Annotated in this window: 57 protein-coding genes and 4 pseudogenes (1 of these 61 running past the window's edge); 26 read left to right on the top strand and 35 right to left on the bottom strand. The window is 40.7% G+C overall.

What is annotated here, in order from left to right; genetic code table 11:
- Window positions 1-740 carry the 5' portion of a sugar phosphate isomerase/epimerase family protein gene (locus ACL9RM_RS23725; RefSeq protein ID WP_061831661.1) on the bottom strand. It extends 115 nt beyond the left edge of the window, so 740 of the gene's 855 nt are visible here — the first part of the coding sequence; its start codon is at window positions 738-740; its stop codon lies off the left edge, out of view.
- 19 nt (window positions 741-759) lie between these two features.
- On the bottom strand, window positions 760-1,494 hold the full coding sequence (locus tag ACL9RM_RS23720; RefSeq protein WP_250268270.1) for a thioesterase II family protein: 735 nt from the start codon (window positions 1,492-1,494) through the stop codon (window positions 760-762).
- Window positions 1,495-1,686: 192 nt separating this feature from the next.
- Here ACL9RM_RS23720 and ACL9RM_RS23715 point away from each other — a divergent pair.
- The 3 genes and pseudogenes from ACL9RM_RS23715 to ACL9RM_RS23705 form a co-directional block, all read left to right on the top strand.
- Window positions 1,687-1,974: pseudogene (locus tag ACL9RM_RS23715) on the top strand (glycosyl transferase); the annotation flags it as partial.
- Window positions 1,975-2,069: 95 nt separating this feature from the next.
- Entirely contained in the window at window positions 2,070-3,194 is a 1,125-nt protein-coding gene (locus ACL9RM_RS23710; RefSeq protein ID WP_235306269.1) for a GGDEF domain-containing protein, read from the top strand.
- Between the two features lie 170 nt (window positions 3,195-3,364).
- Complete coding sequence (locus ACL9RM_RS23705; protein WP_250268269.1) at window positions 3,365-3,883, top strand: NAD(P)H-dependent oxidoreductase; 519 nt, start codon at window positions 3,365-3,367, stop codon at window positions 3,881-3,883.
- Between the two features lie 89 nt (window positions 3,884-3,972).
- On the opposite strand, the gene ectB is transcribed toward ACL9RM_RS23705, so the two are convergent.
- A complete protein-coding gene (gene ectB, locus ACL9RM_RS23700; protein WP_061831657.1) occupies window positions 3,973-5,235 on the bottom strand; it encodes a diaminobutyrate--2-oxoglutarate transaminase in 1,263 nt (420 codons plus the stop codon).
- Window positions 5,236-5,826: 591 nt separating this feature from the next.
- On the opposite strand from ectB, the gene ACL9RM_RS23695 reads away from it, so the two are divergent.
- Window positions 5,827-6,513 (top strand): response regulator transcription factor, encoded by a 687-nt coding sequence (locus tag ACL9RM_RS23695; RefSeq protein WP_250268268.1) that lies wholly within the window; start codon window positions 5,827-5,829, stop codon window positions 6,511-6,513.
- Window positions 6,514-6,518: 5 nt separating this feature from the next.
- Here ACL9RM_RS23695 and ACL9RM_RS23690 read toward each other — a convergent pair whose 3' ends face one another.
- The 5 genes from ACL9RM_RS23690 to ACL9RM_RS23670 form a co-directional block, all read right to left on the bottom strand.
- Window positions 6,519-9,080, bottom strand: coding sequence for a hybrid sensor histidine kinase/response regulator (locus tag ACL9RM_RS23690; RefSeq protein ID WP_250268266.1), 2,562 nt, complete (start codon window positions 9,078-9,080; stop codon window positions 6,519-6,521).
- A gap of 146 nt (window positions 9,081-9,226) precedes the next feature.
- Window positions 9,227-11,227, bottom strand: coding sequence for a methyl-accepting chemotaxis protein (locus ACL9RM_RS23685; protein WP_250268264.1), 2,001 nt, complete (start codon window positions 11,225-11,227; stop codon window positions 9,227-9,229).
- A gap of 400 nt (window positions 11,228-11,627) precedes the next feature.
- Complete coding sequence (locus ACL9RM_RS23680) at window positions 11,628-13,694, bottom strand: thioredoxin domain-containing protein (protein ID WP_414126583.1); 2,067 nt, start codon at window positions 13,692-13,694, stop codon at window positions 11,628-11,630.
- A 241-nt stretch (window positions 13,695-13,935) separates the two neighbouring features.
- Window positions 13,936-14,940, bottom strand: a complete 1,005-nt coding sequence (locus ACL9RM_RS23675; RefSeq protein WP_250268261.1) for an alpha/beta hydrolase fold domain-containing protein — start codon at window positions 14,938-14,940, stop codon at window positions 13,936-13,938.
- Window positions 14,941-15,362: 422 nt separating this feature from the next.
- Entirely contained in the window at window positions 15,363-15,635 is a 273-nt protein-coding gene (locus ACL9RM_RS23670) for a CD3324 family protein (protein WP_076161227.1), read from the bottom strand.
- Between the two features lie 398 nt (window positions 15,636-16,033).
- Here ACL9RM_RS23670 and ACL9RM_RS23665 point away from each other — a divergent pair, with 398 nt between their 5' ends.
- Both ACL9RM_RS23665 and map read left to right on the top strand, forming a co-directional pair.
- Window positions 16,034-16,756: a TetR/AcrR family transcriptional regulator gene (locus ACL9RM_RS23665; protein ID WP_250268260.1), complete on the top strand. Its 723-nt coding sequence runs from the start codon at window positions 16,034-16,036 to the stop codon at window positions 16,754-16,756.
- A gap of 26 nt (window positions 16,757-16,782) precedes the next feature.
- A complete protein-coding gene (map, locus tag ACL9RM_RS23660) occupies window positions 16,783-17,529 on the top strand; it encodes a type I methionyl aminopeptidase (RefSeq protein WP_250268258.1) in 747 nt (248 codons plus the stop codon).
- Between the two features lie 209 nt (window positions 17,530-17,738).
- On the opposite strand, the gene ACL9RM_RS23655 is transcribed toward map, so the two are convergent.
- Complete coding sequence (locus ACL9RM_RS23655) at window positions 17,739-18,242, bottom strand: hypothetical protein (RefSeq protein ID WP_069291882.1); 504 nt, start codon at window positions 18,240-18,242, stop codon at window positions 17,739-17,741.
- Window positions 18,243-18,540: 298 nt separating this feature from the next.
- Here ACL9RM_RS23655 and ACL9RM_RS23650 point away from each other — a divergent pair, with 298 nt between their 5' ends.
- Complete coding sequence (locus ACL9RM_RS23650) at window positions 18,541-19,071, top strand: DUF4303 domain-containing protein (protein ID WP_250268256.1); 531 nt, start codon at window positions 18,541-18,543, stop codon at window positions 19,069-19,071.
- Window positions 19,072-19,256: 185 nt separating this feature from the next.
- Here the strand turns inward: ACL9RM_RS23650 and ACL9RM_RS23645 are convergent, their stop codons facing one another.
- Window positions 19,257-19,958 (bottom strand): RNA polymerase sigma factor, encoded by a 702-nt coding sequence (locus tag ACL9RM_RS23645; RefSeq protein ID WP_237166231.1) that lies wholly within the window; start codon window positions 19,956-19,958, stop codon window positions 19,257-19,259.
- A 224-nt stretch (window positions 19,959-20,182) separates the two neighbouring features.
- Between ACL9RM_RS23645 and clpP the strand changes: the two genes are divergently transcribed.
- Genes clpP through ACL9RM_RS23630 form a run of 3 tightly spaced genes read left to right on the top strand, consistent with a single transcriptional unit; the run spans window position 20,183 to window position 21,747 of the window.
- Window positions 20,183-20,767 (top strand): ATP-dependent Clp endopeptidase proteolytic subunit ClpP, encoded by a 585-nt coding sequence (gene clpP / locus ACL9RM_RS23640; protein WP_013310269.1) that lies wholly within the window; start codon window positions 20,183-20,185, stop codon window positions 20,765-20,767.
- A 59-nt stretch (window positions 20,768-20,826) separates the two neighbouring features.
- Window positions 20,827-21,033, top strand: a complete 207-nt coding sequence (locus ACL9RM_RS23635) for a hypothetical protein (protein WP_061830193.1) — start codon at window positions 20,827-20,829, stop codon at window positions 21,031-21,033.
- A 48-nt stretch (window positions 21,034-21,081) separates the two neighbouring features.
- On the top strand, window positions 21,082-21,747 hold the full coding sequence (locus tag ACL9RM_RS23630) for an MBL fold metallo-hydrolase (protein WP_250268254.1): 666 nt from the start codon (window positions 21,082-21,084) through the stop codon (window positions 21,745-21,747).
- 165 nt (window positions 21,748-21,912) lie between these two features.
- Here ACL9RM_RS23630 and ACL9RM_RS23625 read toward each other — a convergent pair whose 3' ends face one another.
- Complete coding sequence (locus ACL9RM_RS23625) at window positions 21,913-22,488, bottom strand: TetR/AcrR family transcriptional regulator (RefSeq protein WP_250268253.1); 576 nt, start codon at window positions 22,486-22,488, stop codon at window positions 21,913-21,915.
- A 146-nt stretch (window positions 22,489-22,634) separates the two neighbouring features.
- Here ACL9RM_RS23625 and ACL9RM_RS23620 point away from each other — a divergent pair, with 146 nt between their 5' ends.
- Complete coding sequence (locus tag ACL9RM_RS23620) at window positions 22,635-23,747, top strand: alpha/beta fold hydrolase (protein WP_250268252.1); 1,113 nt, start codon at window positions 22,635-22,637, stop codon at window positions 23,745-23,747.
- A gap of 276 nt (window positions 23,748-24,023) precedes the next feature.
- Here ACL9RM_RS23620 and ACL9RM_RS23615 read toward each other — a convergent pair whose 3' ends face one another.
- From ACL9RM_RS23615 to ACL9RM_RS23600, 4 genes are all read right to left on the bottom strand, one after another.
- A complete protein-coding gene (locus ACL9RM_RS23615; RefSeq protein ID WP_250268251.1) occupies window positions 24,024-26,051 on the bottom strand; it encodes a family 43 glycosylhydrolase in 2,028 nt (675 codons plus the stop codon).
- Window positions 26,052-26,118: 67 nt separating this feature from the next.
- Window positions 26,119-28,014 carry a carbohydrate-binding protein gene (locus ACL9RM_RS23610; protein ID WP_250268250.1) on the bottom strand — a complete coding sequence of 632 codons (1,896 nt, stop codon included), beginning with the start codon at window positions 28,012-28,014 and terminating at the stop codon, window positions 26,119-26,121.
- Between the two features lie 881 nt (window positions 28,015-28,895).
- Window positions 28,896-29,024 (bottom strand): hypothetical protein, encoded by a 129-nt coding sequence (locus ACL9RM_RS23605; protein ID WP_414126582.1) that lies wholly within the window; start codon window positions 29,022-29,024, stop codon window positions 28,896-28,898.
- A gap of 3 nt (window positions 29,025-29,027) precedes the next feature.
- Window positions 29,028-29,228, bottom strand: coding sequence for a hypothetical protein (locus ACL9RM_RS23600; protein WP_250261418.1), 201 nt, complete (start codon window positions 29,226-29,228; stop codon window positions 29,028-29,030).
- 456 nt (window positions 29,229-29,684) lie between these two features.
- Here ACL9RM_RS23600 and ACL9RM_RS23595 point away from each other — a divergent pair, with 456 nt between their 5' ends.
- Window positions 29,685-30,434, top strand: coding sequence for a class I SAM-dependent DNA methyltransferase (locus ACL9RM_RS23595; protein WP_250261419.1), 750 nt, complete (start codon window positions 29,685-29,687; stop codon window positions 30,432-30,434).
- A gap of 307 nt (window positions 30,435-30,741) precedes the next feature.
- Here the strand turns inward: ACL9RM_RS23595 and ACL9RM_RS23590 are convergent.
- The 8 genes and pseudogenes from ACL9RM_RS23590 to ACL9RM_RS23555 form a co-directional block, all read right to left on the bottom strand.
- Window positions 30,742-31,931, bottom strand: a pseudogene (locus ACL9RM_RS23590) (acyl-CoA thioesterase/bile acid-CoA:amino acid N-acyltransferase family protein).
- Window positions 31,932-32,075: 144 nt separating this feature from the next.
- Window positions 32,076-32,639, bottom strand: a complete 564-nt coding sequence (locus tag ACL9RM_RS23585; protein WP_061830185.1) for a MarR family winged helix-turn-helix transcriptional regulator — start codon at window positions 32,637-32,639, stop codon at window positions 32,076-32,078.
- 511 nt (window positions 32,640-33,150) lie between these two features.
- Window positions 33,151-33,654, bottom strand: a complete 504-nt coding sequence (locus tag ACL9RM_RS23580; protein WP_250268249.1) for a hypothetical protein — start codon at window positions 33,652-33,654, stop codon at window positions 33,151-33,153.
- A gap of 387 nt (window positions 33,655-34,041) precedes the next feature.
- Window positions 34,042-34,941 carry a DUF2326 domain-containing protein gene (locus ACL9RM_RS23575; protein ID WP_250268248.1) on the bottom strand — a complete coding sequence of 300 codons (900 nt, stop codon included), beginning with the start codon at window positions 34,939-34,941 and terminating at the stop codon, window positions 34,042-34,044.
- A 380-nt stretch (window positions 34,942-35,321) separates the two neighbouring features.
- Complete coding sequence (locus ACL9RM_RS23570; protein WP_323873154.1) at window positions 35,322-35,501, bottom strand: ABC-three component system middle component 7; 180 nt, start codon at window positions 35,499-35,501, stop codon at window positions 35,322-35,324.
- On the bottom strand, window positions 35,498-36,238 hold the full coding sequence (locus tag ACL9RM_RS23565) for an ABC-three component system protein (RefSeq protein WP_250268247.1): 741 nt from the start codon (window positions 36,236-36,238) through the stop codon (window positions 35,498-35,500). The genes ACL9RM_RS23570 and ACL9RM_RS23565 overlap by 4 nt, the downstream gene beginning before the upstream one ends.
- Before the next feature lie 811 nt (window positions 36,239-37,049).
- Entirely contained in the window at window positions 37,050-37,301 is a 252-nt protein-coding gene (locus ACL9RM_RS23560) for a hypothetical protein (RefSeq protein ID WP_250261422.1), read from the bottom strand.
- Between the two features lie 5 nt (window positions 37,302-37,306).
- Window positions 37,307-38,509, bottom strand: a complete 1,203-nt coding sequence (locus ACL9RM_RS23555) for a WXG100 family type VII secretion target (protein ID WP_250261423.1) — start codon at window positions 38,507-38,509, stop codon at window positions 37,307-37,309.
- A gap of 253 nt (window positions 38,510-38,762) precedes the next feature.
- Here ACL9RM_RS23555 and ACL9RM_RS23550 point away from each other — a divergent pair, with 253 nt between their 5' ends.
- Complete coding sequence (locus ACL9RM_RS23550; RefSeq protein WP_250261424.1) at window positions 38,763-39,095, top strand: hypothetical protein; 333 nt, start codon at window positions 38,763-38,765, stop codon at window positions 39,093-39,095.
- Between the two features lie 535 nt (window positions 39,096-39,630).
- On the opposite strand, the gene ACL9RM_RS23545 is transcribed toward ACL9RM_RS23550, so the two are convergent.
- Window positions 39,631-40,206, bottom strand: coding sequence for a hypothetical protein (locus ACL9RM_RS23545; RefSeq protein ID WP_250261425.1), 576 nt, complete (start codon window positions 40,204-40,206; stop codon window positions 39,631-39,633).
- A 546-nt stretch (window positions 40,207-40,752) separates the two neighbouring features.
- Here ACL9RM_RS23545 and ACL9RM_RS23540 point away from each other — a divergent pair.
- Window positions 40,753-40,971, top strand: coding sequence for a helix-turn-helix domain-containing protein (locus ACL9RM_RS23540; RefSeq protein ID WP_044645949.1), 219 nt, complete (start codon window positions 40,753-40,755; stop codon window positions 40,969-40,971).
- A gap of 91 nt (window positions 40,972-41,062) precedes the next feature.
- On the opposite strand, the gene ACL9RM_RS23535 is transcribed toward ACL9RM_RS23540, so the two are convergent.
- A complete protein-coding gene (locus ACL9RM_RS23535; protein ID WP_250261426.1) occupies window positions 41,063-41,341 on the bottom strand; it encodes a DUF6809 family protein in 279 nt (92 codons plus the stop codon).
- A gap of 111 nt (window positions 41,342-41,452) precedes the next feature.
- On the opposite strand from ACL9RM_RS23535, the gene ACL9RM_RS23530 reads away from it, so the two are divergent.
- Both ACL9RM_RS23530 and ACL9RM_RS23525 read left to right on the top strand, forming a co-directional pair.
- Window positions 41,453-41,674, top strand: a complete 222-nt coding sequence (locus ACL9RM_RS23530) for a helix-turn-helix domain-containing protein (protein WP_323873153.1) — start codon at window positions 41,453-41,455, stop codon at window positions 41,672-41,674.
- Between the two features lie 260 nt (window positions 41,675-41,934).
- Window positions 41,935-42,102, top strand: a complete 168-nt coding sequence (locus ACL9RM_RS23525) for a hypothetical protein (RefSeq protein WP_254351657.1) — start codon at window positions 41,935-41,937, stop codon at window positions 42,100-42,102.
- Between the two features lie 52 nt (window positions 42,103-42,154).
- Here ACL9RM_RS23525 and ACL9RM_RS23520 read toward each other — a convergent pair whose 3' ends face one another.
- Window positions 42,155-43,360, bottom strand: coding sequence for an MFS transporter (locus ACL9RM_RS23520; protein ID WP_250268246.1), 1,206 nt, complete (start codon window positions 43,358-43,360; stop codon window positions 42,155-42,157).
- A gap of 188 nt (window positions 43,361-43,548) precedes the next feature.
- On the opposite strand from ACL9RM_RS23520, the gene ACL9RM_RS23515 reads away from it, so the two are divergent.
- Entirely contained in the window at window positions 43,549-44,151 is a 603-nt protein-coding gene (locus ACL9RM_RS23515; RefSeq protein WP_414126580.1) for a TetR/AcrR family transcriptional regulator, read from the top strand.
- Between the two features lie 138 nt (window positions 44,152-44,289).
- Here the strand turns inward: ACL9RM_RS23515 and ACL9RM_RS23510 are convergent, their stop codons facing one another.
- Complete coding sequence (locus tag ACL9RM_RS23510) at window positions 44,290-45,132, bottom strand: alpha/beta fold hydrolase (protein WP_250268245.1); 843 nt, start codon at window positions 45,130-45,132, stop codon at window positions 44,290-44,292.
- 106 nt (window positions 45,133-45,238) lie between these two features.
- A pseudogene (locus ACL9RM_RS23505) lies at window positions 45,239-45,336 on the bottom strand (3-methyl-2-oxobutanoate hydroxymethyltransferase); the annotation flags it as partial.
- A 367-nt stretch (window positions 45,337-45,703) separates the two neighbouring features.
- Here ACL9RM_RS23505 and ACL9RM_RS23500 point away from each other — a divergent pair.
- The 4 genes from ACL9RM_RS23500 to ACL9RM_RS23485 are packed head-to-tail and all read left to right on the top strand — an operon-like array spanning window position 45,704 to window position 49,697.
- The gene (locus ACL9RM_RS23500) at window positions 45,704-47,134 is read left to right on the top strand and encodes a spore germination protein (protein WP_061830178.1); all 1,431 of its coding nucleotides are present in this window, start codon (window positions 45,704-45,706) and stop codon (window positions 47,132-47,134) included.
- Window positions 47,135-47,148: 14 nt separating this feature from the next.
- Window positions 47,149-48,357, top strand: a complete 1,209-nt coding sequence (locus ACL9RM_RS23495; RefSeq protein WP_414126579.1) for a Ger(x)C family spore germination protein — start codon at window positions 47,149-47,151, stop codon at window positions 48,355-48,357.
- Window positions 48,358-48,362: 5 nt separating this feature from the next.
- Window positions 48,363-48,590: a hypothetical protein gene (locus tag ACL9RM_RS23490; protein WP_061830176.1), complete on the top strand. Its 228-nt coding sequence runs from the start codon at window positions 48,363-48,365 to the stop codon at window positions 48,588-48,590.
- A gap of 12 nt (window positions 48,591-48,602) precedes the next feature.
- Window positions 48,603-49,697: a GerAB/ArcD/ProY family transporter gene (locus ACL9RM_RS23485; RefSeq protein WP_250268244.1), complete on the top strand. Its 1,095-nt coding sequence runs from the start codon at window positions 48,603-48,605 to the stop codon at window positions 49,695-49,697.
- A 54-nt stretch (window positions 49,698-49,751) separates the two neighbouring features.
- Here the strand turns inward: ACL9RM_RS23485 and ACL9RM_RS23480 are convergent, their stop codons facing one another.
- Together ACL9RM_RS23480 and ACL9RM_RS23475 are read right to left on the bottom strand one after the other, a co-directional pair.
- A complete protein-coding gene (locus tag ACL9RM_RS23480; protein WP_069291874.1) occupies window positions 49,752-50,444 on the bottom strand; it encodes a pseudouridine synthase in 693 nt (230 codons plus the stop codon).
- 115 nt (window positions 50,445-50,559) lie between these two features.
- Entirely contained in the window at window positions 50,560-50,757 is a 198-nt protein-coding gene (locus ACL9RM_RS23475; protein WP_013310240.1) for a DUF3934 family protein, read from the bottom strand.
- A gap of 179 nt (window positions 50,758-50,936) precedes the next feature.
- Here ACL9RM_RS23475 and ACL9RM_RS23470 point away from each other — a divergent pair, with 179 nt between their 5' ends.
- The gene (locus ACL9RM_RS23470; RefSeq protein ID WP_250268243.1) at window positions 50,937-51,365 is read left to right on the top strand and encodes a VOC family protein; all 429 of its coding nucleotides are present in this window, start codon (window positions 50,937-50,939) and stop codon (window positions 51,363-51,365) included.
- A gap of 100 nt (window positions 51,366-51,465) precedes the next feature.
- Here the strand turns inward: ACL9RM_RS23470 and ACL9RM_RS23465 are convergent, their stop codons facing one another.
- A complete protein-coding gene (locus ACL9RM_RS23465) occupies window positions 51,466-51,837 on the bottom strand; it encodes a winged helix-turn-helix transcriptional regulator (protein WP_165179698.1) in 372 nt (123 codons plus the stop codon).
- Window positions 51,838-52,071: 234 nt separating this feature from the next.
- Between ACL9RM_RS23465 and ACL9RM_RS23460 the strand changes: the two genes are divergently transcribed.
- Window positions 52,072-52,647 (top strand): NAD(P)H oxidoreductase, encoded by a 576-nt coding sequence (locus tag ACL9RM_RS23460; protein ID WP_250268242.1) that lies wholly within the window; start codon window positions 52,072-52,074, stop codon window positions 52,645-52,647.
- Between the two features lie 164 nt (window positions 52,648-52,811).
- On the opposite strand, the gene ACL9RM_RS23455 is transcribed toward ACL9RM_RS23460, so the two are convergent.
- The 4 genes from ACL9RM_RS23455 to ACL9RM_RS23440 all read right to left on the bottom strand — a co-directional run bounded on the left by ACL9RM_RS23455 (window position 52,812) and on the right by ACL9RM_RS23440 (window position 56,441).
- Entirely contained in the window at window positions 52,812-53,819 is a 1,008-nt protein-coding gene (locus ACL9RM_RS23455) for a FecCD family ABC transporter permease (protein ID WP_061830170.1), read from the bottom strand.
- Complete coding sequence (locus tag ACL9RM_RS23450) at window positions 53,816-54,841, bottom strand: FecCD family ABC transporter permease (protein WP_235306290.1); 1,026 nt, start codon at window positions 54,839-54,841, stop codon at window positions 53,816-53,818. The genes ACL9RM_RS23455 and ACL9RM_RS23450 overlap by 4 nt, the downstream gene beginning before the upstream one ends.
- Window positions 54,842-54,874: 33 nt before the next feature.
- On the bottom strand, window positions 54,875-55,858 hold the full coding sequence (locus ACL9RM_RS23445) for an ABC transporter substrate-binding protein (protein WP_250268241.1): 984 nt from the start codon (window positions 55,856-55,858) through the stop codon (window positions 54,875-54,877).
- A 133-nt stretch (window positions 55,859-55,991) separates the two neighbouring features.
- Window positions 55,992-56,441 carry an Imm63 family immunity protein gene (locus tag ACL9RM_RS23440; protein WP_250268240.1) on the bottom strand — a complete coding sequence of 150 codons (450 nt, stop codon included), beginning with the start codon at window positions 56,439-56,441 and terminating at the stop codon, window positions 55,992-55,994.
- Between the two features lie 179 nt (window positions 56,442-56,620).
- On the opposite strand from ACL9RM_RS23440, the gene ACL9RM_RS23435 reads away from it, so the two are divergent.
- The 3 genes and pseudogenes from ACL9RM_RS23435 to ACL9RM_RS23425 all read left to right on the top strand — a co-directional run.
- Window positions 56,621-57,049 carry a hypothetical protein gene (locus ACL9RM_RS23435; protein WP_250268239.1) on the top strand — a complete coding sequence of 143 codons (429 nt, stop codon included), beginning with the start codon at window positions 56,621-56,623 and terminating at the stop codon, window positions 57,047-57,049.
- A 105-nt stretch (window positions 57,050-57,154) separates the two neighbouring features.
- Complete coding sequence (locus tag ACL9RM_RS23430; RefSeq protein ID WP_250266692.1) at window positions 57,155-57,469, top strand: transposase; 315 nt, start codon at window positions 57,155-57,157, stop codon at window positions 57,467-57,469.
- Window positions 57,424-57,671 (top strand): annotated as a pseudogene (locus ACL9RM_RS23425) (IS3 family transposase); the annotation flags it as partial. The gene ACL9RM_RS23430 and the pseudogene ACL9RM_RS23425, both read left to right, overlap by 46 nt.

Raw genomic sequence — 57,671 nt, 5'->3', positions numbered from 1 at the left:
GGCTTGTACTGCTCCAGTAGTTCCATGTAGAGGCCATAGTTCATGTCTCCAAAACCCGGCGGCACCGTCTCAATTTCACCTGACGATGACAACCGCCGGTCTTTGGCATGCGCTGCGATAATCCGGGGGCCCAGCAGTTGGAAAGCTTCGCGGATGATCTCATCCTGTTGCGCCAGATTTTCCGTTTTCAGCAAATTACCCGGATCAATCACAACACCGATGTGTGAAGAAGGTACTTCCTCCAGAAAAGTAGCCAACTCTACGGCGGTTCCGACCAAGTGATCGTTTGCAGCTTCCAATCCTACGAATACGCCCCACTTCTCCGCTTCATCTGCTAATTCACGCACTACTTCCCTTACAACTCTCCAGTCACGTTCCGTATAGGCAGTACCGTCCTCATTACGTCCGACTTCAGCTGCAACCATTGGTGCTCCTAACAGACCCGCATATCGGATCAGCTCTTTGAAGCGCTCTACATTTTCACGCAGCAATTCCTCATCCTGTATAAAAAAATGTAAATAGCACCCGAGCACCGATATGGATACACCATGCTTACGAAATTCTTCTGCGATAGACAGTGCCAATCCCGGATTGAACTTACCCGGTTTATTAAAATCTACATCACTGATCGCTCTCCACGGAGCCAGCTGAACATGAGTAAAGCCCGCTGCGCCTACCTTTGCAGCCAATTCACGATAAGGCAACTTGCCAAACAAATGTGCCAATACACCTACTGTCACTAAAAATCACCTCTTATTTTTATTGTTGTATGCTACTTGTTACCGTACTCTGCTCAAAGGTCTCATTGATGATGTGCGTAATCCGTTCCACTTCATCATGAATAAAAAAGTGTCCTCCCTCAAAGGTAAACATACGAAATTGCTGATCCGTATGGTGTGCCCATGCCTCCGCATCTTGTAAGGTCACCGTGTTATCGGTCATTCCCGTCAAAGCGGTGATAGAACAATGTAAAGGTGCGGCTTTAGCCATGTACTTATACAACTCGACAGCTTTGAAATCCGCTCTTAACACTGGCATAAAATAGTCGTATAATTCCCGATTGTCAAAAATCGCTTCCGAAAGCTGACCGTACCGCTGCAAATGCGTCCTGAACTGATCTGCGGGCAGATCGTGTAACCATGGGGAATTTCTTGGGACATGCGGTGCCCGTCCACCTGAAACGAACAGATGTGCAGGCTTTCCATATCCACTCGCCACCAGCTTGTAGTACAGCTCGAATGAGATCATCGTCCCCATACTGTGTCCGTATATGGCATAAGGATCGCCCGGGGCTATCTCTTCGCTGATCTTGTGCAACAGATCCTCGCTCATCTCCTCAATGCTTTCCTTTAGCGGTTCCCCAGAACGAATACCTCTGCCCGCTAATTCCAGTGGAACAAGCTTAATTTGCGGAAGCAGCAACTTTTTCCATTTGAAGCTGACCGACGCCGATCCGCCTGCATACGGGATGAAAAATAATGTGATAGGTGCCATTCTTGCAACCTCCTGCCTTGCTAAATTCTAACTTTTTCATTTTAGCATAAAAAGGTATATTTACCCATTTCGGATATTTTGCAAATTCCAGAAGAATGGTTGAGAAAATCAAGTACATTTTGTATAAGGCAGGAAATGTCTTTCTAAAGAAAGAACGGCTTTATGTTTGAATATAATCATGTGTTGGGCCTTTTGACGGGTACAGCGGCATGGAACTTTATAGCTATCACTCAATCCATTCTCGGTATTCAGCCCGAATGGGATGGTCTGCGTATTGATCCGTGCATTCCTACAGCCTAGGACGAATTCACAGTCACCCGTGTCTTCCGCGGTGATACCTACGTGATTCATATCACGAATCCACAGCATGTCTCCAAGGGTGTAGTTACAGTTACCTTAGATGGCACCGTCCTTACGAATAATATCCTGCCGGTTGCAGGGGACGGGGCTATCCACCAAGTAAAAGTGTTGCTAGGCTAACAAGTTCATGGCCTTCAAAAAAATTAGCTTCAACTTCATCACATAGTATCTTATAATACGAGAATGGCTAAAGATACATTAAGTGTGGTGACATCATGAACAAGACAAAACGGCTTACTCAAACCATGGATTACAAAACAAAGCAAGCCCGCTGGGTACGCAAAATGTTATTACTGTATTGGATGATTATAGCTGTACATTTTATCGTCCAGCTGGGCAGCTACTTATTTCTTGATTACCACGCTTCGCCTTATGAATTTTACGTCGGAACCCTTATTGTTCCCACGCTAATCATGAGTGGTTCCAACTTACTGGCAGAGTTGGCTCATTTTAAATTTAACAGGTATTCTTTTGCGATCCTGTTTATGGCAAGCACCGTCATTTGCTGGATGATTATTCGCCTAAATTATGATATTCGGATTATTCCTGCGCTATGTTTGTTGCCTATTTTCTCTTCTATTCTGTTCTTCAATCGTCGCTTAATATGGCTTTCCTTTGTATTGCAAGTGGTCGTCTTTTTTCTGTTGCTGGCAGCAGATGGATCATTCCGCAGCTATTTGTCAGACTTTGATATCGTGGCGATTCCAACCTTTTTAATTATGTCCACCTTTATTGCTCTCATTATTCAGGCCAGCGGCCGCGATTTGTTAGTGGATTTGTATAAAACAAAGCGTGCCCAACAGGAATTAATGATCAGTAACGCGATTATCAGCAAAATGTCAATGACTGATGGTTTGACAAAGCTGTACAATCATTTGTCCTTTCAAAACTTTTATGAAAAAGCACTCGAATATGCCGAACAAGGCGCGATCATCCATCTGGCGTTAGTGGATATTGATAATTTCAAGAAGATCAATGACACTTACGGACACCAGTTCGGAGATAAAATTTTGGAAGGCATCTCGCAAATCATTACAGAACAGATTACCGCAAATGACATTGCAGCTCGCTATGGCGGTGAGGAATTTGCTATTTTGATGTTCGAGCATACTTTCGAAGAAGCTTATCAGATCGTCGAAAACATCCGGCGTGAAGTGGAGAAAATGACCTTTCAGGAGAAATTGCAAATCGTTTCTGTAACCGTAAGCATTGGACTGAAAAGCTATACAGAGGAAATGAACAAAGATAAAGATGTATTTTTTCAGCAAGCAGATGACTATCTGTATCAAGCTAAGCGCTCCGGGAAAAACAAAATTGTTGCTCTTAATCATATCGCTTAATGTAAAAACACTTCATTTGTTGAGACTCCGGCATGAGCTTGCCGGAGTCTTTTGAATATAGAGCTTAAAATGTAATAGAGTTGACAATTCCATAAGTTGAAACTAAAATTGTTACATATGTATTGGTTATTTACTTACATTAAATAAGTTCGAAGGAGATGGTTTTTTAAATGTCAACCCTCGTTATTGTCGTTCACCCTGATCTTGCGGAATCTCGCATTAACAAAAGATGGGTGCAAGAACTCAAGAAACAATCCGACGTGACCATTCACAACCTGTATGAGGTATATCCAGATGAGCAAATCAATGTCGCCCAGGAGCAGGAACTGCTAGAGCAGCATGACCGTATCGTTCTGCAATTCCCTTTTTACTGGTACAGCACTCCTTCCCTGCTGAAAAAATGGCTGGATAAGGTTCTAACCTACGGCTGGGCTTATGGAAGCGAAGGTGGCAAGCTACAGGGCAAAGAGTTGTTGATCGCCTTGTCTGCTGCCAGCGTTGAGGAAAATTATCAACATGACGGACGGAACAGGTATACGATCGAAGAGCTGTTGAGACCTCTGGAAGCTACAGGCCATATGATTGGTGTCAAATTGCTCCCTTATTTCGTACAATATGGTGCTGCAGTATTGACCAATGAGCAACTAGAACAATCCGCACAAAAATACGCGCAAACGGTTATTTCTTAATTTTTTTACTAGAAAGCCCCTTGGACGGCGCCCGCCATACCTGCTTTACAGCAGCCGGCAGCTCCAGCCAAGGGGCTTTACTGATCGATTTACATCGTAACCAAGGTACTGGTTACCTGTGCCATACTTTCTTTAATAATTTCGCAGCCCTTACGCAAGTTTTCCAAGCTTATCGTTAACGCTGGCATAATTTTAATTACCGTATCGTTACGCCCAGCACGTTCAATAATGAGTCCCCTACTAAAGCAGAGAGACGCTACCTCCTTGGCGAACGCTTCTCCCAGATGAGACACATCAATCCCCCAGATCAATCCCATGCCACGAATTTCAATAAGAGGATCTATCGATTGGATATGTTCACGCAAGAACTGCTGAACAAAAGCCTCTTTTTCCTTTACTTGTGCTTCCAGCTCTACCGTATCTCTGAACTCCAGTGCAGCCTTTGCCCCGACGAAAGCAAGCTGATTTCCACGGAAGGTGCCGTTATGCTCACCCGGACTCCATATATCCAATTCTGGCTTCAGTAGCAACAGAGACATTGGCAATCCGTATCCACTGATCGATTTGGACAAAACAACCATATCAGGAACAATTCCCGCCCGCTCGAATGAGAAGAACGATCCAACCCGGCCGCAACCGACTTGAATATCGTCAACAATGAGCAAAATATCATGATCATCGCACAGCTGTCGCAAATCACGCAGCCATTCGGTCTCTGCAATATGTATACCGCCTTCAGCCTGTACCGTTTCCAAAATGATCGCGGCAGGCTTTTCCACACCCGAATGGGTGTCTGTTAAAAGCTGCTCCATATACAAAATGGTATCCATTCCGTTAAATGTGCTGTTATAAGGTATGAAGGTAACATTGTTCAGGGGGACCCCTGCGCTCTCTCGCATGGAGTTGTTGCTGGTAATAGATAAACTACCCAGCGACATCCCGTGGAACGCACCCATAAAAGCAAAAATACCATTTCTGTTTTTCACCTTGCGTGCAAGTTTCAGTGCTGCTTCCACTGCATTAGTTCCGGTCGGTCCGCAAAATTGCAGCTTATAATTCAAGCCCTTGGGCTGGAGAATACGCTCTGAAAAAGACTCCATAAACTCTTGCTTGGCCGTCGTGTACATATCCAGACCATGCATAATCCGATCGGAAGTTAAATAATCCAATATCCGGTTTTTCATAAAATCATTATTGTGCCCATAGTTCAAAGCCCCTGCCCCGGCAAAAAAGTCAATGTAACCCTTGCCTGCCTCCGTGTACAGTACATCGTTTTTAGCTTTGTTGAAAACAACTGGAAAACTTCTGCAATAGGATCTTACATTGGACTCCAGCACTTCGAATGTGTTCATGATCTCTCGTCCTCCCGCTGACCTGATTTTAAAAAATACAAGCATGGAAAGCAAAAAAATGTAAATATGTAATCTAAAAGAGTAGACAGTCTGAATTCACAATGGGATATCCACACCAAAGAATCATAAGTATGATCGCAAGAACAATTAAAGTACGAAAATTAAATACAGAGATAGCACATTGAGAGTAAGTTAGTAGAAGATTAAATAGTGGGTTTTTCTAAGAGGCCTATCAGAGGATGTCAACTCCTATGTAATAAAATACCATAATTTTCATTTAAGTCAATGCATGTTTCTGAGGTGTTTTGTTAATTTTTTGTAATTTATCATCAACGACTTGTAGTATATTGTTATAAAAAAACGAAAAATGTCGTATTATAGAAATAAATCTCAAAAATAGTACATTCCCATATCAAATAGATATACATCTGGACTATTTGTCCACAGGATTGCCACAACAAGCCTGATCTTTTGACAGACTGTCCAAAGGAGTTTACTCTATCAACAGGACCTGCCAAAAACTTGTTGTAAACATTGCAGCTATCCTAACTATTTGGCTCGAATTTGATAGAAAGATAAGGAAATATGATCATGGCTAATGTTTTAATTATTGAAGATGACAATATGCTGGGAGATACCCTTTCCTTGTATTTAACAGGAGAAGACTACAACGTTACTCGAGTGGAACAAGCGTCTGAGGGTATAGCTAGGCTTGAGATCGTACAGCCCGATATTATTTTGCTGGATCTGTTGCTTCCAGATTTGGATGGAATGAATCCCTGCCCACTGATACGCAAGCATACGGACGTGCCCATCATCGTGATTTCTACAGAAAACAACATATCAGAGCGCATTCGTACACTTACGTTGGGAGCAGATGATTACATTTGCAAGCCTTTTAGTATGCAAGAGCTAAAAGCACGGATAGAGGCTCTTTTCCGTCGTATTGAAATCACACGCTTGCAAGGAAGAGGCAGAGCACCTGAACCTGAAACGGGCATTACTTTGGATCTAGCGAAAAGAATGATTACCGTTAACGGACAGGATGTGGAGACAACATATTCAGAATTTGAGCTCATGAAGCTTTTTTATTTGAACCGGGGAATTGTATTCAGTAGGTATGCTTTGATTCAGGCTCTCCGTGGCACAGACTCCTTTATTAATGAGAGGGCTGTGGACGTACATATTAACCATTTACGCAGAAAAATCGAAAAAGACCCCAAGAAACCGCAATTGATCAAGACCATCTGGGGAATCGGCTACAAATTTATGCAATAATACGGTCAGCTCCAGGGAAGTGATGACTTGATCTGATTAATCTCCTTCTGAACCGTACTGAGTTGCTCTTTCCAGTCTGAATACAGTTCACCTGTTGAGGTTTCATTACTGCGCTTCAATGCCTTTTCCAGCTCTATTACCTTTGCCAGCAACTCAGGCACACACAGGTTCCCCGTCCCTCCCTTAAGCGAGTGGATTAATCGAAGAGCAGAAGATAACTGCCCATTGCCCATTTTTTTCAGAACTCTCTTATCAAGATGCTGGTATTCTTGAATCCATTTATAAAGGGCAAATTGAAAAATGTACACCTTGCCATCCATAGCGGCTATCGCCTGATCTGCGTGAATACCATGTAAATCTTGCAGCCATGCTAAGTTAATCCAACTAGTTAACACTCTAGCAGCGGTCAGTTCATGGATAGGCTTGAGAAGCACGGCATTAATACCGGCACGAAGACAAACTTCCTGTTCATGCTGCACAGCATCAGCGGTAAAAGCGATAATGGGAAGCCTGTTAAAAGCTTTGTTTCTCCGAATATGTCTCGCCGTCTCAAAACCATCCATCTCTGGCATATGCAGATCAAGCAACACCATATCCCAGTAACGCAGTTCCAGTAACGCTATTAGTTCTCTTCCGTTCGTGACCATCGTTACCTCAAAGTTACGCTCTGCTAAAAACTCGGTAATCACCACCTGGTTAATTTCGTTATCCTCTGCTATGAGAATTTGATACTTCTGTGTTGTATCCCCCATCTCATTGCGGGAACTCATGGTCACATGAGTCTCCAGAGTATTACCATCTACAGGCACTGACTGTTCCTTCTTCCAGCAGAGAACCTCCAGCAGAGCGTTCCGGGTAACAGGCTTGGACAAAAAGGCATCGATCCTATGATCCATGTCCCCAGCAGCTATGGTTTCCATCTGAAACACGGTTGTAAGTCCAATGATCTGAGTTATCTGCCTATCCAGCATTTGAAGCCATTGCCTCCGGGAGTCTAGTTCTCTAAAACCTTCCATCCCCATATCAATGATAACAAAATCAAAATGCTCACCCTTTTGAAAAGCGTCCATACTTTCTTGGAAGGATGAAATAGTGAATGGTTTTAGCCCCAAATCTTGCAGTAATTCGTTCAAACTGTACCTCACCAGTTCATGCTGCGCAACAATTAAGGCTTTGCCTTTGATTTGTTTTTCTATTCGTGTGCTTCCCGCATTCAATTCCCCGGTATCCAACTCGACATTAAAGTAAAATTGACTGTACTCTCCTAATCGGCTTTTCACTTCTACTTTCCCGCCCATAGCTTCAGCCAAATGCTTGCTGATGGCCAAACCCAGCCCAGAGCCCCCATATCTGCGGCTGGTTGAGGTACTCGCCTGGATAAAAGGGACGAATAGCTTGTCCATACACGTCTCGGAAATTCCTATTCCCGTATCTTCTACCATAAAAGAAACGCCTACTCGTCCGCCCTGCTGACTGAGCATTTTCACCTGTAACAATACATGTCCCTGATCCGTAAACTTGATGGCGTTGGTCAGAAGATTTGAAAGCACCTGCTCCATTCGAAGCGGATCTCCCTTAACCCTTTTCGGTAACGCCAGGTCCGTTATAAATACGATCTCTATTTCCTTATCTTCCAGCAAAGTTCCAACGGTATCTGCGAGATGCCGAAGCATTTTTTCCGGCTCAAATTCTACCTTTTCCAGTTCCAGACTGCCGGCTTCCATTTTGGAAAAATCCAATACGTTACTGAGCATGGATGAAAGGGTACGCGAGGAGGCAAGAAGCTTGTGGAGGTAATCTCTTTGAACGGCAGTTAGTTCAGTCTTATTCAATAACTTTGACAGACCGATGATTCCATTCAGCGGGGTGCGGATTTCGTGACTCATATGAGCCAAAAAAATGCTTTTCGCATGGTTAGCCTCGTCCATCTCCATTCTCTTCTGCTCGGAGGCTTTATACTCTGTAATATCCAACACGTGACCGATAACATACCTAGTAATCCCGTCCTCCTTAACCGGATGTAAGGTAATGAGAGCCGAATATTCCCAAAACTCCAATTCAAATACGGTTCGATCACCAAACCAGGCTTGCTTGTAGTATTGACTAAGCTGCTCCATCGTTTCAGAGGAAAGCTCCAATATGTCCCCGAGACGCTTCACATGCTCCCTTTTATTGTAGTTGACTTGCAGATTCAGACCTACGCGCTCCAGCAATTCCCCTTCAAGCAGCCTATAATAAAATTCATCACCACTTTTCTCCAGCCTGAAGGTAAAACCCGGCTGGACCCGAAGTAAATTCAGTAGATCACGGTCTTTGTTTAACAAACGTTGTCCATATGTATACTTAGCGGTCATTAAAGTGTGCACAAACAGAGTCATGAACATTAGACCAATCCCTAGCTCCAGCAAGCAGGTCAGCAGTGTTTTATCACTTATACCAATACATAAGAGCAGAATTCCTGCCACTCCACAAAATACACCTGTGATCGTCTGACGAACAAGCTGACGCTGAAAAATCAAAACTAACAATAATATCACGATAGCACATAGCATTAAATCTCTAACCAAGTGTTCGCCCCCCTTATAATCTTCCATGTTTTGTACAATAAATCGAAAATATAAAAAAACTCAGGACAGATTCCTTATGCCATAAGGCTTAAAGAACTGTCCCGAGCATTCATTGTACTATAGATTCCATAGGGTTCAAGCTCGTTTTAATATTTGAAACGACTGATCATCACCTTCAAATCAGTAGCCATGGTTGAAAGCAACTGTGCAGAAGCTGATATTTCCTCCATGGAAGCCAGCTGCTCTTGTGAGGAGGCGGCAACTTCCTCAGATGTGGCGGCATTACCGGTTGCAATCGTCGCCAGTTCGTTGGCTGTCGCTGCAATCTCTTGTACACTGGCTGATATTTGCTGTGCAATCGCAGCGACCTCCTCTACCTGAGGTGTTGTCTCTCGAATACCTTCCATCGCATGACCCAACTTGACAATGGTTGCTTTGGAAATCTGCAGTCCATCCTGCACCTCAGTCGTAACCCTGTCCATCGTCTTCACTGTTGTTTCGGTTTCATGCTGAATTTCGGCAATCAAGGTGGCAATCTGTGTGGCGGATGTCTGAGACTGCTCTGCCAGCTTGCGCACCTCATCAGCAACGACGGCAAAGCCTTTTCCATGATCACCCGCTCTGGCTGCCTCAATAGCTGCATTCAATGCCAGCAGGTTTGTCTGATTGGAGATATCGCCGATAACCTTCGTAATTTCACCGATTTCATGAGAGCGGGCTTGCAAGGTTTGAATCATCTGGTTGGAACGCTCTACTGATTGATGAATGGAATTCATTTGCTCACCTGTCTGCTCAACAGACTTTCGTCCTTCCTCGGCTTGCAAGGCAGATCGTTTGGCCAAATCGGCTACCGAAATCGAGCGTTCAGCGATTTGGGTGATTCCTTGTGCAATTTCATCGAGGGCCACCGAATTATTTTCCAGCCCTGTAGTCTGCTTCTCTGCACCACTGGCTATTTCTTGCACAGCCTGGGACACCTGCTCACTTGCAGCACTGGTTTGTTCCGCGCTTATTGTCAGTTCATTCGAAGAAATTGCCACATGATCTGCACTGTTCCCTACGTTCTGAATGACAGATCGCAAGTTATTCTGCATATTTTGAAAAGCCACTCCTAATTCTCCGATCTCGTCCTCGCTCTTTACTTGAATGTCCTGTGTCAGATCTCCGGCGCTCACATTTACCGCTTGTTCTTTTAACTTTAAAATCGGTTTGATGATGGAACGGATCAGGAAATAAACGATGAAAATACCAATCACAAGACAACCGACGATGGTTAGTAAAGTGCTGATCAAAATCGGTCCTGCTGTCTCATCGACTTCAGACAAATATAGCGTTCCGCCTATCTTCCAGCCAGTTAGCTTGTTAGTCGCATAGTTCATATATTTGGGCTGTCCTTCATACTCATACTCGTATTCACCAGTATCGCTCTGAAACATGCGTGATTCAATATCTGTAATTTTGGTGCCTGCTTCCTTCGTCGGATGTACAATGTAAGTATGGTTGCTGTCCAGCAATATAGCATAACCCTCATGACCTACTTTAATATTGTTCAACGTCTCTTTAATACCACTTATTTTCAGGTCAATGCCAATAACACCCGATCCATCTAACGTTGCCTTGGACACCGTAACCGTCATTTGCTTCGAGCTTGCCGAAAGATAGGGAGAACTAATCGCTGTCTTTGCTTGCTCCTTTATCGCTTTATCGTACCAAGGTCTGACTCGTGGATCATAATTATCCGGTAATTGCTTCTGTGGATAGGTTGTAAATTTACCGTCCTTCGTACCATAAAAAATGGATTCTGCTTCAGGATGAAGTGCAGCATATTGCTTAAAAAACTCTTCCAGTTTGGCCGCTTGTTCCTCCGTCTCTACCCGATTGCCTTTTAGTCTTTCTGCAAAATATTCTGCGTTATGTACCTTGGGTTCAATAGTACTATCAATAATAAAATTAGTGCGGATGATAGCCTGCTCGGCACTTTCTTCAATCTGGTTTCGAATCTGCTGACTAGCGCTCACAAACGACAAAGCCCCCACGATCATGGACGGTAAAATCAGAAATGCAATAAAGGCGACCATTAGCTTCGTTTTAAAATTTTTGCTGAGCATCCTTGCGACTAGCCACTTTTTCCCCGATAACTTCTTCATTAATAAACATCTCCATTTCATTACCTGGATTTCCTAACCTATGGCGAACCTCTTCGTCTTGCCGATGACGACAATCACCCGACAGACTCTCTTTCACATTTTTCACATCTGCTGCTAAAACGCTTGGACATAAAAGATATAAACACGCTAGTTAAATAGGTATATGTACTTATTTTCGAAAACAGAAAGGCTGGTCGGAACCGGTTCTTTGATATAATATACCTAAAAAATATTAAAAAAAATGCGTAGCATATGTTAAGAAAATATTAGTTTCATCTCACTATACCTACCTCTTAATATGAAAATAATCCCCTTGAAGGTAGCAAACATAGGGTCATTTTCGAAAATCACCTTATGCTTACTACCCCCGAGGGGATTAGGTTTGATCGCTTTATTCAGTTCAATCCAACAACACCTTCAGATCTTCAAGCCTGGTAACAGGTGCTTGACAGGTAAAATGCTCACACACATATACAGCTGGTTTGCCTTCCACAAGATTGTAATCACGGATATAAGAAACCGTCTCTGCAATCTCCGACTGTCCTTCATCTTTCAAAATAACGACCGTATTCGGCCTGAACCCCGCTCGAACCGCCTGAATGAACTGTACGGTCTGCGGATCGTCCCTATGACCTACAATCACAATCTCCTTCGTCGTTCCTATTGCATACAGCAACGCGCTGAGCAAGGCTGAGCAGCCTGACGGGTAATGAGCAACCATGCCGCCAAAAGCCTTAAACTGCTTGGCTGCATAATTCTCCAATCGGGATTCACCCGTTAGCCGTGCAAGCCGCACAAAATTATGAGCCGCAATGCTGTTACCCGACGGAATCGCACCGTCATAGATTTCTTTAGGCTTGGCAATTAGCTGCTCACTATCTGACCCATAAAAGAATAATCCGTCCCGTTCCTCATCCCAGAACAAGTCGATCATATTTTGATTGAGCGTCAACGCCCGTTGCAGATACTCTATATCGAAGGTCGCCTGGTACAGCTCGATCAAGCCCCACACATAAAAAGCATAATCATCTACATAACCGGGATAAGCTGCTTCTCCGTCCCGATAACGTGCTAACAGCCGTCCGTTCTCCTGTCTCAAATGGTTCCACAAAAACGTCTCAGCCTTCCGAGCTTGCTCTGTATATCTCGGGTCTCCAAAAGCTTGTCCCGCCTTCGCCAGTGCAGCAATCATCAACCCGTTCCACGAGGTCAAAATCTTGTCATCCTTATGAGGATGAACCCGCTGTTCTCTGGCAGCAAACAGCTTGGCGCGTAGCTCGCTAACCCGCTGTTCCAGTTCCTGCTCAGTCAAGTCATGTTTGATCCCATAGGCTTCCAGATTGATATCAATCAGGTTTGGAATGTTGTGGCCTTCAAAATTGCCGTAAGGTGTAATCCCATACAAATCGTTGAAAAAGGCGGCATCCTCATCGCCTAGTACAGCCCTTACCTCAGAGTCGTCCCAGACATAGAATCTCCCCTCTTCTCCTTCGGAATCCGCATCCTCCGCCGAATAAAAGGCACCCCCTGCATCCGTCATGTCTCTTGCGATATATGTAAAGATTTGTTCTGTAATCCGTCGGTACAGTTCCTTGCCTGTCACCTGCCAAGCTTCTGTATACGCGATGGCCAACAGAGCATTGTCATACAGCATTTTTTCAAAATGCGGCACCAACCATTTCTCGTCCACGGAGTATCGTGAGAACCCCATGCCTACGTGGTCGTAGATTCCACCACGGGACATCGCATCTAGCGTTTTCTCTGCCATTTCCAGTGCCTGTTGATTCCCCGTATGCCGTGCATATCGCAGCAGAAAAGACAGGTTATGCGGAGAAGGAAACTTAGGAGCTTCCCCGAAGCCGCCATATTCCTTATCGAAGGTGTGGCTGTATTCATGGAAAGCTTTATTCAAGCTCTGTTCATCCAGTTCACCGCGATAACCTGCAAGCAAGTCCTGCCGCTCATGCTTGGTAAGCACCTGCTCACTCAGCTCCACCAGCTCTTCGGGCTGTTCTTTCCACCGGGCGCCCACCTTGTTCAGCAGCTCCAACAGTCCGACACGGCCATACTTTTGCTCCTTGGGCAAATACGTCCCCGCAAAAAAAGGCTTCTGATCCGGCGTCATCAATATTGTCAGTGGCCAGCCTCCATGCCCTGTCATCGTCTGGCAGATGGACATATAGATATGATCCACATCCGGGCGTTCTTCACGATCCACCTTAATGGATACGTAATCCCTGTTTAATACCTCAGCCACTTCTTCATCCTCGAAAGATTCTCTCCCCATTACATGGCACCAATGGCAAGTGGAATAGCCAACAGATAGGAAAATAGGCTTGTTATCACGTTTAGCAATTTCAAAAGCCTCATCTGACCAAGGGAACCAATTTACCGGATTGTGAGCATGCTGTAGCAAATACGGTGATTTTTCCTTGGATAGTCTATTCGGTTTGCTGCTCGTTGTCATGGGACATCACCACTTCCGTAGTTGGATTTTATGCTTGGTACTATTTTACCCTAAATGGGTGGTAAAAGTCGGAAGAGATGAAAAAAAGATGATATCAGATTAGAATTAATATATTGTTAAGAAGTATCAATGACTCTCAACCGTATCTATCTATAAATTGTTTATTCAGATCATAAGTAGGTATGAAAAAGCACCGATGGATATTCTTCATCAGTGCTTTATTTACTGCAGTCGTACCTTATTAGCGTTTAGCATTATACTCATTAGAATTTATATCAAAGATCTCCAGCGCTTTCAGTAAGGCGTATTCACTTGTTCTGGCCCCTTCTTTTGAAAAATGTGCATCCGGAAACGCAGGAGACATATGATGGTACCCGGGATAAACATGTAATTCCACTAAGACTCCATCAAAAGCCAGTTGTTTTGCAAAAACCAAGGCTTCATCAATGAATAAATCAATGGTACCTATATTTATATAAGTCGGTGGTAACCCCGCCAATGACTTAGCACGGGCCGGCGCATAATACTCATTTACCTCCTCTTGACCCGGTTCTTCCCCCAATACAGATTTCCAGCCAAAATAATTACTTTGTTTTGTCCATATAAACTCTCCTGCGTATGGATGCTCTGGTGCGGTACTTGTGCGATCATCTAGCATTGGCCTCATCAATCTTAGATGATGGATTTCGAATTCCTTCTGATCACGAATGTACAAGGCTAGGCCAGCCGCCAGACCGCCGCCAGCGCTGCTGCCCCCTACGGCAACTTTCTGAGTATCTATCCCTAACTCTTCCGCATGTTCAATACACCATTTTAGGCCCGAATAACAATCCTGTAACTGACTTGGCTGCACATGCTCTGGTGCTAGGCGATAGTACACGGATACACAACAGAAACCATGTTGTGCAGCAAGAGATGCATTAGCAGGACGATCCACGACTGGACTTCCTAAGACCATCCCGCCTCCGTGTATCGAATAATATAGAGGCATCTTATGATGCTTTGAATGTTTGGGCTTAATGATTTCTATTTGAATATCTGGACCACTAAAGTAACTTGGCACAACCTTTTTTTCTAATGTAATAGGGAACATCTGCGTTACATCTATTTGTTGCATCATTTGAGATTGATTTTTACGTGCTTCCATTAGTGTAGATTCGGTAAGATCGGTTGTTGGTATTAAATCAACTGCACTGATAATTTCCGGATCAATCAGATGCCTACTTCTACTTTTTTGCTCTCCCATAGTAATCGTTTCCTCACTTTCTTGTTTTAAGACAATGAATCAATACATTTTTCCCTTTAATTGTTGCTGTTGTTTATATTCATATTTTAAAGATTAAAATAAGCTTAATAAATGAAAACAACGATTTAGAATCATTTTTGGCATAAAAACAATAATGAAAAAATGAAGTACAGCCTTTGAAATAGAATGGGTCTGTTGGATCATCGGGGAGGGTGAACGGAATTTTGGGATCAAGAACGGTATGTAAAAAAGCTCAAGAGAGAAAATGAAATGCGAACACACATCAAACCTTTTGCCAAACAAAAAAGACGTGACCGGATTGATTTTTCACCACGATCATCCGGTCACGCCCTAGGCTCACCATGTTATGAGGCCAAAATTAAATTCATTGACGCGAGTATAGCACCACGCCACTTTGCAAACTAGGTATTTTTATGTGAATACACAATTTTCTTAATGGTTTCGGTAGAGAGGAAAAACTCCTTAGCTAATTGCTCGATACTGCTGCTATTTTGAAAAGCATTTCTGATTGCAGCATTTCGCTGTTCAAGCAACCTTCTCCCGCCACTCAAACTTCCCCAATCCATATATTCCGTTTTTGGCTTAGGAATATACAGCGTCTCTCCTTGAACATATTTTTGGATTTCCATAATTAATTTTTGAGGTAAAACTTTTGTAGCATTCGTATATCTCAATTTTGCTCGCCCCTTATTTTGATTCTTTAAAATAAGGTGCAAAGCCAAAAATATTAAAAAAGCTTGTAGCGTTAAAAATTGTTTCGCCCCATACAAAGTAACGCTTTCCTAATAATTGGCTTTGCATGAGTGTAAGAAGTCACAGACAATCCCAATAGATTCTCCATCAGTAGGCACCCCCTTTTACTTCGCAAGTATAGCATAACTTCTGCTCACCTGGGACCAGCTAAATGATATCAGTACAATCAAACCATTAAAATTGAGCTGATAAATAACTGATCTTCATTCGTTTATGAGGTGTTGCCGGGACTTTTGTTTGCCCGACTCTTGTTATTCGCAAGCCGATGTTTTATATTGACATAAGAGTATGTCAAAAATAAAAGAGGTGAACGGACGAGATGTCTCCACGTACGAAGGAACAAAACGAAGAGATCCGGCTGCGGCGTCTGGCGCAAATCCGAAAAGCCGCTGCCGATGTGTTTTTGAATAAAGGGCCTTTACTGGAAATCCGCGATGTGGCCGTGCAGGCGGGACTCGGCTATGGCACGGTATACCATTATTACAGCAATAAGGGCAATTTGCTCCACGATCTGCTATGGGACGCGTTGGAGCGGGCCGGGGGATGGCTGGAGGCCCCGCGCGCTTCGGCTTCAGGGGAGGCGCCGGCGGGCGGGCATTTCGGCTTGGTTGCTGCGGCGGACACCGGGAACTCGGCTGCCGCGGATTCCCAAAGCAGCAGCCGCGAAACAGCCGCTTCCACAGAGTTTGGCTCCGTCGCCGTCGCCGGTATTCGGCTGCTGCAGCTTTGGGCGGAGGACCACGCCTTGTACCTGCTGCATAAGCTGGCCGGTGAGGGCTTTGCCTCGCTGCCTGAAGCGCGCTCTGCCCCACTTTCGGCTGCCTTTCGCCGGGAGGTGCTCGCGCCGCTTGCCGCGCTGCTGGAAACCGGTCGTGCGGCGGACGGGGCTGCCGCTTCCGGCGGAAACGCGGCTGAGCCACCGTATCGGCTACAGCGCGCGGAAATGCTGCTGGCCGCCTTGGTCGGCTGCGCGTCGCTTTCGCTTCGCCGCGGAAAGCTGCACGAAGAGGCCAAAGATATCGTCCGGTTTTTAAAATTATAGAATTGATAAGGAGCGAATAGACAAAAATGATCATTTTAAAATCACCTAGGGAAATCGAAGAGATGAAGCCGGCGAGCCAAATCGTTGCGGACTGCTACCGCGAGGTGGCCAAACTGATCGAGCCTGGGATCACCACCCGGGAAATCAATGACTTTGTTGCCAGACACATCACCAAGCTGGGTGGCAAGCAGTTTACGAAAGGGTACAACGGTTTCCCCGCCGAAACCTGCATTTCGGTCAACGATGTGGTGGCCCACGGCATTCCTTCGAACCAGGTGCTTATGGACGGCGACTTGCTGAAGCTCGACATCGTCGTGGAATACGGTGGATGGTTTGGCGATTCGTGCTGGTGCTATGCGGTGGGCAATATCCGGCCGGAAGCGCAAAAATTAATGAAGGTGACAAAGGAATGCTTGGATATGGGGATCGCCCAGGCACTCCCGGGGGGCCGGCTCGGCGACATAACGTCGGCGATTCAACAACATGCGGAAGCGAACGGGTATTCAGTCGTACGCGATCTGCTGGCGCATGGGATCGGGCGGAGCCTGCACGAGGAGCCGAGCTACGAGCATATCGGCGTAGCCGGCAAAGGCATTCGGTTAAAGGAAGGCATGGTGTTTACGATTGAACCGATGCTCAATGAAGGTACGTTCCGTATCACGATCGACGACGATCAGTGGACGGCGAGAACGGCCGACGGCAAGTTGTCGGCGCAATATGAGCATACGATCGCAGTTACTGCGGACGGACCACTGATTTTAACGGCCCAGTAAGAATAGAGGAGAACGGACGGCAATGCGTCATTTTAGGAAATAAGTCACCAACCCGCCCTCCTTGGCCTGACGAAAGTTCATAATCCGAAACGCGAACAAGCGATGGTTCCAGCTTGGGACCATCGCTTTTTTTATATGGTTTGTAACTTTACCGATTTACGAAAAACCACGTTGTTATACGGTTTTTTTATTATGCCTTTGGTATCGTGTTACGGATTTACACTCTCTGCTTTGCTAGCCTGTCTTGCGTGTATTTTTTTCATTGCAAATCTTGCTATTGGCTGAGCGACCAATAGCTCAATCCAAAATGCTACACCAAAATTTCTAAACCAACTGTAAAAGAAGTTCTGAAAAGGTTCTAGGCTTATTTGTTTCGTACCAACCCAAGTTCCTATAATGGTTAGAAGCATAGATAAGACTGTAACATTCAATAAAGTATTCAATAAAACTCTAGCATTAAATCCATCTGTTTGTCCTACGAATTTGGGTATCACTTTACCCACTAACGGTCCTGCAACCAATCTTACTAACAAAACAACGATAATCCACATAAACGGAATAATCTTAAGCGTTTCTAAATAGTTTTCTTTACTAAAGCCTCGTTCCAATCCCATAATAATGGGGGCGATCGTGTTTACTGAAATAATTGAAATAATCAATAAAAATAATATACCTTCTTTTGCGTTTTGAGGCAGTCTTTCTTCCTTATACATATTGTTTCCCTCCGAAATAAAAATATTTCAGATGGTAGACGTATCATGCGACATATATTTTTGGTCATTAAAACTAGTACCAATATCTCTACACACTGATCTAACAATTATAACAACTTTTTTTAAACAAATAAAAGGGTTTTCTAAGTTTATCAAGCTGACATTCGTTAACTGTGACGATCCTTGGATTGTCGCTACAAGACAAGAGTAGCAAGAGAATGAACGCTAGGCTACATGGTCGTGCTAATAATGTAAAATATAATCAAGTATAAAACTGATAAAGGAGTATATGAACCAGATGAACAATTTTCTAAATGAATTTGAGGAAAGATTTAGGGCAGGATTTTGGGATGATCTTAAAAGCATACTGGAAGAAGTGAAGAATGAGCAGGTTTACGCTTGTGCTTTTGGCACAGACAGCGATTTTATCACCTTGTTTCTTGCTGTTAATACGGAGGAATCACTTGTTAGACATATCACAAACATGAAAGCCCAAGACCTGTGCAACAGCAAGGAAGATGAAAATTATTATAGATGGGGATTAAGCGAATATCAATATGGCGATACAACACATCTCAATCATATTAGCAAATTTCTGTATGCAACCGAAAATGTGTTTGACTATAAAGATGAAATGATAAAAATTATGGCCAAGGTAGTTAAGGAAACAGACGATGTACTTTTTAATCAATTCGGCCAATCCAAAGAAGATATTATTTTTTTCGTGTCCATGACGGATGATGATATGGCCGAGGAACTGGAAAATCAGTCCGTAATTCAGATGACAAACGCCAAATTAGTTGATGGCTTCTTGCATCGTTATCAATAAAAGTGCGTTTGGAATATTACACTCATTTCGTTTAGGTAGGTTGCTTTGCTAGACAAATTCGCAATGTGCTTGTCCTATGCATCGCTAGTACTCTCTTGATCTACACGGGGTAGTACTAGCGAAGCTGATACTACCCCCGGGTCAGAAACAACTACTATGATCAGCCCCGCATTTCTCTTCGCAAACTACGCCGCTATCATACTCATGGTATGGGAATCCGTTTGTTTTACTAATGCGAGACTCCGGTGCAGCTTGTGATTGACGATTCCGATCACCACGTCCGGCTCCATTTCATCCTGATGGGAGAGCATAACCATTGCTGCAATATCTCCCATCTGATATGCCGCCGTCAACGCCCTTAGAAAAGTCTTCGAGTTTTCACTTTCCGGTAAGGATAACTCTCCTTTGAGGAGATCCTCCTTGACTGCTTCAAGCGATTTTCGTGCCCGGTGGAGTGCAACTTTTACCGCTCCCTCCGTTGTTTCGAGCATGTCGGATGTCTCGCTAATCGAATATCCAAACACATCTCGCAGCAAAAAAACAGTTCTCTGAAGCGGAGATAAATGTTTCATTAAGGACTGCAACGCTATCTCGATTTCAAAAGATCCATGATCCGGTACAGTTACTTTCGCTTGTTCCCTATTCAATATTCGAGTGTAGACTGCTTTTCTCCGTATATCATCAATCCAGGTGTTCTTAGCAATTCGTAGCAAAAGCGCTTTGGGGTTTGTATGCTCGAAGCTATTTAACTTACCTAATGCTTTTATCCAAGTGTCCTGAGCCAGTTCTTCCGCATCCCAATTTGATTTCGTAAGCGACAGACAGTAACGTTTCAGGACCGCCTGTAATTCCTCCAAGTTCTCGATGTTTATTGTATTATCTGTCATTTGTATAGAATCATCTATGCGCATAGGTCCTCTCCTCCACGGTCTTATTCTGCCCTTTCCTAGAGCAAAGCCATTTGTTACCTCCAATGTAAACGAACAAGTGGTTGTAAAAGTTACACCTTTTACGCAAATCGTTTTCCCATTGAAACCTCCGTATCTTTTTACGACCTCGGTTCGTTTACAAGGAGAAATCAACTGAAAACAGGGAAATTGGGGGTATCAGAATGAGTGTTTATGTTCCTTATGTTGTTGAGCAAACCGCTCAAGGTGAAAGATCGTACGATATCTATTCCAGACTCTTAAAGGATCGTATTGTGTTTGTCGGGGCAGCCATCGATGATCATTTGGCTAACAGTATTATTGCTCAATTATTGTTCCTGGCGGCAGAAGATCCGGAAAAAGAAATTTACATGTATATCAACAGCCCGGGTGGCTCTACTTCCGCAGGATTTGCCATTTATGATACGATGCAGTACATCAAACCCGATGTACACACGATATGTACGGGATTCGCTGCTTCGTTTGGCGCGATCCTGTTGCTAGCGGGCGCCAAAGGGAAACGTTCGGCGTTGCCGAACAGTGAAATCATGATCCATCAGCCGCACGGGGGCGCACAAGGTCAGGCCAGCGATATTGCGATCAGCGCAAAACGAATTTTATGGACTCGTGAAAAGGCAACCCGTATCACAGCTGAACGGACCGGGCAATCTTTTGAAAAAGTCGAAAAAGATATGGACCGGGACTTTTACATGTCCGCTCAGGAGGCACTGGAATATGGTGTTATTGATCAAGTGATAACTTCTTTGTAGAGTATGCTCAAAACCTAATGATCTGCAAGAAACTTCAAGAAATAATACGAGGTGATATCATGTTAGCAAGCTTACAAGGCCAGGAAGTAACTATTCATTTTATAGATGGGACCCATGTATGCGAGGGGATACTGGATCAGATTGACGACAAGTTCGTTAAATACCTTACGCAATATCAGACGCTTGTTATTCCTATTACATCCATTCGCACCGTATCCATTGACATTAAGGAACGGCAACGCCACAGAGTTGGATTCGCCCCTTGAACCTATTTTAGCATAGGTGGTAATTTCATTTTACGGAGGCCCGATATTTTGAAAATTTCACAGGGAGTAGAAATGCTTCAGCTAGATTTTCATGGGAATATGATTCACCCCATTCTTTTGTGGGATCAAGAAGCGGCTGTTTTAATAGACACAGGATTCCCTGGGCAAATGAAAAATTTACGCGAGGCTATGGAAAAGGTAGGCGTGTCGTTTGACAAACTAAAAGTTGTGATTTTGACGCATCAAGATGTGGATCATATAGGTTGTCTTCCTGAGATTTTGCAGGAGTGTGGCCATCATATCAAAGTCTATGCACACGAACTAGATAAGCCGTATATTCAGGGGGATATCCCCCTTTTAAAAGATAGTCAGCTTGAGAATCCCCCGAAGGGCAAAGTGGACGATACCTTAATAGATGGTCAGGAACTGCCGTATTGCGGCAGAATTCGAGTCATCCATACACCTGGGCATACTCCTGGTCATATCAGCCTTTATTTAATGCAAAGTAAGACTCTTATTGCCGGGGATTCGATGTACAGTGTTAACGGGATTCTCGGGGGAATTCATGTCCCGACCACACCGGATATGGATGCAGCTTGTCTCTCATTGAAAAAGTATTTAGATCTCGACATTGCATCCGTAGTTTGTTATCACGGGGGATTAAGTAATGTACATGTGAATGATCAGATATTAGGACTTACCCAAGGATTATAAAGTTAAAGTTCCAGCAAGTTACCTTTGGTGAAACGATGTTGTGATCGAGAAGATTATTTAAAATAACACTTTGTTAATTCGTTATTGAACTTTAACAAAGTGTTATTTTGCATTTCACAAAATAGATCTTCATTGTTTATTCCTGCAACCCATACTCCACGCGTGCTAACTTGTATATAGATCAGACTTTAACTGAGAAAAAATATATTCCTGCATTTGATCTAAAAGAAGAATGATGTTAGTATCTTTACCATTTTTCAAAACCCACTGAATAGACGTCATTGAGTTAGCAGCATATAGTTCAGCTAAATACTCCAATGCGATCGAAGTTGAAGAATTCTGTTGCTTTAAATAATCTAAACAAGTCCGAAACAAAATTTGTTCAAATTCTTTACGTAAATCAGCGGATACTTCATGAACGGTTAACAATGTTGAAATTTCCAGCTTATTTTTAATCATATTATCGGTTACAAGTTCTATGGCATTGGCCACCTTGCCATCTTCCATGGAATCAAAACGCTGCTCAATTTCAACTTTAAAATCAGAAGCATACTGTTTAACTACTTTTTCTAGCAAGTCGTACTTATCCAAATAATGACTATAAAAAGTAGAACGTCCGATAAGAGCTTGATCACAGATTTTTTTGATCGTAATATCTTTAAAATCATGTTGTTGGAGTAATTCTATCAAAGCTCGCTCAATAGCTATTTTTGTTTTATAAATTCTGATATCTTCATTCATTTAACCACTTGCTCCTTATGTGTAAGTTTTCGAACACTTTATATATAGCGTGTAAGATATCCTACAGATTATGCGATACTAATTATTTTTTATGTAGTAACTATACTCTATAGTAAGCACATACCCAAATTGAAGGAGGACAATATATGTTTAAATCCTATGTCAATAACGAACAGTTCAATCTTCAAATTAATCGTTTTATCAATGATTATTATCAAGAAGATGATCGAGAACAAGCTGACTTGGAAAAAATAATTCCGAAATTAAAAGACACCCATAGCTGGTATGAAGCTTGGCTCAATTTTGCTAAGAAACGCGAATACAGCAAGGACTATGACTTAGCCTCAGTCTACTATCAAGCTGCAGAATTTTATCTTGCAACCACAGACCCCAATAAAGAAATAATGTATCGAAAATATAGAGAAACATTCTATAAAGGCTTTCATGATTTTGATTATGAATCCTACAAGATTCCCTATGAAGACTCGTATCTTCCTGCTGTGAAATTATTGGCGCCTGGAGCTACGAAAACATTACTTGTCTTTGGTGGGTATGATTCTTATATGGAAGAGATGCTTAAAATGATGAAATTCATGAAAGGAATTGATTACAATATTATTGTATTCGATGGCCCTGGCCAAGGAACTGCATTAAAAAACGGCCTAAAATTCATTCATAACTGGGAAAAGCCCATATCAACGGTGATTGATTATTTCAAATTAGATCGTGTAAGTCTCGTAGGTGCTTCTTGGGGAGGATATTTAGCAATGCGTGCGGCAGCCTTCGAAAAGAGAATCGATAAAGTAGTTGCTTTTAACATTTTTTATTGTGGCTTAGATGCCTTAAAAATGGGGATGCCAGAAGATACTTACCAGAGCATGATGCAACTCGTTGATCGTAATGAAGTAGACCAAGTGAATACATTATTCGAACAGATGATGACTCACAATATTGATTTGCATTGGAAGATTACCAAAGGGATGGAAAACACCGGTGAAGCAACGCCTTTTGACCTCATTAAAAATTTTGAAAAGCACACAATGCACGGCATTGGAGCATTCATTAATCAAGATGTTCTTTTATTAGCTGGAGAAGATGATCAATACGTACCTATTAGCCGACTCGTACAAATCCAACAAGAATTAATCAATGCTGCATCCATTACAACCAAAGTATTTACTAAAGAAACGGGCGGTGAGCAACATTGCCAAGCAGGTCACAGAGAGTTAGCATTTAATGAAATGAAGAAGTTCCTATAACAACTGTAAATATATATTTTTTATACGCAACATGCCCATCAAAATCGTAGTTCCATAGCTTCAATCGTTGTTATCCAATTGGCAAGTAAAGACCGACTCCAATTATGGAGTCGGTTTAGTCCATTCATTTTCCCCTGTTATCTCAATAGAGAAGTCCGTAATTTCCTCTGAGCTTTTTAATTCATGCGGCCTAGCATGGTTAGATTTTCGAACCGAAGAGCCTTGAAGGAGCGCAAGAAACGAACTTAAATCCACAGCTTCAAACCCTCTTGTTTGTCACTGCAAGTTTAAATAATCAAAATCAACAAAACCACCTGTTGATTTAGTAGCATAATTGAACAAAGCAAAACGGTATCCCATAAAGTGAGGGATTGTATATGACATCTGAAGTGTGTTGCCTATAGCCGTCCAATTTGTGCCGTCAAGACTGTAGTAGAAATATGCTTTATCCGTCTGATTTGTAAAATCACATATAAGCTTAAGATATACTCTGTTCTGGGTGAAAGGGACACTTGCCACTTCAGTCATTGCTCCAGAGCTGGCATTCACCATAACAATGGATTTGGAGGTCCCGTTCATCTTTATGCCTACAAATCCATAATTAGCCTGAAAAGCTGCAAGACCGGAATAGTCTCCGTCCTTCATCCCGCTTGTTTCCATTGCAATGATTCCTGTACTTTTCGGTCCAAATGTCCTTTGGGTAAGCGTATTTCTGGCATCCAGAATACTTTTACTCACTTTCCCTGTAGTCATTCTCATAAATCCAGGACGCTGTGTAAGGGACCAATGAGTATTGTCAGGATTGTGGTTCCATTGCCACTCCTTTTTAAGAGTCGCTTCAGAAGACGAGGTTCCTGTAAACGAAACATCGTCCACATAGAAATTCATCAAATCATTTGTTGGGTCTGGGGTTGAACTGTAGGGTGTCTCAATGAAAATAAACGTTTGTGAGAGGTCAGCACCTGCCGGAAGTGTATATGTTCCTTGAATTGTGCCCCATTGGCCCTTGGTTAGCGTGGTGGACCAAAGAATCGATATACCTGTGTAACTTGGACCATTCTGAATACCAAAATTAAATTGCTTAGTGGCAGGACCTTCAGTGTATTTAACCTTTGCAGAAAAATTATACATTCCGCCGGCTGTTACTTTTCCGGTAATTACTTGTTTTGGACCAGCAGCTGTTTGTTGTCTACCACTGACAAACAAGCTTTTTGAGCCGATGTAATAGTCTGTAGTGGTTGCTGCAACAATTACAGTGTTATTATTCGTCCACGGGCTTATGGTGGCATTTTCAAATCCACCGTTTGCAATAAGCTGACTGGAGGCTTGAGAAGATGAAAACTCATCAGACGCATAGACCTTCTTTTCGGGATAACCTTCAACAGGAACATCCATCGTAAGAGGAACCTTACCGTTAACACCGAATACCGGCCAATTATTTGACCATGTAACCGGAACAAGATACGGCATACGTCCAATTGCTCCGCTGTCTTTAAACAGCATAGCATACCAGGAGCCAGAAGGAGTATCAACAATCCCCCCCTGTGCAATGCCTGAATCATTCAATGAAACCTGACCTGTATAGGGTCCTGTCAAGCTACTTGCACGATAGGTTAATTGTGTGCGGTTGCCTCCCGATGGCCAGCATATAAGAAATATATAGTACATTCCCTTGATCTTTTGTATATGCGCCCCTTCAGCCTTGACTATGAAGCTGGAACCGGCAATATTACTGGCAGCGGAAATAATCACCTGATTAAGTCCCCCTGGCTTGATAGCCTTTGCATCTGCAGTAAGCTCAATAATGCTGATATTATCACTGCCATAAACCAAGAATACACGTCCATTATCAAACAGCAGCGATGCGTCATGATAATAGTTGCCAAGCACTGATGATGTCCATGGACCAGTCTCTATATTGCTGGTTTGATAGATGTATGTTTTGCCGGTAGAATTGGAGCCAAAGGACACATAGTAGATGCCGTTATAATATCTAAGGCTGCTTGCCCACGAGCCTTTTCCATATTCGTTCTCCCCGTTGTTAAGATTTTGTGCGCCATTGTTGGCATACGTATCGTAAACATAATTTACGATTTCCCAATTGACGAGATCATAAGATTTCATGATTGGAACTCCATGATTCATGTGCATGGTCGTGCTAGTCATATAAAAAGTATTACCTACCCTGATAACATCGTTGTCTGGAGAATCAGCATTTATAAACGGATTTGTAAAAGTAGTAGCTGCAAATACAGAAGTATTGGACATCATACTCATGAATAATGGTAAAACTAATAAAAGCACACTTATCCTCCTATACATATTAGAATCGCCCCTAATCTTTGATAGGTTCAAAAGCTTTTAGTTTTAGTTAATTAAATTGTAAATAATCCACATAGGCATCCCAAGTCCCGTTATCGGTGGTTACGATCAGTCTGACCTCTTGATTTCCGGTTACATGGGTGATATTAGACAAGGTTTGGACCGTCGGCGTAGTTCCAGTAAAATAAAAGGAACCAACTGTGGTTCCTCCTATTTGCAAGTCTACTCTGGCGGTACTGGAGTTATTCGAAGCACCCCTGACTGAAATACTATGAGTAGAGTTGGCAAAATACTGAGTGTATGCACTATAATCATCATTGGCGTATAAAGCGACCCCATTGAAAGGAGAACTGATCTTCCCAGCGTAAGTACCCCCGAGAGTCATATCCTCAGCTTCAACCCTTGTTCCAGTAGTATTGGGTGTAAACTGCCAGTAATCAATATTAAATAAGTTACCAGTCCCTGTTCCGGTAAACACTAAGAAAACCTTGTGGACTCCTGTTGCATTGCTTACAGTGGTTTCGACTTCCTTCCAGGTCTGTGTTCCTCCAGTAGAACTGACATTAAGAGTTCCAACCAGAGGACCCGTTGCACTGTCCAGACGTATTTCTATTTTACCGCCTGCATTGGATGCTATGTTTGCTTTAAACGTCTTGGCTCCACCGCTACCAAAGTCGGCATTTCCTACAGCGATCCAATCTCCATTGTGTACGTTTGTCACATTAAGATTATTTGTCGGTCCGCCTGATGCTTGACTCGCCTCGGTTGTAATCCCTGCATTCCACCCGATTGTTTCAGCCTCAATCCTATTGTATGGATTAAGATTGGCTATCTGAGGCACGCCTGCCATATTTCCCTGAACCTCTTGTATCGTTACATTCGTATTATGGATAAGCTTGTTAATATTAGGAGAACGATATCCTTTCCCTTCTCCCAACTGAGCCTTGCTGACAGTTTGGGAATGGTACACTACATACCATTGGTTATTAAAGTTAAACACCGAATGATGGTTATTTCCACCAACTCCAAAAAATGCTTGTGGATTTTTCAGGAAATGTCCTGTATAAGTAAAGGGTCCCATAGGACTGCTGCTCACCATGTAGCCTATTTCACCTGCTGGGTAATTTGACGGGTGTGTACCGGAGAAATTGATACAATAAGAATAATAATATTTGCCGTTATACTTATGAATTCCTGAGTCTTCAAACATGTAAGGAGCATCAATGGTTACTGCACTTCCAATAATACTGGTCATATCAGCGCCCAGTTTTAAAACTCTGGCTGTTTTAGGATTTGCAATTGAAGCTGGGTCCGAAGTATTGGGTATACCTCCACCAACATATAGATATCCTGTACCATCATCATCCACCAATACTGCCGGGTCAAAAAGCCATGTAACTCCAGACATTCCAGTTGTACTGTGTGTAACAAGAGCCTTTCCGAGTGGGTCTGTCCATGGTCCTATCGGAGTGTCTGCAGTTAGTACACCAATACCTGAGGCACCATTTGCAAAATAAAGGAAGAATTTATCCTTACCATTTATTTTTTTATGTGCAACGGCCGGTGCCCATGAGAGTGATGCCCATTTTGCAACACCTTTTCCATTATTTTCGTTATTGTATCCTGCGACCGGAATTGCACCGTGGTCTGTCCAGTTCACCATGTCAGCAGAAGATATGACGAATATTTTATTTAGTTCACTAAAATCATTCTCTTTCACCGTTCCATTACTGTTATATACATATGCATCACTCGACATATAGATATAAACCCTTCCATCATAGACCAACGCATAGGGATCCGCCCCCAATTTATGGTCCATAAGAGGATTTGAATTCCCTGGAAGCTTTGCAATTGCATTGTTAGCAGCATGTACAGGTACCATTGGTAAACAACTCAGCAATAATGTAAAAGCTAATAAAAACACCGAAAATTTTTTAATCATAAACATATTACCTCCATTTTTATATATCATGTCTATTAAAAGTTTACAAATTGCCTATGCATAGATTTAATTAGTAATTTTGTATCCTATTTGAAGGTTAGTGCTCCTAAACTCGGACTTGTAACATTTTCAGTAGATGTTATAGCCTCCCTTCTAAAATTGTAACCGCTTTCATTTTTGGGTGGGGATTCGCATCAAACCGAATTAGTTCATCATTTTATTTTCGCCCAATAAATTTCAGTTAATGGCTTTTTATAATTACCTTGGTTACGGTACATACAGCAAACTGCGTTGCACGGGTTCCAGGCATTCTTTTGGATATCAGCGCCTTAATTCACCGATGGCAAGCCATAACAGTCGTCTTCATGCAAGATGGTGCATTCGAGCTGTTTGTGCTCAAATGTCAATCTCCAAATTCCCCTCCCTTCTTTATCATTTCACGTACCGATTGAAAACTTTAACTTTAGAGTTGAACTTGAAAGCTTTTACATAATTACAAAGGAATATTATGTCGTTAGTAAGCGTGGAAGCGAGTTTTAGGCTATGCAGTCGGGGAAATGATATCCAGGAATATAATACCATAAACGCCAGTTTGGAACAAGTGCGACATCTTTGCAACTTGTGGAGCATGCTAATAATTCCAGGCTGTTGCGAAGCTTATATTCATGTCATTTTATGCGACTAGTTCTATCCAGAATAGCCATCAATCATGAGTTATCTTACAATTCAAACTTCAATTTATAAATAACATTTATCCCCTCTCATTAATGCCCGATCCTTTTCTTTTAGTCGCCCATTTAGATATAAAAAAACTTATTTCTGCTCAGCGTTCGAGGTGAAATAAGTTTTTAACTGAGTACATTTATCCAGGACCAGGAGACTTACCAATCGACTTCTTCAAAAAGACGGAAACGCATCTTTTTTTCAAATTTATCAAAAATTTTAAAACCAGATATTTCATCTTCATTTTCTCCAAGTTTTATCATAGTAGCTATTGCTAAGTCTCCCAACTTTTAATGGCCTAACAGCTTACCTTGATGTTCCCTTTTTAAAGATAATCCTTTTAATTTTTCAAATATTACCTCTGTAAGAATGCCTTCTTTTCCGATATGTGTCATTGCATGATTTAAAACTATGGGGTTCTTTTCTTCTAGCAAATTTTCCAACTCATCTATCGAACATTTTTCATCTTCAAATTTTTTTACTATTATCACCTATAATTTTTTTATTTCTGGGTAGGTTAAATGATCTAATCCTTTGTTTGCTCCTACTATAATTGTACCTTCATCTTTTGACTCAAAAGTTAAACTAACATCCATTATTTTTCCCATTTTAAACGTTGCCCCCTTTATCATTCTTCAATATAAAGTTCTCCCTTAACATCACGTATACGTAAATCAGCATTTTTTAAACGGGTTATGGCATCCCTTAGTAGTGTAATTTTCAAGAGATGTTAAATTAGGTTTAAAGACACGCTCTCGTCCAGTAAAAAGATATTGCCCCATCAGATCCGCTAAATTAGCGGCTTTTTTGTTTTAAAAGTGCTGGCGCGTCAGTCCTTTTTTTTATAAAACATCAACACCGTTTCCATATATCGCAAAACCGAGAATGGATGGTATAATGAAGGATGATTTAAAGAAATCTGTAGTGTAGTGGAGGGATGATTCATATTGATAAATCACGATAATCTTGAAGAGTATCGAGACCCGATTAATTATGATCTTGAATTTGGCGGCGAGACTAATAAGTACAATTTCTATCTTGATATGGCTAGATTGAACCCAGGCGAGGTTCTGGAACTTGCATGTGGTACAGGATTGACAACCATTCATTTATCAAAATCGGGGATACATATAACAGGTGTTGATATTTCTTCATCGATGCTTGAATATGCGCGGGTTAAAGCTCAAGGTTTGCCTGTGGATTTTATTGAAGCTGATGCTCGTACATTCGTTTCCGAAAAGCGTTTTTCCATGATTTATTTGACAGGAAATGCATTCCAGGCATTTTTGAGCGATGAGGATCAACGAGCCTTACTCGAAACCGTCTACAAGCACCTAGAATCAAATGGGATATTTGTTTTTGAAACACGAAATCCCTTGGGAACCGATTTATCCAACCAAGAGGAAAGCATTTGGGGAAATTTTATTGATAAAGATGGAATTAAAGTCAAGATATCTGGGACACAGTCGTATGATTCAAGTAACCAGATCATGCACTGGGTCACGTTCCGTGATTGGGGATCGGAGAAAACAATTTCTCGAATTGCATGTCGCTTTACTGATAATGACACGCTTCAGCGTTTATTAACGAGCCGCGGCTTTTGTATTGTAAATCAATATTCGGACTGGGATAAAACACCGTTCACTCCTTTATCTCCTTCCATCATTAGTGTTTGTCGAAAAAAACATGGAGCCTAAAACGAATAATCCCGGAATGTTCATCCCAAGTGTTTGACGACCGCGCGTAAGATATCCATGTCATTCGCATGTTTTTGAAGGAACAACAGGCTATTCCAGTGATTCCCGGAAAGAAAAATCGCCGAGTCACCCTAAAATATGATCAGGACGTTTACAAAAAAACGTTATTTGGTGGAATGCTTCTTTAATAAAGTAAAGAATTTATCGTCGTCTGGCGACTCACTATGATAAATTGGCGTGTACTTTCAAGTCTTTTTTTGCCTTGGCCACCATTATGGTTTGGCTTGCCTGAGTTTGAAGACACGCCCTAATTCATAAAAAATTCTATTGTTTTCTGCCAAGAATCTGATTGACCAAAAGAATTTCCTTTTAAAGTACCACCACAAGTAAAAACGCCTCCACCCATTTTTAAGTTCAATGTTTCGCTTAAAGGTATAATAAACGGTAATGGTAATGAGTGACCTAAATCCTTATAGTCTAAAAGATTGTATTTGTATTTATAATTGTTTTTTTCAAAATACTCATTATTTCTACACATGCCTCGTGAGTATTCCAAATATTATCTTGATGGCCTGAAATTAGCAATAAATTTGCATTTGCATTCTCTATTTTTATTCGAGCCTCCTCTTTATTTCTTGCCCTTTCCACACTTTTTTTATATGTAGTAGTAAAACCAAAAGGTATATTCTTTTCTAAGCAATGACGCTGATGATCGTAAAAAATATCATTATCAACGGGTATAAATGGTAATGATCTCCCTTCATATGACCATGATGAAACATTTTTACCACTCATCAAACCATCCAACGCTTGAAAACAATATGCATGGGGTGCAGAAGCCACAACTTTAGAAATGAAATTATATCGCGATGCCAAAAGTAACGCCAATTCTCCGCCTTTAGATGTACCGTGTACATATATTTCATTAGCACGTGTTAATGGATTCTTTTTAAGCCAAGAGAACACTTTTTCAAAATATTCAAGGGGAATTTCCTCTAGTTTTTTAGGCAATCCCTTTTCATTGAAATATCCAACGGTTAAAACATAAAAACCTCTAGATGCCAATGGTCCTGACAAAAGCGAAAGACCACTTCGTTCACCATCAGATCCACCCAATACTACAATCGTTTTATTATTTGAGTTTTCAGAATAAAATAACTCTCCCATAAATTCATCAGTGATCTGTTGTCTTTTCACTTCCGGTAACTTGAACATACGCTCTAGTCTTATACATTCTCGATCTTGTCCATTTTCACATACTATATCAATAAATACACTATCATCTATTGAAATATTAAGAGCGATATTCCCTCCCTCACTATTAATCTTTTGTAAAGAAGTAATAAGGCCCATACTATCTATATAATCATAAGTTCCAGAATCAGGTTTGTGTTTTGATAAATCAACACTGCCGTTTGAATCCGCAGTAAACCAAGCAAATGATTGATACTTTTCACTTACTGCCCATGGAAAATGCATGGATGCAGTTATTTTCATTTTGCCCTCTGGTGGTAACCCTGTGACACAAAAATCGATTTTTTCATCAATAAGTGCAACTCTTGGTTGTACTTGTAATTTCATCTCGTAGCCTCCAAAGAAAATATAGAACTTGAATGGAAATATTGCCTATTTTCAATTCCATCATTTAAAATGTTTTCTCCGCAAAATAAAACTATCTAAAGCTCGAATTTGTGCTCCTTGAAACCCTTCCAGGTCTTCAAATTTATAATTTACGTCTTCCTCAAAACCAACGTACTCTTCGTTGTGAGTACCATATATTCTTTTCAATAAACTCCATAACACTTCTAATTCTTCAGTTGTGAATTCATTAAAAATATCTGCCATTAGGCATATTGCTTTCTCACCACATTCCAGCATGACTCTTTTCCCTAATTCCGTGATTTCCACGTTAATGGCACGTTTGTCCCGTTTGCTTGGTGTCGTAATCAAGTATCCTTTATTCTCTAAATTGACTACAAGCTTTTGTGCACTTTGTTTGCTTGTTTCTAACTTTCTTGCAATATTAACAAGTGTCGTTTCATCCTCTGGCAAATGAGCTATTGCCAGCATGATCATGTACTGTCGTGATGTTAATTTCTCAAAATAGTTGTCGCCTTGTATTTGCAACTTATTAGTGACGGAAAAAAAAGTAGCGTAAGTTTGTTGCATTATATATAACTCTCTAAGCGCTTTAGAATATTCCATAAATATATCCTTTTCTTTTTATTGTCAGCATACTGACTATAATTACAATAACAGCATTTTGTATTATCGTCAACATGGTGACAATGATCATTTGGAAATTTACTACATTAAATAAACAATTGTTATTTTGTATCTGGAATCCCTAGTCGTTATGAACGATCAGCCCGGTCACGTCTTTTGCCTTGCAAAAGCTTTGGCAAGTCCTTATCGCAGAAAGATACCACCAGCGTTCGCCCACTCAATATTGCGTAATATCCGTTACCCATTTTTAGTTAGGCTTTTACTCTACACACTCAGCAGCTAAGTAGTTTCTCCTAGAGCGACGTTTTCGGCGAATTTTGGACTTGACTAAACTTTCAAAATGAATTGAATACAAACGCTCTACAGCTTGAATAAGTATTCTATTCATTTGGTTCACCTCCATTAGATATGAAAAAAACTTATTTCTCCTCATGGTTCGAGGTGAAATAAGTTTTGAATTAAGTGCATTCATTCAAACGAACAGGAGGCATTACCATTCGATTTCTTCAAATAAACGGAAAACCATCTTTTTTTCAAATTCATCTAATATCTTAAACCCAGTTATCTCATCTTCTTTTTCTCCAAGTTTTATCATAGTAGCTATTGCTAAGTCTCCTACTTTATAATGACCTATCATCTTATCTTGATGTTCCCTTTTTAAAGATAATCCATTTAATTTTTTAAATATTTCCTCTGGACGAATGCCTTCTTTTCCGATATGTGTCATTGCATGATATAAAACTATGGGGTTCTTTTCATCCAGCAAATTTTCTAACTCCTGTATTGAACATTTTCCTTCTTCTATTTTTTTACTATAATGTTCCAAACTGTAAATACTTGCCCCCACTTGAACAAGATCAGGAGATGCTAACTTACCAACGCATATTCCAATATTTTTCCTTTCAGCCATTGAAGTTGAAATTTGAACAGAGCTAACGCTTAATACCATTTCATTTTGATTTGCATATTTAATAAGAATTTTATTACCTATCATTTTTTTTATTTCTGGGTAGGTTAAATGATCTAATCCTTTGTTTGTTCCTTACTATAATTGTACCTTCATCTTTTGACTCAAAAGTTAAACTAACATCCATTATTTTTCCCATTTTAACGTTGCCCCTTTATCGTTCTTCAATATAAAGTTCTCCCTTAACAATTTGGATTAGAACAACAACCACCTACTCTTTTAGATAATGTATTTTTTGTATTTTTGCTGAATTCATCTCTCACATTAACCGACCCTCCTAGCAATATGTATTTAACAAGAACCTTATGGTAATAGTGATGAGAGGCGTATTTCTGCTAGTTACTCAAATGATTTGAGTTGTTATTAACATACTAAATATCTACTTTGAATAGATTTCATAGCTAAATATTACTATTACGCCCTCCAATCTTTATCAAATAAAAGTTTATCCTTTGAAAGTTGGATTACAGAATGTGTAATCAAAATTTCTTGTGTAGTACTTGAATATTTATTTAATTCATCAATTGAAATGAATGTTTGTTTTCGTTGCTCATCATATAATTCAATAATATTGTCAACCACACTATTTTCAACATTTTTGAATAGTACTGAATCATGTATCAAAATAGGTAGTGGTGTTAAGTCAAATATACATATATCTAAAATGAATAAATTTGTATATGCTTTCCCAGTTCCAGTATTATCAAAAACCTTATACTCATAGTCCTTTTCAAACAAAGTCAGTTCAGGTGCTCTCCGTTTTTCTGTATGAATTTTCTCATTAATAGAAATAATCTTTTTGTTAATCCGATCCATGACTGTTGACAATGACTGTTGTTTACTTTCACTAAGAACTGTTTCAGTACTAATAATTTCTTTTTGCAGTCTATTAGATTCTACAAAAAATTTATTTTCCAGCTCAATATTAGATACTTTACCAGATAACTCAAATAGTTTTTCAAATAAATAATTGTTATGTCTGCTATTTTCCACTAAATCATCTATTTTTATATCAATTATGTTTAACTCGTTATTGAATGCTTCTAGATTCTTCGATGCATCTTTTCTGGCTTGCAATAACTCTTGACTAAGTATTTTAGTAATACCATTATGAAATGAATCTATATTCTCCAATCTTTCAATATTTACATTTGGAAAATATGCTAAAAGAAGTTCAAAATTACTCGAATTAACCTTATTTTTAATACTTCTGTTGATTCTTTCTAGCCTTGACTTATAGTAATCTCTTTCTTTTAAAAATGCTTTTTTTTGACTTTGAAGCTGAAAAACTTCATCAGATAAAGCTTCAGACAATTTGACAGTTGTATTAACAATATCCTCTTTTAATTTAGAAATCTCTAATTCAATTTTATCTTTTTCTATAATATTTTTTTCATATTTTTTGGGGGTTATTTTAGGAATATAATCGAATTTCTTTGCCTTTTTTATAGCCCAGTCAGATTCCTTTAAATTTTTTAATTTCTTTTCATTATCTAATATTTCATTGTACTGATTGAATAGTAATAATAATCTTTTAACTGTATCAACATTTTTTTCTTTTGGAAAATTATGAAGGGGTCTCTTAACTTCTAAATTATATTTTCCCCATATCCTTGAAAAAAGACTTACTACAGATCTAAAGGTTTGTCCCCATGAGATGGAGTAATATTCTTTTAATAATTTGTTATATTCTGCTATAGAATATAAAGTACATCCAAAGAATATATAAATTCATCAATCTCTTCAAAAGAATTTTGAGTACTAAAGTATAATTCTTTAATTTGGAAATTAGATTGAGAAAGTTCGGTTAGTAGCACTAACATTTTATTTATAATCGAATCATTATAGTTTATAACTTTATTTGGTATAATCACGAAAACACCTCGCAATTTTGTATGAAAAAAGAGACTATAATTTTACATGCTTCTAGAGAACTATTCTCTGTCTTTTTACTTAACCATTCAGCCATATGATTATAAATCTCTTCTTGTGTATGTTTATTTTTCTTCAATTTTAGGTAAAATGTATTTACTTGAGAAGCAATTGTATCAAAGGAATATTGACATTCTTTGTCCAGCATTATAAATTGTTCCTTCACAAAGAAATAGTAGTCCGCTACATCACTTTTAATTCGTCTCTTTGTAAGTCTATTCAGAGTTATATTCGCCTTTTCATCAACTTTCAATGCATCTAAATTTAGAATCTGAGGAGATAATTCATTTTCGTTTTCCACAAGTTTATTTAGTATTATTTTAATTTCTGCCTCAATTTGATAACTATGATAGTCTGCTCTCCTCTCATTTCTTCTAATAATCTCCTTTTTTATGATGAGTAATTTTTTATATTCTTCTATAGTTCGTGGGGAATCAAATTTTTTATGACAATCACGACATAAGGCAATCGAATTATTCAAATCGTTTACATTTTGAGATAATTTCTCTACGTTTTTTAACAATAAGGATTCTTCTTTTGTTGGATTTAATGGGTAAATATGAGCAGCTTCAAATATCTTCCTCCTAATTCCATCTTTCACATATAGTAAGCTTTTAGAACAGAAAGGGCACATACCTTCTACCTCAGAAAAAAGGATCATATTATCATTTTCATTCATACTTTTTCTATTAGCTTGCATGAGTTCACCTCAAACTAATCAAATGTAATAAGATACAATTAAAGAATTTGCTTCCTTATTTCAACTTTATGTACTTATAGTATCATACAAATGAACTATTGGTCGATGTTACCTGATCTTTTTGCCTAATACTTAAGAGCCATTTTCGAAAAAAAATATTACATTAGTCTTCGTAATTGGCTAACTAAGCTAAAAGCTCACTCTAGTAAATTAAGGAGAAAGCTCTGGTTATAATCATTGTATTATAGTTTAGTTATGATCCAATTGTCATTTTATCAGGAAATACTCCCCTTCTTTAATGAAGCATCGAGCCATTTGTTGTGCTGCTCTGTCAAAATAAAAATGTGTTTGAATGATTTGAATCTTGTATAGGCTCAATCTCAGAAAATAACTTAGTATCTTTATTCAATAGGATTTTCTCTCATGAATTCTTTTTTGGACCTTATCTATACACAACCACAGTCTCATCATACTGTTTCTTTATAAAGTAAAATAAATCTTCCATTCTCAAAAATCCTCTTTACGTACTCCCCTTAATATTATTGATTGTTAACATAATCTGAATTAGATGTAATCCCCTTAACTAGAATTAATTTACAATATCTTCGATTTCACTAGCAAACTTTCTCATCTATAAAGAAAGCCTTCTGTCTACACGTATTTCCCAAGCCTCGTACTGCACCTCTTGTAATAAAAAAAGTAACTCCTAATGTGAGAGCTACTTTAAAAAACTAAAATGGCATCGCCATTTATTTCTACGATTCTTGTAAAGATAGTTTATATATTTCACTTACGATTCAATAGTAGTTTTTTCTACGAAGTTTCCATTCTCTTTAATAATCATTCTTGCCAACCTTCGTCCCGCTCTCTTAAAGAAAAATTCGTCAGCATAATTCTCTGAAACTATCGGTGAAATTTGATTTATAACCTCATTTTTTTTGTCATATTCTATTTTCCCCATTACATCTTCACTCGGTCCATAACTATATACAACTCTTTCCTCATCTTCGTAATCTTTTAACATGATTATATATACGGCCATTATTCTCACTCCTCATAAATCTTTTCCCAATTCCATGGTCTTCCAGATTCTATAGTTTTATCATGTGCTGTTCTGTAATTCGTATGGAATATGCCTTCAAATCTCGATTCAAAAAGCTCATGATGTAGTAATTGTACATCAGAATCCACATACTTCCCATCCATTAATCTCTCCCACGCTTGTGATAACTCAAAGTCTGGGTCAAATCTCCCGATTCCATGATCTTTAATGTGGGTATCGTTAAAAACATGGTCTTTGATTCTTTGAATTCTATTTTCTGAAAAACCAGTATTTTTAGAAATGGCTTCCACGTCTTGATTTCCTAAATTCCTAAATTTTTCATACAACTCTTCTGCAATAGCTTCTTCTCTAAAAAATTGCTCTGGAGAAATATTACGAGCACCAGTTTCAGCATAATTAAAATCGTCTGATTTTATATTAGAAAAGCGCTGTTCGCTTTCTTTTAAAATATTGGCTTTACTCTGAGTCGATTCAAACTTTACAGACCCCTCCAAAATATTTTTGGGCTTAATCAGCGCTTTAGTTGTCGTAGAACCTATCATCAAACCAGCTGTACCAATCAAATTTGCCATATGTTCTTTTGACCATGCATTTGTGGGATTAAATGCTCCCTGAATCATGCCCGATACTCCAAATGTACCGAAATTGAGCATGTCATTCCATGAATCGTTTTGTTTAGCTGCCCGTTCCATGTACCCTTGATACATTCCCTTCGGAATGCCGTACGACATATAATCTAGGAAGCTCCAGACTGAATCAAATTTTTTCTCATATCGTTCTGAATTAGCTGCTACAAAATCCTGACCAAGCTCCGTTAAGCTATCCGCCGATTTCTGGAGCGCATTTCGTGTATCTGCAACAGGAACTGCGCAAGTATTCGGTGGAGGCGGCAAGCAACCTGGGTCTAGATTCCCGTCCTCCACCATATCTGCTAATCTAAACTTATTTGCATGCTGCCGTAGTTCTCTAGCAATCGAATCTGTTAGTGTAACAAAGTCAGCCATATTCTTCTGAGATGTTTGGAATCTATAATAGAATTGCTCCTTTGTTATCCCCTCCCAAAATCGTTCCATAAACGAAATTTGCTGCGATAACTGACTATTCATTTGCATCGCCGTTTGCTGCGCAAGCTCAAATTTCTTAGAGACAGTTATAAGTTGTTCAGGTGTCACTTTAATTGTTGTCATAATTTACCTCGGTTGAGTTCATTAAGACATAATAACATTATTCAAATTTATGGAAAACCATCTTTATTACTAATTGTTATATGAATTAGAAGACTTAATCCCTACGACCTCTGACTTATATTTATAAATACAGCTCCCCCTTCATTATAAATAAGTACCTTTTTAATGCCTCGTCATCAGCAAATATTCGTAAAAATATATCTTTTTTTAGTCAATTCACAATCAAGGTAATCTCCCTAAGGAGCAGCACGCTATGACTAAGGGTTATCGAAAATTATTGTTGGAATATGGTTACCCGGAGGACTTAGTCGACGGATGGACTTTGGAAGACTGCAAGCTGAATGGCAGGAGTTTTTACAAATTAACGTTCAATATTCTGCCAGTCGACGAAAAATCAACCAGCCTTGCGGTGGAGGAATATTTGGAAACAGTTCGGCAGAATCGTCAGATTGGCTTTGTACGTCGGGAAGCTGCAATTACTCAGGCATATTCATATAGAGAGCATCAATCGACAAATGAAATATCCAAGCAGACGGAGAACATCGCCACATACAACGTGGACAGGGAGGCAAAGCTTCAAGGCTAAAGTTCGGCTGCTGGAGCTTGCAATGAGCAAATTGTCCCGTATACAACGAGAGGTTATCCAGCGCAGTTATTTGGATGATTAGGGAGATGATTACATTAGTTGCGGGGAAATGGGGATTAGCGAGAGCACGTTTAGGAGGATCAAGATCGAGGTATTGAGTATTTTAGCTACTGCATTGAGACTGGAAATGAGTAAAGAACAAACAAACTATGGAAGTGAAGTTGTTTGCTAAGCCAGGAGAAGCAGCGGTTATATCAACACGTACGACGAATAACTAAAAAGGGTGGAATTGATAAACTATATCAATTCCACCCTTTTTCTGTGTGACGAGTTCAGTCTCTTTTCTTGGTACCGCTTTTTACTGTGAAAAACAACAATGATAAGAAGAATAGAGCCTGTGAAGTTTTAACCATCAACCGGATTCCTTCACCTGAATCTTTTATATCAAACAGAATATCAGCTATGGATACCAAACCTGTAGTAATAAGTATAATCAATGCGAGTATGTACACGTTAGTCCCCCTTTTGTTCGGTTTTACAGCAGGAAGAAGACAATAGCTCTGGATGCGGGTTCGGCCAACCATGCAGGTAATCCAACATATTTTAAAGCGTAAGCAAGACCGTCCTCTGCTGTGCCTGTGAAATCTACCATGATATCCAAAGCTTGCATTATTACTTGATAACCAAGATAATATTTCAAAGTTTCTTTTGCACCGTCGGTCAAAAGTGGTATCTTATCTACATAAATTTTTATCTGTTCATTCCAAGCACATGATCCAATATTTTTTAGTTTAGAAATTAATTCTAACGCTACTTCTTTTGCGAACTTTGATCTCCAGCCTTGTGTACTTACTTCCCCAGATGGACGTTGAGTATCGACCATTCCAAGATTAGTGCCTACAGTTTTGAAAAGGTCATCATAATCAACTTGTCTTAATTCTTGTTCTACTCTTTCATCAACAATTCCATTTTCCAAGTCTATCTTAGTCTCTGAAGTTATAGAAGATTCTACGTTGTTTGCAGCTTGAGCATTAGCGAAAGCAGGAAGTGTAAACGATGATAACATAAGAGCTGATAATGACGTGATACCCAATTGCTTAAACTTTTGCATAAAATCAATGCTATCTTCATATATTTGGTATTTCTATCAATATACTAACATGAATTATATATACTTGTAAAATAGAGGGATATAGTAGATGATTTTTCCTGTAATAATATCTATTCATAGGATTTGGATAATAAATGGTTATTATAACCTGTGAAAAGAGACTGTTTATTGAATAATTTTTGACCGAATAATGGCCTTCGTTAGACTTTCAGCGTGATATATTTGTATCATGGAAAATCAAATAAGGAACACACCACAGCTTTCGAGCCTCGGTGAACCAGGTCGGCCAATGTGCCGGCCTTTTGATTTTTCAACAAACCATATTAGGGAACATAAATCATGTCTACAGAAGCAAGCGCAGTAAGAAACGGTGGTAAATATATTGAGTCTCAAAATCATATACTTCAAACAATAAATGGATGCGCATACGTCTGTTCCCTTCTTGCTCTAAACCTAAATGAAATCCTCCGACTAAGTAGCGAAATAATCGCTAATAATTAATAGCGATTATTTCGCTGAGATATTCTTGGTATGGAGGTGAGTAAGATGTACCAAAGAATCCGAGATTTGCGTGAAGATAGAGATTTGACTCAAACCCAAATGGCTGAATATTTGAATTGCAGTCAGCGAATATATAGCAATTACGAACGCGGTGACGTTGACATTCCCACGAGGATTCTAATTAAACTAGCTGATTTCCATAACACAAGTACAGACTACTTGTTAAACAGAACGAAACAAAAAAAACCTTATCCGGCAGGCTAGCTACTTTTAGAAAATAAAAAAGGTAACTCCATGAAGAAGGAGCTACCTTTCAAATTTTTTTATAATCGCCCTCTTCAATCTTCTGAACTACCTATTTTAACCCTTCTTTCCCGTCAAATACTTCAATCATTATTAGTGCCCCCATTTTATAACCCTCAATATAAGCCGAAGCGGACAATAAGGAAATTAAAACATCTTGTAAATCCGAAAGTTCTTCAATTAATTTGTAATCCTGCTCTGGCAATTTTATTTTGAGGGCTCCCTCAACATCGGCTATTCTCTGAGAGACCAGTTCAAACTCAGTGTCTTTCGATTTGATTCGTTCACTTGGGTTACATTTTCCGTAATAAAAGTTCTCCAAGATACTCATGATCTACTCCTTCTTGATATGTATTATTAACCCTCTGACTAATTTTAGCGAATTATTCGCTAAAAATCAATAGCGATTATTTCGCTAAGATATTCTTAGTTCGAGGTGAATATGATGTATCAACGGATTCGAGATTTACGTGAAGATAAAGATTTGACTCAAACTCAAATGGCGGATTATCTGAATTGTAGCCAGCGGATATACAGCAATTATGAACGTGGGGAAATAGACATTCCAACGGAGATTTTAATTAGACTAGCTAATTTCCACCATACAAGCACAGACTATTTACTAAATAGAACGAAACAAATAAAGCCCTACCCGGCGGGATAACATTTCTAAGAAATAAATATTAGGCTTAATCTAATTGTGCATTATTTCAATAAATGTTTTTCAACCAACGTAAAATTCTCTCTTATTGTAGATTTCCCATCCTCCGTAATCAGTTTTACACCAAGAGTATGGGTCATTTTATTGGCTTTACGAAGGAACGAGGAGGGACCATCATAGTATAGTCTATGTACATACCCAACTTCCCTTAGGCGACAAGCCGTTCGCAGACACAGAGCATCATTTGCTCCTAGTTCTGGAGGATGGTAAAGTCGAACTTACAGGCTGCCAGTCTGGTGCGGAATGCACTTAATTTTTATAGTAAAATCGAATTCAAACACAAGGAGCATTGCCCTGTCGACAACATCGGCTTGGACAATGCTCTTTATTTTATAGCAACTGCCCAGGGGACAGCATCTTCTACTCATTAACGTTAGAAGTCATAACAAGCGAATTTTTTAAAAAAGCCTCACTAATTACAGATTACTGTGGAGGGAACGAATACTTTTTGCCACCCCAAGCCACGAGAAGCGCAAGGAATAAGAGCGTGAATAATGCCCATGAAAATGATCCCGCACCAAAAGTTTCAAACAAAATACCCCCAGCCATCCCGCCGCCAGCGATAGCCAGATTCCATACGGTCGTGTTAATCGGCATCACCATATCCACTTTGCTCTCCCCTGCAGCCTGAGCAAGCGCCGTTTGCAATAGCGTTGCTGCGCCGCCGAAAGTTAAACCCCATACCGTAACAATGATATAGATGATAAGGACATTGGAGTTGCTAAAGCTCATGGCAATAGAAATTAAGACGAAGGAAATAAGACTAATAAGGACAAGCTTACGCAGCCAACGGTCGATGAATACGCCAGTTATCCATATACCTACGAGAGCAGCAATGCCAAAGAAAGCCAGCGCCAGACCCACTCTCTCCCCCATCCCATTGGCCGCAAGAAATGGAGCAATATAAGTGTAAAGAATATTATGTGCTGTCATCCAGGTCAGTACAACCAATAGTATGGGCCGAATCCCCGGTGTAAGGAAGGCTGCATAGATCGAAGCTTGCTTATCGGAGGACTGTCCCGGATAGTCCGGCACCTTCCAAAGCACCCACGCGATCAGTATAACAGTCAGTAGCGACATGATTCCAAAAACAGAACGCCAACCCATAAGGTTCCCCAGAAACGTTCCCGCCGGGACACCAATAGCCAAGGCGATGGGCGTTCCAACCATGGCAACCGCCATACCCCTCCCCTTCAATGTAGCAGAGACCATACGGAGAGCGTAACCACCGATCATCCCCCATAGAACTCCAGCCGAAACTCCTGCCAGCAGACGGGCAGCCAGCGTCAGTATGTAGCTGGAGGAAATTGCGGTGATACTGTTAAAAACCAGGAACCCGCAGATAGCCAGAAGTAACAGCGGACGCCTCCGCCATTGGCGGGTAACTATAGCTACAGGGATGGCAGCCACTAAAGAACCGATGGCATAGACAGTGACCAGTTGACCAGCCATTGCCTCTGAAATATAAAGTCCCTTGCTTATTTGCGGAAGCAAACCAGCCGGAATCGTTTCCGTCATAATACAGATGAATCCTGTCATAGCCAAAGCGAGCAGGCCAAGCCAGGGAAAGCGCTCAGAGGAGACGGAAGAAGCAATCTTTACAGTAGTAGAAGAGTTATTGCTGGACATTAGCGCAGCTCCTTAAAATCGATTTCAAAACAAGTTCAAGCGAAAAATCAAGCACATATACCAATGATTTGCCCTCCTTTTATTTCATTTATGGATCAATCATTCCATATTTTAAAGATGCCTCTCAGTCTTGTCAATTACTTTTGGATCGATTAGTATATAAGTACAAGATAAAAGGAGGCGACTCCATGGTTAGAACCGGAAGACCACGTAAATTCAGTCGCGACGAAGCGATCTCCCAAGCTATGATGTTGTTTTGGGAGCATGGATTTGAATCAACCTCTTTGGCTCAGCTCAAAAAGGCGATGGGCGGCATCTCCTCAGCCAGCTTTTATGCAGCTTTTGAATCAAAAGACGCATTATTCAAAGAAGCGCTGGACCAGTATTTGGCTACATACGGACAAGTATCGACAAGCCTTACAAACTATTCACTTTCATCACGCACAGCTATTGAATTAGCCTTAAGAAGTTCAGCAATCATGCAGACTGAGCAGACCCATCCCTTGGGTTGTTTAGTCATATTCTCTGCAAATACTTGTTCGCCGGAAAACACTCATATTCGAGAACTATTGACCATGCAAAGAGCAGTGACTAGGAACAAGTTCCATGCTCGTATTGAGCGAGCTACCAAGAACGGAGAACTTCAAGAATCCACAAATGTTAGCATGTTAACCACACTATTCGTTACCTTTCTAGAAGGTATATCTACGGAAGCCAGAGATGGTGTGCCCCTAGACAACATTGATGCAGCCATAACCAAATTGATGGAGCTTTGGGATACTTGTGCCTGAGACTGGCTCAGTTTTCATGAAATAAGGGCATACAAATAGAAAAGGCAATCCTCCTAAAAAAGGAGATTGCCTTTTATTCAGTAAGATTGCTTCTCTCAAAAACGGCTTTATTCAGCCTATCCTACACATCAGTTTGACTTAATTGGGTATCGAAGTGTGATTTGAAATAGAATCGATTATTAAATCCCAATCGTCGTAGTGAAGTTCATGTCCAGTACCTTCCAATGTCAGTAAAACCGCACCTGGAATTTCGTTAGCAAGATTGATTCCGTGTTCATAAGGGATAATCGGATCTTCAGTACCGTGTATAACCAGAGCAGGGACGGTTATTTCCCTTGTCCTAGCCAGATAGGATTCTCCACCTGACAGCATTGCGTGATTGTTCATGCTGGCTATATTGTTGCTTCTTTTCCATTCTTCTTTTGCTAATTTATAAACTTTTTTCTCATCGAAAGCGTGTTTTGAACCTACTAGAATTCTTGATCTACCTATCACAAAATCGACCACCGATTGTTCGTTCGTCCAATCTATTGCTCCCATATTCGAGAAATAGTCCATAACCTTTTCCTCCATCGGTGGAAGATCGGGAGCAAAATTGGACGTTGATACGAGGGTAACGGTTAGAACTCTGCCTGGATATCGCAGAGCTATCATTTGAGTCAGCATGCCGCCCATGGACATGCCCACAATATGCGCTTGCTCAATCTTATACGCATCCAATACTCGAATAGCATCATCTGCCATGTCTTCGAAAGTATAGTCCGGTTGCCCAGGTTCATAGGTTGTAGAACGTCCAACATCTCGGTTATCATAGCGAACGACAAAGCGACCTGTCTCTGCTAAACGCTGGCAGAATTCTTCCTCCCACCAGACCAGTGAGGATTGAGCCCCCATAATCAGTAATATTGCCGGGTTAACTTGCTTTCCAAAACTGTCAGTACAAATTACTATTCCATCGCTTTTTATGAGTTGTTCGTTCATGTAGAATTCCTCCCCTCAATGATATATAAAACAAAAAAACACAGAATATTAGTCTATGTTTACAGTAATCGAAAAATAATTTAGAAATGAATGCGAATTATCTTCATCACTTACCTCCATAAAGTACTTTCAGTTCCTCTTCCTTCATCGTAAATGTATGTTTTTCTTCAGGAAACGTTTATTCTTCACATCAGCAGTATAAGCTTGAATGGACTCTAATATAAACGGATTCAATGCCCTCCTCCTCAATTTAAATGGGATATATATTCAAATGCTGTTGTTCCATATACACTTCTACTAGTCCTGACTAGGCCCAGCTATGGAATTTAGAGTTTTCCGTAGTCAAACGGATGTTTTAAGCACACAATTGGTTTCTTTCACGCTGTTTGCTATATCAAAATTTCCCTTATCCAAGAGTTTCTTGTTGTCCGCAGCTGTCTTTTAAAAATTACTTAGCCCGAATCCTCCACCATTAAGATGTCATTGACCTTACCGATAACAAACGCAATTATGGATTATTGTGGTATTATTTTGGATTATTGTTAATACTACGTATCTGAGGAGGGTGAAAATGAAGTTACATACCAAATTTTCAAGACAATTATGCCGGAATATCGATCTCATTTGTGACTTCATGGGAAACAGTTCGGATTTTATTGTTCGTGAAATCACAGCTGGCCATAAACACGCCGCACTTTTTTATTTGGACGGAATGACTGACATGCAAAAGGTACAGGACAATGTGATCCGTCCGTTGCATGATCGTGTCTCCTCTGACGAGATCACTTTACCGTTATTGAAAAACGCAATTTTGGACATTGGTGAAGCAAGCTTTGCTCAAAACTTTGAAGATGCTTTGGAACAGATCCTCTCAGGTGGTCTTCTCCTACTCCTGGACGATATGGATGAAGGATTGATCATTTCTTTGCCTGGATGGGAAGAACGCAGCATTACAGATTCGAAGACACAGCCTGTGGTCAGAGGTCCGCAAGAGTCGTTTACAGAAACTTTACGTACGAATACGACTATGGTTCGTCGAAGGGTGAAGGATACAAGAGTACGTCTAACTACCATAAAAGTTGGCGAAAAAACCAAGACCGATATATCGGTCATGTATTTGCATGGGGTCGCTGACCCAAAAAAGGTGCAGGACATGATATCCAAGTTAAAGAACATGCATGTAGAAGGTGTGCTTGAAAGCGAATATTTGGAAGAATGTCTCCAAGAAAATAAACAACTCACGATATTTCCGATCTTTTATAATTCTGATCGCCCAGACTCTATTGCAGCAGGAATTATGGAGGGGAAAATTGCGATATTTGTGGATGGATCTCCCTTCGCCATCCTTGCACCTGCGGTGTTTGTAGACTTTCTTCAATCCGCAGAAGATTATTATCAATCCTTTATTTACAGTAGTATCATTCGAATATTAAGGTACATATGCCTGGCAATCTGTATGTTGGCTCCGGCCATTTATGTCGCATTAACGACATTTCATCAGGATATGATTCCAACAGTTTTGTTATTAAGCTTATCCGCGCAACGTGAAGGAGTTCCGTTTCCAGCATTTATTGAGGCGATGATCATGGAAGTGGTTTTTGAAATTCTGAGGGAGGCAGGTCTTCGTATGCCACGGACGGTCGGTCAAGCCGTTTCTATTGTCGGGTCAATAGTGATCGGCCAGGCTGCTGTAGAAGCAAACATCGTTTCGGCTGTTATGGTCATTGTTGTTGCAATAACTGCCATTTCGAGCTTTGTCATTCCCTCGTACACCTTTGCCATTCCAATCCGGATATTACGTTTCGCTTTCATAGGCATAGCCGCTATGTTTGGTGTGTACGGATTGACTGTTGGTATTCTCATGCTCTTTGTGCATCTCAATGGGCTTCATTCATTCGGTGTACCGTATTTAAGTCCCTTTGCCAATTACAAATCGTCTGAGCAGAGGGACGCCATATTGCGTTTTCCATATAGAACTAACAAAAAACATCGCAAAAACTAAAGGAGTAGACCATCATGAACTCGTATCGATCCACCATTTTATTACTGATTATGTCCATCTGGCTAATGGTGTTTCTTACGGGTTGCTGGAACAGTAAGGAATTGAGCGCAATTTCCGTCGTGATGGCTCTGGGCATTGATGCAGTTGATGACCAATATGAAGTCAGTTTACAAGTGGTTGACCCAACGAAAATGTCTCAGAATTCCCCCATGGAACGGACGCCAACGATCGTTTTTTCCAAACGCGCCGATACCATATTTGAAGCTATTCGAAAATTAACAACGGAATCGTCCCGAAAAATGTATATGTCTCACTTAAAGTTTGTCATTTTTGATGAAAAAACGGCAAAAAAAGGAATCAAGGAGCCGCTGGACTTTCTGTTCCGTGATCATGAAGTTCGGCCTGATTTCTATTTGGCCGTTGTCAGAGGAAGCTCGGCAAAGGAGGCCGTTACTTTTGTAACTCCAACCGAGGTCTTGCCTGCAATGGATATGTATAAGGCATTAAGGCTTTCTGAAAAAGCATGGGCACCAACTTCCGCGGTCAATGTGAAAGATATTTTACAGAGTTTCACAGATGATGGCATTGAACCGGTTCTCACCGGTATTCGACTGACAAACCTAGAAAAAGGTCTAACTATTGATAATGTGACAAAGTCGCCCCAACATGTTAAATACTTTTTTACTGGAATTGGTGTTTTCAAGGGCGACCGACTTATCAATTGGATGGATGATTCACAAAGTAAAGCCTTTACCTATATATCCAATCGTGTTTCCAGCACCGTAGCTTCCATCGATTGTCCGAATTCCAAAGGAAAATTTGTTGTTGAAGTAATCCGTTCCAAAGTAAAGATGCGTCCAAAAATAATAGATCATGAGCCGCACATTTCTCTTATTGTGGATACAGAATCCAATATCGGAACGGTCTCGTGCAATGCCAACCTTAAGAATGAAGAGACATTTAGAGATCTTCAAGAATCAGCTAAAGAGCATCTGGAACAATCTTTGAAGGAGGGCATTTCGTACGCACAACAAATCGGTTCCGATATATTCGGGTTTGGAGAAGCTTTTCACCGCAAGTTCCCACGTGAATGGCATAAATGGAAAGAGGATTGGCCACAAAAATTTCAAACGCTTAAAGTGGATATTCAGCTCAATTATCGTTTAGTCCGGTTCGGGGACATTACCAGTCCAATCGATATGGGAATACACAATCAGGAGTGAATGCAATGCTTTATGTGATTCTCGTAACTTCCATTTTAACATCTTTGTATGAGTTTAAAAAATTCAAGGAGAAACAATATGTGCGTGAAATTGTATTTAGCTCGATATTGTTGATTATAGGCGTTATATTGATTATCCTACGGATCGCCAACATTAAACTGCCGACTCCACTGACGGGCATTCAAATCCTATTTCAACCAATAAGTCGGTTACTTACAGAAATGTTATCTTAAGGGGGTATTGGAATGAATTCCAATCTGACGGTTCGACAAGCTATTTTGTGGTTTGCATTGTATCAAATAGGAAGCGCATATCTGGTGCTCCCAGCGGTAATTACCGCTGTCGCTAAACAAGATGCCTGGCTCTCCATCCCAGTCTCCTTAGGTTTTCATCTGTTATTGATACCTTTATACGCCTCCATCTCTAGGCAAATGCAGGGGAAATCTTTCGTAGAGCATCTCCGTTGCCTCTTCGGTCCCTTGGGCGGGACGATCAGCATCGTTTTCATTTTTTTCTTTCCCTTTCTTGTGTTCATTATGACACTTCGAAATCTGGGCGACTTTATCACGATAGCTATTATGCCGGAAACTCCCTCCGACGCGATATATTTCATCATGCTTATAGTCATTTATTTTGCCGTTCGATCAGGCCCTGCTGTAATTGGCCGTTGTGCGGAAATCCTATTTTTTTTCCTTCTGGTTCTGTATCTTTTGGTCAGGTTTACCCTTCTTTCTGATACCACCATAGATAATGTGCTGCCTATTTTTGAGTATGGTTTGAACCCTATCGTTCTCGCTTCGTTCAATTTGTTTGCCTTTCCCTACCTTGAGGCAATTCTGTATCTTTTTTTTGCACAGTACATCCCCGATCCAAAAAAGTGGAGAAAGACAGTGATAACTTGTGCTTTGATTAGCGGCGGCATGTATTTTTTCATGGTTCTACAAATAATCGCCGTGATGAGTGAAGGTGTTGTATCTAATTTGACATTTCCTACTTTTTTTATTAACCGAACAATCAGTAACGGAGAGTTTCTTCAACGGTTTGAAATTTTCGTTGCAGTGTTCTGGTTTGTCACCATTTTTTTCCGACTCGCACTGCTTTTATATGTTTCAGCGCAAGGGCTTGCAGATGCTTTTCGTCTTCGAAGCGCTAACTCTCTCTTAGTTCCTCTGATCCTAATCGCATTGGCAATGGTTCATTCTATTTGGCCAAATATGCAATTTTTAATCAAGTTTTTTTCAGTATGGCCTTTTTACGCCATGATTTTCGGTATCGTGTTTCCTATTGTGCTATGGCTGGTGGGTAAGGTATCGTTGAATTTACGTAAAAATTATCACTAAAGTTGCGTTGGCTATATGAACATACTGTTCTCAAATAAACTTTTGTTGTACTCATTATTGCAATTTAGCAAGAAGCAACTCCAATTCCTCCCTTTCAAGATGTCTCCATTGTCCACGTTCCAGATGATCCAAGGTAATATTCATAATTCGAACACGTTCCAGCTTTAGCACCCTGTACCCCAAGGCCTTGCACATTCTGCGAATTTGCAAGTTCAGACCCTGCGTCAAAATAATGCGGAACTCGTATTCGCTCGTACGATCAACCTTGCACGGTTTGGTAATGACGTTCAATATTTCAACGCCACAAGACATGGCCTGCGTAAACTCGTTTGTAACAGGTTGGTCTACAGTCACTACATACTCCTTCTCATGACCATGTTCGGAACGCATCATTTGATTGACAATGCTTCCATCGTTGGTTAATAGAATGAGTCCCTCTGACGCTTTATCCAGCCTGCCGATGGCAAAAATCCGCGAAGGATAATTGACATAACTAATAATATTGCCAGCCACTTGCTCCGCTGCGGTACAAACAATGCCTATAGGCTTATTCAGAGCCAAATATACAGGTTCACTGGAATTAAGCGGAATAGCTTCTCCATCAATCAGCACGATATCCTGTGGCTCTACTTCTGCGCCCGCTTCACAAACATTTCCATTAATTGTAATTCGTCCTGCTGCAATCAGCCTGTTGGTTTCCCGACGTGAGCAAAATCCTGTCTCACTGATGTACTTGTTAATTCTCACAATTCACCTGCTTCTGATTATAATATGCGAGTTTAAGTAAAATAATTAAAAAAACACCTGATTGTTCTTGCTTAATCAGATGTTCGACGTGTACGACAACTTATACTTTCCCGGCTTATTTGCTACTGTTGCCGCCGCTTTTATTCCTTGTTGGTTTGGCAGTGCCGCCTTTTGTGCCACCTGCCGCTTTGCTTCCCGGTGCGCTTGTAGAAGCGCTTTTTGTCCTTACTGGCTTCGCAGTTTTGTTCCAGCGTGTCCAGCCCTTACTACCTGTACCTCTGCCGGTGCCGCCGCCCTTGCTTTTTCCACCCATATGATCACTCCATTACTAGTCGTTCAGATTTAACTAAGCTATCATACCATTACTTTGATCATAATGCCCATTTCTTTTAAAAATTGAACATGTTAAGCCGCAAATACTTTCGCAAAACGGATCTTGTTGTATTTTTGTTTGTTTGCAGGTAAATAATGATTCTTGAAGGAGTGAAACACATGTCTGTTGATGTTTATCTTAACTTTAATGGAAATTGTCGTGAAGCAGCGGAGTTTAACGCAGAGGCATTTGGGACTGAGAAACCTCAAATCATGACGTTCGGTGAAGCACCACCCAATCCCGATTATCCTCTCCCTGAAGAAGCCAAAAATTTGGTCATGCATACGCGGCTTCAAATTGATGGTAGTAATGTCATGTTCTCAGACGTTTTTCCTGGTATGCCTTTCGTAGCCGGAAACAACATCAGCCTCGCCATCGTCAATAAGGACGAAGAGAAAATTCGATCGTACTTTCATAAGTTAAAAGAAGGAGGAACCGTAAGCATGGAACTTCAAGAAACATTTTGGAGTAAATGTTACGGTAGCCTTAAAGATAAGTTCGGAATTGAATGGCAGTTAAGCTATGATAACGGAATGACCGACAGTTAGTCTGTTATATAACCTACGACAGTTAAGCCCTCATAAGCTATTCTGACTGAATGCTTTGTGAGGGCTTAATATCAGCTTAAAGTTACTCTATACAGCAGCCTTAGAATTCTTCCAAAACCTTGAATTTGTCTCCATGAATCTTATCCAGGTGATCCTCTCCCCAGTAGCATAAATGGTCTAGCGCGGGTTTTAATCCCCAGCCGTAGTCCGTTAACTCATACTCTACTTTAGGAGGGATTTCATTATAAACCTTTCGTGTAACGATCTCATCCTTTTCTAGGCTTCTGAGCTGAGTGGTCAGCATTTTTTGTGTAATGCCGGGTATTAACCGACGAAACTCAGACGTTCGTTTCCGTCCTGTCATCAGATGGTAGATAATCAAAGGCTTCCATTTCCCTCCCATCACCTCTAAAGCCGCTTCCACTCCAACTTGATACTTCTTTTGAACCCTATTTTTTGTCTGTTCAGTCATTTCTTAATCCTCCTTTAGAAGGCTTCGTTTGCTCAGAACAACCCATCACTTCAATTCATTACTCAGATCAGTTTCTAGGGAATCTACCTAGGGCACTTCCATGTTCCTATGGCACCTGTATCATCCTATAGAACTTAGAAGTGCGTACTTCCAGATTATTTTCCTACTGTATATAATAGCATCAAGCATTGAGCATTCCTAGAAGTAAGCTATTGAGAAAGGTAGTGAAGAAGCATGAAAGTATTAACCGTTGTTTCACACCCGAGAAAAGATTCCTTGACCTTTAAGGTTGCTGATCGTTTCGTACAGGGTCTTGCCGATGCAGGCCACGATTATGAGATATTGGATTTGCATGGGATTGGTTTTGATCCTATTTTAAAAGGAGTAGATGAACCGGATTTGACAGTTGCGGAACAGTCCTTTTCCCCTGAAGTAGAAATGGAAATAAGGCGGATGAAGGAGCATGATGCATTGGCATTTATTTTTCCACTTTGGTGGTGGAATTTGCCAGCTATGCTGAAGGGTTATATTGACCGTGTATGGAACAATGGGTTTGCGTACGGTTCGAATCACCTGCATCATCAGCATATCTTGTGGCTTGGCTTGGCCGGCGTTTCGAAGGAACAGATGAAAAAGCGTAAGTATGATGAAATGATTACTCATTTGCTGAATGTGGGAATTGCAGATTATTGCGGGGTTTCCAATTCCAAGGTTGAATTCTTATATGAGACCCTGAGTTCAAATTCCGGTCATTTTGAAATGCTGCTGGACCAAGCTTATCACTTGGGTTTGAATTATGCCAAGGATTAGGCTTTATTTACAATCCCCACCCTTCAACACGAAGGCCGGAAATCCTAACAGAATGTGAGAAAGAATTGTTTTTCCACAAGGAGACCTAAGTAGTAACAAAAAAAGATACTAACCTAGCCATTTTTTCCATGGACATGGTTAGCGTCTTTTTACTTAGCGTACATTTAACTGGCTTTCGACAGTAAGTAAAGGAAATAAGGGGTGACCAGTATGGTGATAATAATTCCGGTTGGAATATCTGCCCCAAAACTAATCGTTCGAGTAAGTGTGTCAGCAATCAAAATGACGAGTGCACCAACGAATGCCGTCGTAGGTAGCAATAGCTTATGATTGGGCCCTACTAGCTTGCGCGCTAGATGGGGGCTGACCATGCCTACAAAAAAGAAATTTCCGCCAAGTGCCACGCTACCAGAAGCAAGCGCAACGGCAGCAATCGTCAAGCCGATAAACTCCCTTTTAATTGCTACGCCGAGGCCCGATGCTGTCTGATTCCCCAAGTTCAACGTATTGAGTGTGTTAGACCTGTAAAAAACGTAAATACAGATGATAAGCACCCACGGGAGCAGCACCATAATATAGCTCCAGTCGTCCCCCCACAGGTCTCCAGCCTGCCATCTCAAAGCAAAGTCATACTGTTGCTTGTCTAGCCGGAGTGTCAACATCAGAGATAATGCGCTGTAGCCACTGCCCATAGCGACACCAGTTAAAATTAAGCCTGTAGGCGAGATGTCTCTTCCCCGCCTGAAAGCAAACATAAAAATCAAAAATGCTGCCGTAAGGCCGCCTGCAAAAGCCAGCCCAGGAAGAAGAATAGGCGATAGCAATCCTTCACTAGCGAACAACGTAATATACATAAGTACAAATAACCCTGAGCCTGAGCTGATGCCGAGTGTTCCCGGACTGGCCATGTCGTTTTTGAGCAAGCTTTGCATAATACAGCCTGATATCCCCATGCCAATACCTACCAATATAGAAAGCACAATACGTGGCAGTCGAAAGTCAAACACGATCAGGTTCTGTTTGCTCGTTCCTTCGCCAATGATGACCTTGAAAACTTCGAGTGGAGTTAGGTTCATTTTCCCAACATTCATACTAAGTACAGCCACTAGCAGCGTCAGCACTACTAACAGTAAAATAATGCTAATCCCCCTGGTATTACGGGACAGTTTCAACTAAACTCCCTCCTCTGCTTGCGCACAAGGTAGAGAAAATAGGGTACGCCCACCAAGGCAAAAATAATGCCAAGGGGTGTTTCGTGAGGACGATTGATCAGACGTCCGAGTAAATCCGCCGCCAGCAGAAAGACTGCTCCATACAAAGCTGAGGCCGGGATAATATACCGATAATCCGTTCCGACCAGATGGCGCATAATGTGTGGCACGATCAAACCAACGAAGCCAACAGGGCCGACCACAATAACCGATAACCCCGTTAGAATTAATACAATTAAGGTTGAAAACAACTTAATCCTGTTTGCACGAATACCCAAGCCTGATGCCACATCCTCCCCGAAGCTCAAAATCGTAATCGAGGGAGAAAGCACGATGGCACAGATCAAACCCACTACAAACAGTGGCGCAATGAAAGCTAATTCACCCCACTTGGCACTGGCTGTACCACCAGCAGACCAGTAATCAAGGGCTTGGCCAATCTCATACTTAATAGCGATAAACGTACTAAACGCACCAAAAAGCATGGAGATGGACATTCCTGCCAGCACCAGTCGCTGAGGCGTCATTCCTCGCTTGCCTATAGATGCGATGTAATACGTAATGCCTGTAGTGATTGCTGCACCTAGACAAGAATACAGCATGGTTTCTCCGTAGGTGCGACCAGGCAAAAAGGCCATACATAACGCAATAGCAAATGTCGAGCCAGAACTTATGCCAATGAGTCCCGAATCAGCTAGTGGATTACGAGTGGTTCCCTGCATAATTGCCCCACACACAGCCAAGCTGCACCCTACAATGATATCTGCCACGGTTCGTGGAAAACGCAAGGTGTGAATAATCTGATGTTCTGTAATGTTGGGATCAAACTGAAATATAGCACCCCATGCCAGCTTCAGGCTCATTTCCGCAGCACCAAAGGTAATAGATGCTGCGGTAACCAGCAGGAGCAGGAACACGCCCACGATCATGTAGCTTACAAAATGAAATATTCCTTTTTTATTTGGTTCTTTGTGAGTAGACATCGATTACACCCTTAGTTGGTCAATTATGCATCGTTACTTAGTCTGTTCCAGCAATTTGCTAATAATATAATCTAGCTGTCCCGTCATACTAGCAACGTCCGAATAATAGAACAGTCCTGCATATTTCGCTGGAATTTCGATGATATGTCCGTTTTTAACGGCTGGAATACTGCTCCAGATTTTTGTCTTCGCATATTCAGATTCCTTGCCTTCCTGCTTAAACCAAAGGACATAATCTCCAAAGTATTCAGCAGCTACCTCGTAGGATAAAGAACCCCGACTCTCTCCGGAATTTTTAACCAATGTGTTGAGCTTTTCCGGTTTGTGAAGTCCCAGATAATTGTAAAGCAACGTTCCTCCACGTGAGCCTGTTTCATAATATATTCCGTAAGAGCCACTGCCCCAATCCTCGAAAATGCTAAACGTTTTGTCCTTGAATATGTCGGAATTTAGTTTTTCTTTGGCCTGACTCAGCTTGCTTTCAAACAGTGAAATCACTTTGTCTGCTTCTGCTTCATGTCCTGTGGCCTGACCAAGGAATTTCAAACGTTCTATAGAGGTCATTTTATCCTCAGGTATTACAAGAACAGGCGCAATTTTAGACAACTTATCATAATCCTTTGTATCATATGTAATGATGAGATCAGGATCATACTTCATAATTTCCTCAGTTTCCCACTTTTCAATATTGGGAATGTCGTTAAACTTATCGTAAAAAGGCATCGTTTCTTGTTTCCACCCCATGACTGCGGCTGGCTTAATCCCTAGTGTAAATACATCGCCAACATACCAGTTCACGACTACCCGTTGAGGATTAGCGGGCACCTTCACGTCTCCTTTTACCGTAGAGACTGTACGCGTATCAGAATCACTGCTTGCCTCTTCCTTCACGGACGACGCGGGTTTAGCAGATGAATCAGAGGAACTGCCAGCATTCCCGCAACCTGAAATAACGAAAATCACTACGAATAGTGCACATAAAATCATGTGAAACTTCTTATTCATCATACGATGCATGTTGTAAATCTCCTTTGAAATATAGTAAGTGCAAAACATACTTAAAATTAGTGATATTGATAATCATTATCACTAATATCAAATTGTAAATTTTACCTCACTGATTGTCAACTGTTTCTTTAAGTTTTATGTTTTACTTTAATGAGTTCTCCAGCTCCCCTCTTCTATTTGCTTCATGCCATTCCTGATAGATTCCTCCAATTTCATAAAAGGCTTTGTTCATTACAGTTGTCAGCTCCTTCATGATCTCCTTGGTATATTTTAAATGAGTATTTATGTTATCCACTTTATATTTGCGAAGCAGATTTAGATGAGCAATGATGTGAATCGTATCTTCGATAATCCAATAAATCACATCCTCTACATCTTTCGTAAGCTTGTTTAGCATCTGTATGCCTCTTTCATACATCTGGAGCGTATAACCCCGCTTGCCTACTTGCACATACGGACTAAGATCATCATAAAAATCCGTACGGAAAGGTCGTCTTACATACTGCTCATACTGCTCTTCATATATTGAAGTTTGTTCAAGCAGCTTAATAGTCATATCTATGATTTCTTGTTCACTGTATATTTTTTTCATCAAATTTTCCCTTCCCTTTCTCTACTAAATAAATTCAAGTCATAGTTAAATTAGATCACAAGTGATGCAATAAGAAGTCAAACTCTTTTTTTACCAACCATTAACAATTTTTTTTGATGCAAACGATAATTAGAATAGAGGGATTTCCCTCAATATATCCAACTGAAGGAGACAGGCGAATGAATAGAGTATGGACGAAAGCATCGGCTATTCTATTGGTAGTAATATCCCTGATGTTCAATGGAACGTACGCGCTCGCAGCTTCAACAACATCAACGTATATCGTTACGTTTCAACAAGCAACCTTGATATCCAACGATCACGTAGGCAACGAATGGGCCATTGCTGCCCAGGTGGCGGGCCAATCCATTAGTGAAGGCAACAGCGTAAAGGTAAAGGTCAAATCAGGGGGCAGCATTAAGCTGTATGCGTATGCCGAGGAACAAGACAAAATTCCTGATGAAGGTGAAGCCACCAAGAATGTAAAGGTCTCCTCTGTTTCTGCCAAAGGTTCTACCGTTAAGCTAAAAGTGACGGTTACTGAAAACCGTGGACGTTACTCAGGTCATCAAGCCGTTTGGGAATTTACGTATAAGATTAAGAAATAATAATAGAAAAAATAGACCGTCACTCCCAGTGAAGTGCACCCCTTAGAATAGACATTGGAATAAACCCCTGGTTTATCCGATGAATTTCTAGGGGGTGCATTTTTTATGCCAGCGAAAAAAGGACAGAAGTTTAAAGAATATACGTTTGAAACTAAAGTAGAGGCCATACGGCTTCATATCGAAGAAGGTTGGACATATCGTAAACTCATGGAGAAGTTCGGGATTGCAGATCGACATCGGTTGAAAGAATGGATGCGGAAGTACAAGGAACTCGGTGAATTCGGACTTATGGACCAACGAGGACGGCGTAAGGAGTATATCGACCAGGATAGGTATGTACAGAAGCTGAGACGGGAAAATGACATGCTAAAAAAGTGTTTGGAAATCTGGATACAGGAGATGAAGCACACAAATATATAACCATTGAGAAAGCTGCGAAAGACTATCCTATTAGCAAACTGTGTACGCTTTTCAAAGTCTCCAGAAGTGGATATTACGCCTTCTTAAAACGGAGAGAAACAGATCGAGATCGGGACGCGAAAGCACTTGTGAAGAAAGTGTATGAGCAGTATAACGGAGTCTACGGCTATCGCCAAATTCAACTATTTTTGCAGCACGATCA

The organism is Paenibacillus sp. S29, assembly GCF_049319765.1.
GTDB classification, from domain to species: Bacteria; Bacillota; Bacilli; order Paenibacillales; family Paenibacillaceae; genus Paenibacillus; species Paenibacillus polymyxa_B.
The sequence above is the reverse complement of the archived record's forward strand: the minus strand, read 5'-3'. Positions and strand labels throughout refer to the sequence as shown.

Coding starts and splice junctions, on each gene's coding strand:
- ACL9RM_RS23720 (WP_250268270.1), bottom strand. CDS start 1,494: ATGGCACCTATCACATTATTTTTCATCCCGTATGCAGGCGGATCGGCG.
- ACL9RM_RS23710 (WP_235306269.1), top strand. CDS start 2,070: ATGAACAAGACAAAACGGCTTACTCAAACCATGGATTACAAAACAAAG.
- ACL9RM_RS23705 (WP_250268269.1), top strand. CDS start 3,365: ATGTCAACCCTCGTTATTGTCGTTCACCCTGATCTTGCGGAATCTCGC.
- ectB (WP_061831657.1), bottom strand. CDS start 5,235: ATGAACACATTCGAAGTGCTGGAGTCCAATGTAAGATCCTATTGCAGA.
- ACL9RM_RS23695 (WP_250268268.1), top strand. CDS start 5,827: ATGGCTAATGTTTTAATTATTGAAGATGACAATATGCTGGGAGATACC.
- ACL9RM_RS23685 (WP_250268264.1), bottom strand. CDS start 11,227: ATGAAGAAGTTATCGGGGAAAAAGTGGCTAGTCGCAAGGATGCTCAGC.
- ACL9RM_RS23680 (WP_414126583.1), bottom strand. CDS start 13,694: ATGACAACGAGCAGCAAACCGAATAGACTATCCAAGGAAAAATCACCG.
- ACL9RM_RS23675 (WP_250268261.1), bottom strand. CDS start 14,940: ATGGGAGAGCAAAAAAGTAGAAGTAGGCATCTGATTGATCCGGAAATT.
- ACL9RM_RS23665 (WP_250268260.1), top strand. CDS start 16,034: ATGTCTCCACGTACGAAGGAACAAAACGAAGAGATCCGGCTGCGGCGT.
- map (WP_250268258.1), top strand. CDS start 16,783: ATGATCATTTTAAAATCACCTAGGGAAATCGAAGAGATGAAGCCGGCG.
- ACL9RM_RS23655 (WP_069291882.1), bottom strand. CDS start 18,242: ATGTATAAGGAAGAAAGACTGCCTCAAAACGCAAAAGAAGGTATATTA.
- ACL9RM_RS23650 (WP_250268256.1), top strand. CDS start 18,541: ATGAACAATTTTCTAAATGAATTTGAGGAAAGATTTAGGGCAGGATTT.
- ACL9RM_RS23645 (WP_237166231.1), bottom strand. CDS start 19,958: ATGACAGATAATACAATAAACATCGAGAACTTGGAGGAATTACAGGCG.
- clpP (WP_013310269.1), top strand. CDS start 20,183: ATGAGTGTTTATGTTCCTTATGTTGTTGAGCAAACCGCTCAAGGTGAA.
- ACL9RM_RS23635 (WP_061830193.1), top strand. CDS start 20,827: ATGTTAGCAAGCTTACAAGGCCAGGAAGTAACTATTCATTTTATAGAT.
- ACL9RM_RS23625 (WP_250268253.1), bottom strand. CDS start 22,488: ATGAATGAAGATATCAGAATTTATAAAACAAAAATAGCTATTGAGCGA.
- ACL9RM_RS23620 (WP_250268252.1), top strand. CDS start 22,635: ATGTTTAAATCCTATGTCAATAACGAACAGTTCAATCTTCAAATTAAT.
- ACL9RM_RS23610 (WP_250268250.1), bottom strand. CDS start 28,014: ATGATTAAAAAATTTTCGGTGTTTTTATTAGCTTTTACATTATTGCTG.
- ACL9RM_RS23585 (WP_061830185.1), bottom strand. CDS start 32,639: ATGGAATATTCTAAAGCGCTTAGAGAGTTATATATAATGCAACAAACT.
- ACL9RM_RS23580 (WP_250268249.1), bottom strand. CDS start 33,654: ATGATAGGTAATAAAATTCTTATTAAATATGCAAATCAAAATGAAATG.
- ACL9RM_RS23565 (WP_250268247.1), bottom strand. CDS start 36,238: ATGAATGAAAATGATAATATGATCCTTTTTTCTGAGGTAGAAGGTATG.
- ACL9RM_RS23560 (WP_250261422.1), bottom strand. CDS start 37,301: ATGGCCGTATATATAATCATGTTAAAAGATTACGAAGATGAGGAAAGA.
- ACL9RM_RS23555 (WP_250261423.1), bottom strand. CDS start 38,509: ATGACAACAATTAAAGTGACACCTGAACAACTTATAACTGTCTCTAAG.
- ACL9RM_RS23550 (WP_250261424.1), top strand. CDS start 38,763: ATGACTAAGGGTTATCGAAAATTATTGTTGGAATATGGTTACCCGGAG.
- ACL9RM_RS23545 (WP_250261425.1), bottom strand. CDS start 40,206: ATGCAAAAGTTTAAGCAATTGGGTATCACGTCATTATCAGCTCTTATG.
- ACL9RM_RS23540 (WP_044645949.1), top strand. CDS start 40,753: ATGTACCAAAGAATCCGAGATTTGCGTGAAGATAGAGATTTGACTCAA.
- ACL9RM_RS23535 (WP_250261426.1), bottom strand. CDS start 41,341: ATGAGTATCTTGGAGAACTTTTATTACGGAAAATGTAACCCAAGTGAA.
- ACL9RM_RS23530 (WP_323873153.1), top strand. CDS start 41,453: ATGATGTATCAACGGATTCGAGATTTACGTGAAGATAAAGATTTGACT.
- ACL9RM_RS23525 (WP_254351657.1), top strand. CDS start 41,935: ATGGTAAAGTCGAACTTACAGGCTGCCAGTCTGGTGCGGAATGCACTT.
- ACL9RM_RS23520 (WP_250268246.1), bottom strand. CDS start 43,360: ATGTCCAGCAATAACTCTTCTACTACTGTAAAGATTGCTTCTTCCGTC.
- ACL9RM_RS23515 (WP_414126580.1), top strand. CDS start 43,549: ATGGTTAGAACCGGAAGACCACGTAAATTCAGTCGCGACGAAGCGATC.
- ACL9RM_RS23510 (WP_250268245.1), bottom strand. CDS start 45,132: ATGAACGAACAACTCATAAAAAGCGATGGAATAGTAATTTGTACTGAC.
- ACL9RM_RS23500 (WP_061830178.1), top strand. CDS start 45,704: ATGAAGTTACATACCAAATTTTCAAGACAATTATGCCGGAATATCGAT.
- ACL9RM_RS23495 (WP_414126579.1), top strand. CDS start 47,149: ATGAACTCGTATCGATCCACCATTTTATTACTGATTATGTCCATCTGG.
- ACL9RM_RS23490 (WP_061830176.1), top strand. CDS start 48,363: ATGCTTTATGTGATTCTCGTAACTTCCATTTTAACATCTTTGTATGAG.
- ACL9RM_RS23485 (WP_250268244.1), top strand. CDS start 48,603: ATGAATTCCAATCTGACGGTTCGACAAGCTATTTTGTGGTTTGCATTG.
- ACL9RM_RS23475 (WP_013310240.1), bottom strand. CDS start 50,757: ATGGGTGGAAAAAGCAAGGGCGGCGGCACCGGCAGAGGTACAGGTAGT.
- ACL9RM_RS23470 (WP_250268243.1), top strand. CDS start 50,937: ATGTCTGTTGATGTTTATCTTAACTTTAATGGAAATTGTCGTGAAGCA.
- ACL9RM_RS23465 (WP_165179698.1), bottom strand. CDS start 51,837: ATGACTGAACAGACAAAAAATAGGGTTCAAAAGAAGTATCAAGTTGGA.
- ACL9RM_RS23460 (WP_250268242.1), top strand. CDS start 52,072: ATGAAAGTATTAACCGTTGTTTCACACCCGAGAAAAGATTCCTTGACC.
- ACL9RM_RS23450 (WP_235306290.1), bottom strand. CDS start 54,841: ATGTCTACTCACAAAGAACCAAATAAAAAAGGAATATTTCATTTTGTA.
- ACL9RM_RS23445 (WP_250268241.1), bottom strand. CDS start 55,858: ATGCATCGTATGATGAATAAGAAGTTTCACATGATTTTATGTGCACTA.
- ACL9RM_RS23440 (WP_250268240.1), bottom strand. CDS start 56,441: ATGAAAAAAATATACAGTGAACAAGAAATCATAGATATGACTATTAAG.
- ACL9RM_RS23435 (WP_250268239.1), top strand. CDS start 56,621: ATGAATAGAGTATGGACGAAAGCATCGGCTATTCTATTGGTAGTAATA.
- ACL9RM_RS23430 (WP_250266692.1), top strand. CDS start 57,155: ATGCCAGCGAAAAAAGGACAGAAGTTTAAAGAATATACGTTTGAAACT.